Origin of the sequence: Kangiella sp., assembly GCF_048265365.1 — a bacterium.
Lineage (GTDB): Bacteria > Pseudomonadota > Gammaproteobacteria > Enterobacterales > Kangiellaceae > Kangiella.
The window spans coordinates 403,701-459,544 of record NZ_JBLXBT010000001.1; the positions used below are offsets into that span (position 1 = coordinate 403,701).

The following is a 55,844-nucleotide window of genomic DNA, read 5'->3' on the forward strand; positions in this document are numbered from 1 at the left end:
GCGATGAAAGCAGCCTCTGATAACGCCGGCGATCTTATTGACGATCTTGAATTGGTATATAACAAAGCTCGTCAGGCTGCGATTACTCAGGAGCTTTCTGAGATTTGTGCAGGTGCGGCTGCGGTATAACGCAATAATTTATTGAAAAGTTTTTAAAGCTTAAGATTGAGGAAATCAATATGGGCACAGGTAAGATTGTAGAAATTATCGGCGCGGTTATCGACGTTGAGTTCCCGCGTGATAGCGTACCAAAGGTGTACGACGCATTGTTCGTTAAAGCAACTGAGCTTACTCTAGAAGTTCAGCAGCAGTTAGGTGATGGTGTTGTTCGTTGTATTGCTATGGGTACATCAGACGGTTTACGTCGTGGCTTAGAAGCAACCAATACTGGCGCGCCAATCCAGGTACCTGTGGGTAAAGAAACCCTCGGTCGTATCATGGACGTGTTAGGTGAGCCTATCGATCAGAAAGGTCCTATCGGTGAAAAAGAGCGCATGTCAATTCACCGTAAAGCGCCTAAGCTAGAAGAGTTAGCGCCTGCAAATGAATTGCTAGAAACTGGTATTAAAGTAATCGACCTGGTTTGCCCATTCGCTAAAGGTGGTAAAGTTGGTCTATTCGGTGGTGCTGGTGTTGGTAAAACCGTAAACATGATGGAGCTTATTCGTAACATCGCGATTGAGCACTCTGGTTACTCAGTATTTGCCGGTGTGGGTGAGCGTACTCGTGAGGGTAACGATTTCTACCACGAAATGACCGATTCAAACGTTATCGACAAAGTATCATTGGTATATGGTCAGATGAACGAACCACCAGGTAACCGTCTACGTGTTGCTTTGACTGGTTTGACAATGGCTGAAAAATTCCGTGATGAAGGTCGTGACGTACTATTATTTATCGATAACATCTACCGTTATACACTAGCAGGTACTGAGGTTTCAGCACTGCTAGGTCGTATGCCTTCTGCGGTAGGTTATCAGCCAACTCTTGCGGAAGAGATGGGTGTTCTTCAGGAACGTATTACATCAACAAAAACTGGTTCGATTACATCGATTCAGGCGGTATACGTACCTGCGGATGACTTGACTGACCCTTCTCCTGCAACCACCTTTGCTCACTTGGATGCGACTGTTGTATTGTCTCGTCAAATTGCAGAGCTTGGTATTTACCCTGCGGTTGACCCACTAGATTCAACATCTCGTCAGCTTGATCCTCTAGTGATCGGTAGCGAGCATTATGACGTAGCTCGTGGCGTGCAAGGTGTATTACAGCGTTATAAAGAATTGAAGGATATTATTGCGATTTTGGGTATGGATGAGCTATCTGAAGAAGATAAGCAAACCGTTGCCCGTGCTCGTAAAATCCAACGTTTCTTGTCGCAACCATTCTTCGTAGCAGAAGTATTTACTGGTGCTCTTGGTAAATATGTATCGCTAAAAGACACGATTGCTGGCTTTAAAGGTATTTTGAACGGTGAATACGATCACTTACCTGAGCAAGCATTTTACATGGTCGGTTCAATCGAAGAAGCGGTTGAAAAGGCGAAAAACATTTAATCCAGCCCTAAAATTAGGGGGACCTAATGGCAATGACAGTACATTTGGATATCGTTAGCGCCGAGGAATCAATCTTCTCAGGTAAAGTTGAGCGATTGATTGCAAACGGTGATTTGGGTGAGCTTGGTGTTGAACCAGGTCACGCCCCTTTGCTAACGTCCCTGAACCCAGGGCCAATCAAGGTCACGTTACCAGGTGGCGAAGAAGAGTTTTTCTTTGTTTCTGGTGGTATGCTTGAAGTTCTACCACATATTGTAACGGTGCTTGCGGATACCGCAGTGCGTGCAGAAGATGTGGATGAAGCGAAAGCTCTGGAAGCGGAAAAAATGGCCCGCGAAGCACTTCAGGATCAGAGTTCAGAGATCGAGTTCTCTAAAGCTGCTGCTGAGTTAGCCGAGGCTGTTGCTCAATTAAGAACTTTACGCGCTATCAGAAAAAAATCTGGTAAGTAAATCTTAATAGTAGCTTGAATTAAAAGGTGGCTTTGGCCACCTTTTTTTATTGAAGCTAGCAGTGTCGAGCCTTGTGAGACTTACATTAGATCCTGTAAAAAAAAGATTACAACAAGGGTTAAAAAACCACCAAAAGTGGTAAAATGCGCGCTTATTTAAGAATTATGAATAAATTATGGGTTTAAGTGTCGTTATCCTGGCTGCGGGAAAAGGAACTCGCATGCAGTCCAATATGCCAAAAGTTCTGCATAAAATTGCAGGCAAGAGCATGCTTCAGCATGTTATTGATGCTGCGCAGCAGTTAGAGCCTGAACAGGTTATTGTCGTAGCAGGACATGAAATTGAACAGGTTAAAGCCAGTGTTGAGCAGCAGAGTATTCTAATTGCTGAACAATCGGAACAGCTAGGCACCGGTCATGCAGTCGACCAAGCATTGCCATTGGTAACTGCAGGTAATCAGGTGTTGGTGCTGTATGGTGATGTGCCGCTGATTCATAAAGAAACCTTAAGGCAATTGATAGATGCTCAGCCTAATCAAGGTATTGGCCTACTTACCGTAAAACTCAAAGATCCTTCCGGTTATGGACGAATTATTCGTAATAACGAAGGTCGTGTGATCGCAATTGTTGAACAAAAAGATGCCAGCATGGAACAGCTTGCGATTAACGAAGTTAATACTGGAATCCTTGCGGTGGGCTCAGAGAATATTACTAATTGGCTGGCAAATATCGATAATAATAATGCACAGGGCGAGTACTATTTAACCGATACGATTGCCATGGCGGCGGCAGAAGGCGGTGTCCGTGCCTGCCACCCTGCTTCGGCTATTGAAGTTGAAGGTGTGAATAGTCGCCTCCAGCTTGCTCAATTAGAGCGAGCCTACCAGAAACAGCAAGCCGAAAGACTTATGAGCGAAGGGGTAACGTTAATTGACCCTGCTCGCTTTGATGTGCGCGGTAATTTAAGTTGCGCCACCGATGTGGTTATTGATGTCAATGTGATTACCGAGGGGGATGTCACTATCGGGCGAGGCACTTTTGTCGGGGCTAACACTATTATTATCAATTCTAAAATTGGTTCCAATTGCGTTATCAAGCCAAACAGCATTATTGAAGGTGCTGTGATTGAGGCGGATTGTTCGGTTGGCCCTTTTGCCAGAATCAGGCCGGGTACTGAGTTAAAGCAAGGCGCTTTTATTGGTAATTTTGTAGAAACCAAGAACACCGTAGTTGGCCAGGGCAGCAAAGCCAGTCATTTAAGTTATCTAGGCGATGCAGAGGTGGGCCAAGGAGTTAACATTGGCGCAGGCGTGATTACTTGTAACTACGATGGTGCTAATAAGTTTAAGACTATCATAGAAGATGAAGCCTTTATTGGTTCTGACTCACAGCTGATCGCCCCAGTGACAATTGGTAAAGGTGCGACTATAGGCGCCGGTACCACGGTTACAAAAGATATTAATGCTGGTGAACTTTGTATCAGTCGAGTTGCCCAAAAGCACATCGAAGGCTGGCAGAGGCCGGTTAAAAAAAGCACTAAGAATAATGATGAGGATAAGAAGTAGATGTGTGGCATTGTTGGCGCAATAGCGCAAAGAGATGTGAGCCAAATTCTTGTTGAAGGATTAAAGCGCCTTGAATACCGAGGTTATGATTCCGCTGGCCTGGCTATTTATAACGATGATGAAATTCAGCGTTTGCGCCGTTTAGGTAAAGTATCGGAATTAGAAGAAGCGTTAAAAGCAACGCCATTACCGGGCGGTATTGGCATTGCCCATACCCGTTGGGCGACTCATGGTGAGCCAAGTGAGCGGAACGCTCATCCACACATGTCGGAAAATAATATCGCATTGGTCCATAACGGTATTATTGAGAATCATGATGAGTTGCGTGATGAGCTTAAAGCAAAAGGCTATGTGTTTACATCAGATACAGATACTGAGGTTATGGCGCATTGCTTACATGAAGAATTAAAAAGTAGTAATTCCTTATTAGAAGCCTTACAAAAAACAACCAAAAAACTGGATGGGGCTTACGGCACGGTAGCGATTGATGGCAATGACCCCACAAAAATGGTGGTTGCGCGTTCTGGTAGCCCATTAGTAATTGGTAAAGGGATTGGTGAATACTTTGTTGCCTCAGATCAACTTGCCCTGCTTCCGGTTACCCGAGACTTCATCTACCTGGAAGAAGGAGAAGTGGCTGAAGTACGCCGCGATGGTGTGACCATTTTAAATGCTGAGGGAAATGAAGTTCAGCGAGAATTCGAAACCTCAGATATTCAGCATGATGCGGTAGACAAAGGTCGTTACCGCCATTTTATGCTCAAAGAGATTTTTGAGCAGCCTCAAGTGGTCAATGACACCCTTGAAGGGCGCTTGGTTAATCATAAAATTATCATCGAAACACTTGGTGCAAACGCTAATAAGGTCTTTGCAGACACAAAAGCTATCCAAATTATAGCTTGCGGTACCAGTTACCACGCAGCACTAGTGGCGAAATATTGGATTGAAGATTATTTACAGATTCCATGTTTAGTAGAAATCGCCAGTGAATATCGCTATAGACAAACAGCCGTTTTGCCAAACAGCTTGTTTATTACCATTTCCCAATCAGGGGAAACGGCTGACACGCTGGCAGCGCTAAAAAAAGCTAAAGAACAGGGGTACCTTGGTACCTTAACCGTGTGTAACTCCCCTGCTTCGTCAATGGTGCGTGAGTCTGATTTTACCCTGTTGACCCGCGCGGGAACGGAAATCGGTGTAGCCTCTACCAAAGCTTTCACCGCACAGTTAGTATCTTTAATGTTATTGATGGTCACCATCGGCAAAGCGCAAGGACTGGATGAGTCGAAAGAGAAATCAATAGCTGAAGCACTAGAACACCTGCCCAACGAGATCCAGGCAGCGCTGGAACAGGCCGAAGCGATTGAAGATTTATCGGAACATTTTGCCGAAAAGCACCATACCTTATTCCTTGGTCGTGGCCAGCAATACCCGATTGCTATGGAAGCTGCCTTGAAGTTAAAAGAAATATCCTATATTCATGCGGAAGCCTATGCTGCCGGTGAATTAAAGCACGGTCCGTTAGCGTTGATCGACAAAGAAATGCCGATTGTAGTGGTGGCGCCTAAGGATAATTTGCTGGAAAAACTGAAGTCAAATATTGAAGAAGTTCGCTCCAGAGGCGGTCAACTCTTTGTTTTTGCCGATGAGTCAGCTAATATTCAGAGTTCAGATGGTATAACCGTCTTTCCGATAAAGAGTCAATACACGATTACTGCACCTATGGTATACACCATTCCAATGCAGTTGTTATCTTATTATGTAGCTGTTATTAAGGGTACAGACGTTGATCAGCCGAGAAACTTGGCAAAATCTGTAACCGTTGAGTAAACTGGAGACACCAATGAAATTAAAAACATTATTTAGTGCTGCTTTAGCATTATTGGCATTAACCCAAGTGGCTTGCGCAGAAGCTACAAGCACTAGCCAAGCGAAAGAAGGTAAAGATTATTCTGTGATTTCAGGCGCTAAAGGGGTAAACAAACCTGAGGTTATGGAGTTTTTCTCATACACTTGCCCGCACTGCTATAACGTAGAGGGTTTTTTGCTTAAATGGGAGCCAACCAAACCAGCTGAAGTTAGCTTCAAGCAAGTTCCAGTGTTTTTACCTCAAGTGGCCCATTTAACTTACGGTTATTACACAGCAGAAGTTTTAGGTGTTTTAGATAGAGTGCATCCTGCAATTTTCAACCAATGGCATGCGCAGAAAAAAATTGTTAAGTCTAAAGAAGAATTAGTACCGATTTTTGAAGCTGCTGGCATATCAAAAGAAGAGTTTGAAAAAGCTTACTCTTCATTCGCAGTAGAAAATAAAGTTCAGCATGCTAAAAAATTGGCTCGCGAATTCAAAGTATCGAGTTTCCCTATGTTTGTAGTGAATCAGAAATACAAAATTGAAAGCTATGAGAAACTGGACTATATGTTGAGCAAGTTTCCAATCGAAAAAGCACAATAAGTAATATTCGAGTTATAATAAATGCCGGTTTAGCCGGCATTTTTTTATAGGCAGACAACTAATGGCGAAAGGCAAAGCAGTTACTTCAAGCCCTACCAAGGTGTTTTTTATTCGAACAATGATTCGGGTATTTTCGATTATGCCAAGATCTTTTGGCCGTTGGATGGGTCGATTCTTTGCCAAAGTCAGTCGCTGGAATAAAAGCCGTGCGTTTACAACCAGTAAAACCAATCTAGAAATCTGCCTGCCTAATCTAACAAACCAACAAAAAGAAACTATCATAGATAAGAGCCTGGCTCATACGGGTCGATTATTTTCAGAAGCCGCCAAGATTTGGTGTAATAACAACGCTGAAAGCTGGATCGATTCAATTCATGGTGAGGAAGAAGTTAAAGCAACCTTAAGTCAAGGGAAAGGGGTTTTGGTTACCGGGGCTCACATCGGTAACTGGGAGGTCGCCTTATATTATTTGGGTAGCCGTTATAAGTTTCATTGTATGTATCGCCCTCCTCGCCAATTAGAAATGGATGAAGTGATCTGTAAAGGCCGCTGTAAGAATTCAACCACAATGGTTGCAGGCAATAGCCGAGGTGTTTTACATCTGATTGAATCACTGAAAGCTGGTGATGTGGCAGCTATTTTGAGTGACCAGGAGCCAGGTCAGCGTGCAGGTATTTTTGTTCCCTTTTTTGGAAAGCCTGCATTAACCATGACCTTGGTACAAAAGGTACAACAGAAAAGTAATGCCGATGTATACCAGATAGCAGCGATAAGAAACGAACAAGGAACCTTTGATATTCATCTGGAACCATTAAATATGGAGCCAGAGCTTGATGCATTAACCTATGCAACAAAGCTAAATCAGCACTTAGAAAATATTATTCTTCGCTTCCCTGAGCAATACCAATGGTCTTATAAACGATTTAAAACCACCGAAGATGGCTCAAAGAATGTTTACCGAAAGTAATTCGTAATGGTAAGAAATTATCGACGCCAGAAATAAGGTGTGAAAAGGACCAATAGAGTAAAGATCTCAAGACGCCCTAGTAGCATGGCGAAGCTTAATACGTATTTTGCTAAATCACTTAAACCGCTGTAATTCACTGCCACATCACCAAGACCTGGGCCAAGGTTATTCATGCAGGCAGCTACAGCAGAGAAAGCGGTAATTTGATCAAGGCCATCTGCTAAAAGAATAAGCATCAGTAGTACGAATAATACGACGTAAGTTGCAAAAAATCCCCAAACTGCCTGTACAACTCTATCATTAACAGACGCTTTGCCAAGCTTAATAAGAAAGATTCCATTAGGGTGGATCAAACGTTTAATTTCACGCATTCCCTGTTTGAACAGGAGCAGTACTCGAATAACCTTCATGCCGCCACCGGTAGAACCCGCGCTGGCACCAATAAAGCTGGCAAAAATCAGTAGCACTGGAAGTAATGTTGGCCAGGCGGCGAAATCGGCGCTGGCAAATCCAGAAGTAGTTGCAATAGAGACTGAGTGGAAAATACTTTTAACTAGCGCATCAGTGAATGGATATTCCTGGTAGTAAAGTAGTACTGAGGTGCAACAAAGAATAACGACACACAGGATGGCGAGATAACCTTTAAATTCTGGATCTTTGAGATAAGGGGCAATAGTGAGTGTTCGAACAGAAATAAAGTGTAAGGCAAAATTGATGCCGGCAATGAACATGAAGAAAGCACAAATCAATTCAATCGCATTGCTATCAAAGTAACCAATACTGGCATCATGTGTAGAAAAACCGCCGATAGCGACCGTAGAAAAACTGTGTGCAATTGCATCAAAGGTGGTCATGCCTGCCATCCAATAGGCTAGAGCACATGCAATTGTCATGCCCAGATAAATATACCAAAGAGCTTTCGCCGTACCCGCAATTCGAGGCGTCAGTTTATTATCTTTCATGGGGCCGGGCATTTCGGCTCTGTATAGCTGCATGCCACCAATACCGAGCAAGGGCAAAATAGCAACTGCTAGAACGATAATACCCATACCACCAAGCCATTGGAGTTGTTGGCGATAAAAAAGGATCGAGTGTGGCAGATCATCTAAGCCAGTAATAACAGTTGCACCAGTGGTGGTTAAGCCGGAGAAGGATTCAAAAACCGCATCAGCCAGACTAACTGGCAAAGCTTGCGCCAGCATAAAAGGAACAGCACCAAAAGTACTCAGTACAGTCCAGAATAGTACAACGATTAGGAAACCATCACGGATTTTTAATTCAGCTTTTGCCTTTCTTTTAGGCCAAAATAAAATCAAGCCAGTGAAAAGAGATAGTAGGAAGGTGCTAATAAAAGCACTTCCTCCTCCATCTTCGTAGATTACGGAAACGACGGCTGGTGGTAACATGGTAATACTGAAAATCATCAGCAAAATGCCAAGTATGCGGATGATGGTTGCGTATTGCATGCGGTTAGGCCTGGCTAGAAGTAAGTAACATTGACTTGGAACAATCGCTCTACATCGTGAATGTAAGCTTTATCCACCATAAAAAGCACCACATGGTCATTTTCGCGAATGATAATATTTTCGTGAGCAATCAAAACCTGGTCATCCCGAACAATGGCGCCGATTGATGTCCCGGGTGGTAAAGGCAGTTCACCAATGGTACGTCCTACGACTAAAGAACTTTGTTCATTGCCTTTGGCGACCGCTTCGATGGCCTCCGCCGCGCCACGGCGTAATGAATACACATTAGACACTAGACCGCGACGAATATGTTTCAAGAGGCTGCCGATTGTAACCTGTTGCGGTGAAATAGCGATATCAATTTGATGACCTTGAATCAAGTCTACGTAAGCGGTGCGATTGATCAGCACCATGGTTTTACGAACCCCAAGCTTTTTCGCCAGTAAAGCTGACATGATATTGGCTTCATCATCGTTGGTAACGGCAATAAACAGATCAAAGTCACCAATATTTTCATCTTTGAGCATATCCTCATCGGATACGTCGCCCTGTAATACCAAAGTATCATGTAACACATCGGCTAATTCTTGGGCTCGTTCTGGGTTGCGCTCAATGATCTTAACCTGCATTTTGCTTTCTAAAGCTTTGGCCAGACCTTGACCAATGTTACCACCACCGGCAATCATGACGCGGGTATAATTTTTTTCCAATCGTTGTAACTCGCTCATCACTGACCGAATATGTTTTTTAGCAGCCAGGAAAAAGACTTCATCATCTGCTTCGATAATGGTGTGACCGGTAGGAACGATTGGCGCGCCGCGACGGAAAATAGCTGCAACACGGGAGTCAACATTGGGTAAATGATGCTTTAATTCTGATAAAGCGTTACCTACCAGTGGACCGCCATAATAAGCACGAACCGCTACCAGACGCACCTTACCCTCGGCAAAATCAAGCACCTGGAAGGCGCCGGGATTTTCAATCAGACGGGTAATGTATTGAGTAACCAGTTTTTCTGGACTGATGACTACATCCACAGGAATGTGATTATCTTTAAAGATGATGTCTTTGTTGTGGTAGTTAGGTGAGCGAATTCGAGCGATTTTAGTGGGAGTTTGATAAAGGCTGTGGGCTATTTGGCAAGCGATCATGTTAACTTCATCGCTGTTGGTTACAGCAACTAACATGTCCGCATCTTCGATGCCTGCGTTATAGAGTACATCGGGATAAGCGCCATGACCGACAATAGTTCGAAGATCCAGGTGATCCTGGATATCGCGCAAACGCTTGCTATCAGTATCGATCAGCGTGATGTCGTTATCCTCGCCTTCGAGGTTAAGCGCTAACGTTGTGCCAACCTGACCGGCTCCGAGAATGATTATTTTCATAACGACAATTAAGATCCTTGCCTTATTATTCGCTTAACTTTGCCTATGCTAACGCTATAAGCATCTGATCTAAAGGGTTTTTTACTCAATTATTGGCTTTTCCCAGTAGCGCATAATAAAAGCCATCCATCGACAGTTGGCCTGGAGTCAGCTGGCAACCGATGGTTGAGTGCGACAAGCTTTGAATCTCATCGCTGAGAGATACCAGTTGCGCATCATTTTGACGCTCGAGGAATTGGCTAATTTGCTGCTCATTTTCCTGTGGCAAAATAGAGCAGGTGGCATACAGCAGGCCACCACCTGGCTTAAGTTTCCCCCACAGGTGTTCAAGAATCTGTTGTTGCAGTTGAACCAGCTGTTCAATGTCGCTGGCTTGGCGTAATAATTTAATATCGGGGTGGCGGCGGATAACACCGGTGGCGCTACAGGGCGCGTCGAGCAAAATGGCATCAAAATGATTATCAGGATAATTGCTGTCAGTTAAATCCTGGCAATCCACTTTGGCAGATAAGTCCAATCGCAGCAGATTCTCAGAGATACGCTGGCACCGTTCATGATCAATATCACAGGCCGTTAGCTCGATGGATTCGCATAACTCTAATAAGTGGCAGCTTTTGCCGCCCGGTGCAGCGCAAGCGTCTAAAACTCGACTGTGGGGTTCGGGTAATAAAATGCTGGCAGCTAATTGCGCGGCAGCATCCTGCACTGACACATAGCCATCAGCAAAGTGTGGTAGTTGTTCAACATTAACTGGGTGTTCTAATACTAAAGCATTGGCCGCAATGGGGTGTGTGCTAGCAGGCAAGCCTTGCTCAAGAAGGAGTTCCAAATACTGATCGCGACCGACTTTTTGGCGGTTGACGCGTAATGTCATCGGAGCTTGCTGGTTAATTACTTCCATCAGCGATTCCATCTGTCCTTTGTAATAAGGTTTTAGCAAAGAAATAAGCCAGTCAGGCAAGGCGAAGCGGGTATCCCAATTAACCTCCATCTGCTTAACAAGCTCAGCTTGTTGGCGCACAAAACTCCGCAAAACGCCATTGACCAGTTTGGTCGCCCAGTCTTTATTAAGTTGCTGACAGACGGATACGGTCTCGGAAATAGCGGCGTGATCCGGCACGCGACTGTATTGTAGTTGATACAGGCCAATGATGATCAGGCACAGTAGATCGCGATCTTTAGGTTTAAAAGGTTTTTGCAGCAATGACTGAGCGATTGCCTCGAGGCGAATGAAGTAGCGGCAACTGCCTAACACCATTGCCCGGAGGAAACTGCCATCCTGAGCTTGCGTAAATTCTATATGACTAAGAACATCATTCGCTGAACGACCTTCAAAGGCAATCGCATGTAATGCCAGACAGGCTTGTTGGCGAAGCTGTTGATTGGTCACTGTTTGCTTATTGGCTATTGGCTGCACGATATGTCCTTAACAAAGTGATTCCATAATAAGGGTGATGTCTAACCTAAGGATATGGGAAAGAACTTACTACAGACTAGCAAATTGGCGGCCGGGCGCAAATAATTGCTGATTTTTTGGGGCATTGAGCAGATCTTTAACTGCCATGGCCCGAGATCCTGGTAGTTGTAGCTCGGTGAGCAATAAAGAACCTTCGCCGCAGGCGACCAGGATGCCGTCACTATTTGCCTGTAAAATGGTGCCCGGCTGTGAGTTGGAGTTAGATTCAATTACATAGGCCTGCCAAACTCTGACCGTTGCTTCAGCAAGAAGGCTATAGGCAACTGGCCAGCTATTAAAGGCGCGAATGGTGCGCTCAAGTTCTTGCGCACTAAATTTCCAGTCCAGTTGAGCTTCCGCCTTGCTCAGTTTGTGAGCATAAGTGGCCAGGCTGTCATCTTGCACAGTGGGGTTTAATTGATTATCAGAAAGTTTATCCAAGGCTTCGACCAACAGTTGCGCACCTTGCTCAGCTAATTTGTCATGCAGGCTTGAACCTGTGTCCTGATCGGTAATGGGTAAAGAAGCGGTTAATAGCATTGGGCCAGTATCTAGACCTGCTTCCATTTGCATGATGGTGATACCGCTTTCGGTATCGCCGGCCTGAATGGCGCGTTGAATAGGAGCTGCGCCACGCCAGCGTGGTAGTAGTGATGCATGAACATTGATACAGCCAAGCCTGGGCGTATCGAGTACCGCTTGTGGCAGCAAAAGACCATAAGCAACAACGATCATCACATCGGCCTTATAGTCGGCGAGTTGATTTAATGCTTCTGCGGTTTTGAAATTAACAGGCTGCTCAACCGCAATGTCATGTTTTAAAGCCAATTGTTTGACCGGGCTCATACTGATTTTCTTACCACGACCTGCTTTGCGATCGGGTTGAGTATAGACCGCCACTACTTGGTGCTGGCTTTCTAAAACCGCCGCTAGAGAGCTGGCCGCGAAGTCTGGTGTACCGGCAAAGATGACTTTAAGAGAATTTGGCATATAAGTGCTTACTGTTGTTGTTTTTGCTGTTTTTCCAGCATTTTACGAATACGATTACGCTTTAATGGCGAAAGATAGTCAACGAAAAGTTTGCCTTCAATATGATCATTCTCGTGTTGAATGCACACTGCCAGCAATTCGCCAGTGTCCAATTCAAATGGTTTGCCATGACGATCGAGAGCTTTAACCACGATTTCGTTGGCGCGCTGAACCTTGGCGTAAACGCCCGGGAACGATAAACAGCCCTCTTCCATTTCTTCCACGCCACGCTTTTCAACGATTTCAGGGTTGATAAAAATCAACGGCTCGGTTTTATCATCAGAAACATCGATAACAAAAAATTGCTTATGAATATTAACCTGAGTAGCCGCCAAACCAATACCTGGCGCGGCATACATGGTTTCAAACATGCTGTCGATTTGCTGTTGCAGCTCATCACCAAAGTCAGTAACCGGCTTGGCTTTGGTGCGTAAGCGTGGGTCAGGAAACTCTAAAATCTCTAAAATAGCCATGGATCCATTAATCTGTGTCATAAGGGAATCCGATCATAATAAATAACGGCGACAAAGACCATTTTAAAGAGTAAATCAATGTGATAGTCCTTAAAATTATGATTAGACTGTGATTAAGTTGTAGTAATATGATAAGAAATGTTGATAAGATGATGATCCTTTTAGACTTTGACCTTGTTAGATAAGGCCTGTGGGCACGCTGGAAGGTCGGGTTTTGGCTATTTCCTATTGCTTTTTTTCGAGGTATAGTAAGCGCAATAGGATCCGATATCAGTTAATTACAAAGGAAAGCCATGAAAAAATTAATAATTGCTTTGACTGCCTCGGTAGCGGTCTTATTTGGGGGGATCGCGCACACGGCCGAGTTGCGTGACAATCATCCAGACACTTACGTTGTCCAAAAGGGTGATACCTTATGGGATATTTCGGCGACTTTCCTGACCGATCCATGGTTATGGCCGGAAATCTGGCATGTTAATCCTAAGGTTGAGAATCCTCACTTAATTTATCCTGGCGATATACTGAAACTGGTTTATATCGATGGTAAGCCTTATATAGTCAAGGCCAGCGATGGCACCATTAAACTACGTCCCGAAGCACGCGTTCTTTCGGAAGGCGATGCTATCACGACCATTCCTCTAAGCATGATCAAACCTTACCTAATTGATGAAATGGTTGTTGATTCTTCTGTATTCGACGCTGCTCCTTACGTTGTTGGCTTAGAAGAAGAAAGACTGATCAGTGGCGGTTTTGGTGATCGCGTTTATATCAGAGGTTTAAATTCTGGCACAGGCTCTGCCTATGGCTTATACCGTAAAGGTAAGGAATACCGTGATCCAGAAACAGATGAATTATTAGGCGTTGAAGCACGCTATCTGGCAAATGGTAATATTAGCCGTGAAGGCGATCCTTCAACCTTGACTGTTAAAAAGTCTAAGCTAGAAGTTTTGAAAGGTGACGTTGCGCTTCCTCGCAATGAAAATCCATTACCACCGGTTTATGCACCACGTGCTCCTGATACCGATGTTAAAGCGCAGATTATTTCGGTTTATGACGGCGTTAGTCAGATTGGCCAATACAATGTTGTGACTTTAAACAAAGGTACACGCGATGGTTTAGAGCCTGGCCATGTATTGAGTGTTTATCAGCGTGGCAAAAAGATTCATGATGAAATCGCAGAAGAGCGAGGCGAAGATGCTGAGGTTACATTACCTGAAGAACATGCGGGAACATTAATGATCTTTAAAACTTATGACAAAGTCAGCTTAGCATTAATTATGAAGGCAACACGCCCTATTCATATATTAGATGTTGCAAAAAACCCTTACTAAATAAACTGCAAAAACGAACCACAAAGGTCAACAGACCCTTTACCACCAAGGAAGGTGTTTAACATTATGGAACAAGCCGAATTGCGCCACTGGTTGGCGCTTTCTCGTATTAATATTGGTGCCAATAAATTATTAGCTTATCTTGAGGCTGGTCATTCTATTGATCGTCTGTTCGAGCTATCTGAACAAGCATTACAGGAACAGGGCTTTCGTGCCGGTTTGGCAAAAAAACTGGCTTCAGTAACGGACGACATAATCGATCAAGATCTGGAGTGGTTCGACTCTGATCATAAAAACCTGATTCCCATTACTAGCCGTGATTACCCTGCTCTACTTAGAGAAATTCCAGATCCACCAAAACTATTGTTTGTGCATGGAGATAAAAGCTTATTGAATCGCCACCAGATTGCGATTGTGGGCAGTCGAAACCCTACCGCGCAAGGTAAAGATAATACGCGCGAGTTCGCTAAGATCTTAGCGGGTGCTGGAGCTGTGGTCACCAGTGGTATGGCATTGGGGGTTGATGGGTTTGCCCATCAGGCAGCGTTAGATGTTGGCCAGCCGACTATTGCGGTGGTGGGAACGGGCCTTGATCGAGTCTATCCTGCTCGGCATAAAGAGATGGCGGTACAAATTAGCGAGCAAGGGGCCTTGGTCTCAGAGTTTGCTTTAGGCACGCCGGTTAACGCCAGTAATTTCCCGGTCCGTAATAGAATTATCTGTGGCATGAGCTTAGGCACATTGGTGGTTGAAGCCGCAATCCGCAGCGGATCATTAATCACTGCGCGGCTGGCCATGGAGCAAGGTCGAGAAGTGTTTGCCATTCCGGGCTCGATTCATAATACCTTGGCTCGGGGTTGTCACAGCATTATCAAACAGGGTGCCAAGCTGGTGGAAACCGGCGAAGAAATCATTGAAGAATTGGGTGCGCTGGCAGCTTGGCAAACCGAGCATAATGAGCAGGCTGAAGCGCAAGACCTTGTTCTAGAAAAGGAATATCAGGAAGTGCTGGACTATGTGGATGACAGCACCACTAGTGTGGATACCATTATTAAGCGCAGCGGCCTTGAAATAGAGGTAGTCAGCCATATGTTATTGTTGTTAGAATTGAATAACTACATAGCTAGTGTGCCTGGTGGTTATCAGCGCGTCCGTTAAGCACCTGTACAGCGACAATGTAGTATATCTAGCTTTACTCTTGCTTTTTAACCTGGCCTTGCCAGTAACCACAGAAGAGAGCTAAATGAAAGAAGACGTACTCGATGTACTACTCTATATCTTTGAAAACTTCCAAGACGAAGAAAGCAATCATATTCTCGCCAATGATTCACTCGTTGAAGCCCTTGAAGACGTTGGTTTTACCGACGGTGAAATCAAAGGGGCTATAGACTGGCTTGATGGTTTGGTTGAAATCACGTCTGAGTCCAGCAATGCTGAAGATTTAGTGACTGATTCCATGCGCGTCTTTTCGCCGCAGGAACAGTTATTAATGTCAGCAGAAGCCCAAGGCATGATCTTATACTTCGAGCAACGTGGGATTTTAGATCCACAGGCCCGTGAAATGGTGATAGATCGTATGTTGGCGTTGGGGCCTCAAGAAGACGTTGAAACTGAACTGGATCGCCTGCGCTGGGTAGTGATGATGGTGCTGTTTAATTTACAGGACCGAGATGCCGAGTTTGCTTGGGTAGAAAATCTGGAAAGTAGATCTGAGCCTCATTAATTAGTCTCGATTGCGAGACTGATTTGAGCCTCGGGCTACGCCACAAGCGGCAATAAGCCGTACCACATCCATTAAGGTAGCTAGAGCTACCGTAAATACTTCTTAGTTAAAAAAAATAGTCCGATAAAGACTTTCACTATTACAGTAAACAAGCCTGTTTTACCCTATCTTTACAGCCTGATGACTCACTTCAGGACAGAAATTTCGTACAATAATGCTAACCCTGACAACGCTATATAAATCCATGATATCACTGTCGATAGGCCCTATCAGTTTACCCTTTGATCGCTTTTTAGTAGTGATCTGTCTGGCAATCGCATTTGTGGTCGGTTATTTTGCGGCTAAAAAAGAGGAAACGTCAGTTGATGCGCGCATTGCAGCAATATTCATCATAGCAATGATAGCGTCGAGGATTAGTTTTGTGATCCAGTATTGGCAGGAGTACCAGGGCAACTTTTGGGCAATGATGGATATTCGCGATGGTGGCTTTGATGGGCTGACAGCTATGGTTATTGGACTGATTGCGCTTATGGGGTTTGCCTGGAAGCAAAGCAAAGGGCGTAAAGCTTTAATTAAAGGTGTTATGGCCGGAGCGATGGTTTGGGGCATAACCACTGTGAGTCTATGGGCAATCAAAGATACTTCTCAACAGCTACCGAAAATTATGGTCAAGCAAATGAATGGCGATACGATTGATCTGAATCAGGTAGAACAGGGTAAGCCTCGAGTGATTAATCTATGGGCAACCTGGTGCCCACCCTGTCACCGAGAAATGCCCGTTTTAGAAGAGGCCCAGCAAACAATGGATGGTATTGGTTTTGTGTTTGTCAATCAGGGTGAGCACTCAGCAGTAATTGAGCAATATTTACAGCAGGAAACCTTACAGCTGGATAATATCATGGCTGACACAACCGGAAGTCTGGGTTATCAGGTTGGTAGTAGAGCTTTGCCGACTACTCTTTTCCTCGATGCCCAGGGTCGGTTAGTGGATGCGCATTTGGGTGAGTTATCGAAAGCGAGTTTGAAAGCAAAACTGAAGAAATTGATCGATAAAGAGCAACAAAGCGCGAATTAAACGCCTAACAAGGCAAGATCGTCGTATCTTTGGCCAAAAAACCTACACAAATCAGGCGCAAATCGGTAAAATTCGCACAGCTTTCCATTCACCAGACCACATAACTTAGAGGTTTATCATGTCTGATGCTTTTGTAGCGATTTTAATGGGTTCGGATTCTGACTTACCGACCATGCAAAAAACGTATGACACCTTGAAAAACTTAGGTGTTAAAGTTGAAATGAAGGTAACTTCAGCACACCGCACCCCAGCTCAGACGCACGAGTATGTGAAAAGTGCCGAAGAGAGAGGCTGTAAAGTCTTTATCTGCGCGGCAGGCCTTGCCGCTCACCTGGCAGGTGCCGTTGCTGGCTTAACCGTTAAGCCAGTAATTGGTGTGCCTATCGACGCAGGCCCACTGCAAGGTCATGATGCACTGTTATCAACCGTTATGATGCCTGGTGGTGTTCCGGTTGCTACCGTTGCCATTGGATCTGCCGGTGCTAAAAATGCAGCCTATCTTGCGGCGCAAATCATGGCATTGATTGACGATAAAGTTGCTAAAGCTGTTGCTGACGACCGTGTTGCCAACATGGAAGCCGTTGTTGCTAAAGATGCAGCTTTACAAGAAAAACTGAAAGGTTAATTGATCATTCTTGATGATCGATGATTAGGACAAACGTTGGCCTATATCAATCCCTTCAAAATGCATTATGCCGCTCAGCGTATTCAGCAGGGCGGCGTAATCGCTTATCCCACTGAGGCAGTATATGGCCTTGGTTGTCATCCAAAAGCCGAACAGGCAATTCAAAGAATTCTCGAGATTAAGCGTCGGCCCTGGCAAAAAGGATTGATTCTGGTCGCTTCCACCGTTGAACAAATTAAGCCTTATTTAAGCGAAGAAGGACTAACTCTAATCAACTGTTTTAATGAGCAGCATAAACGCCCCGTTACCTGGTTATTGCCCGTTAACGCTGAGGTTTCACCATTACTTCGTGGTGAACATGAGAAAATAGCGGTGCGCTTAAGCACCAATCCTTATGTTAAAGCGCTATGTGATGCGGCAAACAGTGCGTTGGTTTCGACCAGCGCTAATCGTGCGGGGCAACCAGAGATGACAAAAGCTGAACAGGTGCGTTGCCAGATGGGTAGTGAGCTGGACTTGATTATTGTTGGCCCGACTGGCGGCCATACGCGACCCTCATCCATCATTGACGCGCAAACCCGAGAAGTTCTAAGAGCATAAGAGTCTTACATGCAAAATATCAATATTGAAGAAGTCCAACACTACTTGCTGGATTTACAGCAAAATATTTGTCAGCAACTGGCCGAAGAAGACAGCGGAAAAGACTTTATTGTCGACGAGTGGCAAAGAGAACAAGGTGGTGGCGGCCTGACCCGTGTTATGGAAAATGGCGCTGTTATTGAAAAAGGCGGCGTTAATTATTCTTATGTGGAAGGTACTAACATGCCTGCCTCAGCGACTGCCCACAGACCCGAGTTAGCAGGACGCAGCTTCAAAGCAATGGGGGTGTCATTAGTCATTCATCCCAACAATCCGCATGTACCAACTTCACACATGAATGTGCGTTTTTTTATCGCAGAAAAAACAGGTGAAGAACCGATTTGGTGGTTTGGTGGGGGCTTTGATTTAACGCCCTACTATGCCAATAAAGAAGATTGCGTCTTCTGGCATCAGCAAGCGAAAGCAGCCTGCGATCCCTTTGGTGAAAACGTTTATGATAAGTATAAAAAATGGTGCGATGACTATTTTTATCTAAAGCATCGTGATGAGCACCGCGGTATTGGCGGTCTGTTTTTTGATGATCTAAATACTGAACAAACTGGCTGGGATTTTGAACAATGCTTTGCCTTTATGCGTTCAGTGGGCGATCACTACATCAAAGCCTATCGGCCGATTTTGGCAAAAAACAAAGATAAGCCTTACACTGAAGAGGAACGAGATTTTCAGCTGTATCGTCGTGGCCGTTATGTGGAGTTTAACCTGGTCTGGGATCGCGGCACCTTGTTTGGGCTGCAAACCGGCGGTCGCACAGAGTCAATTTTAATGTCATTGCCAAGCGAAGTGCGCTGGCGTTATAACTGGCAGCCACAAGCCGGCAGTCGCGAAGCAGAGCTAACCGAATATTACTTAAAACCACAAGATTGGTTGAACCAATAAGGTTGAGGATAGGTAAAGATATGAATAGCGGATTTTTCCCCAGTCGTCGTTTGCGCCGTACTAGAGCGAATGCTTTCAGTCGTGATTTAGTGCGAGAGAACAGTATTTCGGCCAAAGATTTAATCTATCCGGTGTTTGTGCTCGAAGGTGAGAATAAAAAAGAATCGGTAGCTTCGATGCCTGGCGTTGAGCGTAAAACTCTGGATTATTTATTAGCGGAATGCCAGGAAATTGTTGATTTAGGAATCCCTGCGATTGCATTGTTCCCAGTGATTGACGCTTCGAAAAAATCGCTTGATGCGGAAGAAGCTTTTAATCCCGAAGGGCTGGTACAGACCACAGTGAAAGCGATTAAAGCGAAGTTTCCGCAATTAGGCGTGATTACCGATGTGGCGCTCGATCCTTATACCTCTCATGGGCAAGACGGTATCATTGATGACAAGGGTTATATCCTCAATGACATCACCAAAGAGGTTTTGGTCAAACAGGCATTGAGTCATGCAATGGCTGGCGCGGATGTGGTTGCGCCTTCGGATATGATGGATGGGCGGGTTGGCGCGATCCGTGAAGCTTTAGAAGCTTCCGACTATGTGAATACCATGATTTTATCGTACGCCGCTAAATATGCTTCCAGCTTCTATGGACCTTTCCGCGATGCGGTCGGTTCAGCCGGTGCATTGGGCAAAGCGGACAAGAAAACCTATCAGATGGATCCTGCCAATTCTGATGAGGCTCTGCATGAAGTGGCGCTGGATATCGAAGAAGGTGCAGATATGGTCATGGTTAAACCGGGTATGCCCTATCTGGATATTGTTCGTCGGGTTAAAGACGAGTTTAAGGTTCCGACTTATGCCTATCAGGTCAGTGGTGAATACGCCATGATCAAAGCTGCCGCTGCCAATGGTTGGCTGGATGAAGAGCAGATAGTGATGGAAGCCATGATGAGCTTCAAGCGAGCAGGTTGTGATGGGGTTCTGACCTATTTCGCCAAAGATATTTGCCGTTATTTAGCTAAATAAAAAGGTAATCCTTAGATGCTCATTCTGGACGCCATTATTCCCATCGCCCTGGTGGTGATTATTGGCGTCCTTCTGGTAAAGTCAGGCTATGTCAGCGATGGCTTCTTTCCTGAATTATCAAAGCTGGTCTTCAGGGTTTTTGTTCCGATCTTTCTGTTTGTCAGTGTTTACCGCAGTGGTTTGCAGGATGTTGGCCAAACCTTGATTGCCTATTTTATTCCAGTACTGGTAGTTTTCGTTGCGGTTGCCTTGTTATTGAATCACCGCATGGCTTTGACTTCGACCTTTTCTAATAACGTATTAGTGGGCATTCCGGTTATTTTATCGGTGGCCGGTGAGCAAGGTTTAAGCATAACCCTTGCGGTAATCTCAGCGCATAGTCTAATCCTGTTTAGTGCGTTTTACCTTTTCTCGACAAAGGTTAATGTCACCCCTTCTAAGTTCAAAGCCAGTATGAATCTGTTCAGCAATCCAGTAATCATTGGGTTATTACTCGGACTGGCCTTTAATTACAGCGGCATTGAGTTACCCAAACAGCTGATGACGCCTTTGGAAATGGTGTCTGAGGCTGCCCTGCCCTTGGCTTTGATTATTTTGGGTAGCTCGCTGGCACAAATGGGTAAAATAAAATCAGATTTACTGCAAAAGACAGCATTAATTACGACGATAAAAATAATTGTTCTGCCAGTGGTGGTCTATAGTTTCGGGCGTTGGGTGATGGAGCTTGATGAGGTGGTGTTAATATCGCTGGTGATTCTGGCCGCCTGTCCAACTGGGATCAGTGTCATGCCATTTGTTGAAGCAGTTGAGCCAGACAAACAGATTGCACACAGCACCATTGCCATTTCGACTCTTCTTTCGATGGTTTGTATACCGGTTACCATTTGGCTAGTGCAAAGCTAGTGCCGGCCTGGAACCTTTTGTATGATGGTGGGAAGCACTTTCTTTGCCTGGGATACAATATGGTTAATCAATTCAAAGTCACAATTCTTCTGCTAACATTTCTAAGTTTAAGCTCATGTAAAACTACCGATGTGCAGCGGGTGCTGGATACCTTGGGCGGCGCTAATCAACCACTTTCAGAGCAAACGGTTGTTGCTGGACTCAAGCAGGCCCTAGAGGTCGGCACAGAGAACGCAGTATTCAAAACCAATAAAACCGGCGGTTTTAGCAATAATCCATTGATCAAAATTATGGTACCGGACCAGTTTAGCGATGTTGCAACCAAGGTTAGACAGATTGGCCTGGGATCTTATGTGGACAAGTTTGAGCTACAAATGAACCGGGCTGCCGAGCAGGCTTCTGGCGAGGCAAAACAGGTTTTCTTCAGCGCCATATCGGGTATGACATTGCAGGATGCCTGGGGTATTTTGCGCGGTGGTGAGAATGCGGCAACCCAATATTTCAAAACTAAAACTGAGCGACAGCTCGAGCAAAAATTTGCACCTATTATCAACAACAACATGCAAAAAGTCGGCTTTTATAGCGATTATCGTCGATTGCTCAATACTTATGACACCATCCCTTTTACCGACAAGCCTAATCTGGATATTGAAGAGTATGTGATGAGTGAGACCCTGGATGGGTTGTTTACTTTGGTGGCGGATGAAGAAGCCAAGATTAGACGTGACCCCTTAGCAAGAACAACGGAGTTATTGCAGAAGGTCTTCGCACAACAATAAATAAAAGGCCAGACCACTGGTCTTTTACTTTGATATCAGGTATTTATGGGGCTTTAGAAACTACTAACGGATATAAATTTGTCTTACCCCTATCAAAAAGTCAGTATACCGGCTCTAGATGGCTTCGAGCTGTCGGCTATGTTATATCCGGCAGAAAGTCAGAACTCAGTTAACAGGCTGATCATCATAGGATCGGCGTTTGGTGTTCCCCAGCAGTACTACAAACACGTGGCTCATTATTTTGCCACGCAGGGAGTGACCTGCCTGACCTTTGACTATCGAGGGATTGGTCAGTCCAAGCAAGGTACTATGCCGGCTAAAGATATGTTAATGGAGCACTGGGGGCAGTTGGATTTAGAGGGCGTCATACAATATGTCGAAAAGCATTATCAGCCAGAGGAGCTCTATTATCTTGGCCACAGTGCCGGCGGTCAGATATTGGGTTTAGCCCCCTCCTCTCATCTATTCAGCAAAGTTATATTAGCTGCCACAGGAGTTGGTGCATGGCGAGCGTGGCACGGGATACAAAGATATTTGCTGGCAGCCATGTGGTATTTTGCGATGCCTGGAATGATGTTATTTCAGCGGGGAGACTTTTTCCATTCGAAAATGTTGGGGCCAATTCCAGTACCGAAACATGCGGTTAAACAATGGGTTGAATGGGCCAAATCAGAAGACTATTTATTTACTCCTGCCCATGGGCTCGATCTTTCAGGTTATAAAAAGATAACAGCGGAAATTTTTGCGCTGACAATCTCCGATGACTGGTATGCGCCACAATCTTCAAGAGATGCATTATTGGCGCACTATAAAAATAGCCATCGTGAAACACAATATGTGATGCCGTCTGATATTGGCTTAAAGAAAATAGGTCATTTCGGCGCATTCAGGAAAAAGCAGGAAATCATCCAAGGAATATGGCAACCTATGGTAAATTTTCTCAATCAATAGGAAATGGTAATGACAGAGCGGACGCCTAAAAAAGCCGAAGAAATCGTAACCTGGAACTTTGTGTTTCCCAACCAAAGCAATCCTTATGGCAATATGTTTGGTGGCGAGTTATTGGCCATTATGGATACCACGGCAGCTATGGCCGCAATTCGTTATGCTGAAAGAACGGTGTCAACCGCGTCGGTTGAGCGAGTGATTTTTAAGAAGCCAATTTTTGTTGGTGATCGAATCAAGACTGTGGCAAAAGTAGTGCTGGTTGGGCGTACCTCTATGATGGTTCGAACCGATGTATTTGTGGACAAAGGTGGTGATGAAGGTGATGTACTCAGTACTACGGCACATTTTACGCTGGTTGCGTTTGATGATGAGCGAGTTCCGGTACCTGTACCTGCACTTATTATAGATACCGATAAAGAGCGTAAGCAAAGCGAGCTGGCACAACAAATAAAGAATCATGTGGGCCGTCGTGAAGGGCGTATCCAGGAAGTTGTGGAGAAATGGAAATAAAGGGAGAAGTCCGACGAAATAACAGGAACACTTAATAGTGTCCTAGTTTAAAAATGTAATGAATGAGCGGGAAAGACTACTTAAAGGTAGTTTTCCCGCTACTATAATAGAGTATTAACGACCCTGAGGTGCCGTCATATCAGAGCCTTGTGCACGCTCAACCGCTTCCCTACTTCTACGCTGAAGGTCTTCGTAATCTTCTACAGTCCAGCATTGTCTTTTCTTAAAATTAGTGCCGACAGTTTGCGTACGCTTACAGATGATTCTTTGCTCTTTTGACTCTTCAGTCGCAACTTTGTCTTCCTGTTGCAAGTTGTCTTTCCCAGAAACAGGGGCTTGCGTTGCACAAGCTGACACGAAAAATATAACAGATAAAATAGATAATTTTTTAAGCATAACCAATCCATATTGTATTAGAGATTTGAAAAACTAGCAGACAGACCAACAAAATAAAAGTTAAGAAATGTAACGGAGTGTGTTGGAGCCAATAACTCATTGGCTCGTGGATAACCTATCTACCTGAATGTGGTAACTGGTCAACGGAAAGATGTTGGTTTGTTTGAGATTGGTTATTGATAGGCATGAGAGAGACCTTATCACTTTCATAAGCTTCTTTTGACATGCAGTTTTTAAGTTTGAAATGCCAGCCAACTCTTTGAGTATAGAAGCATACTTGCGGTTCAGAAGATTCAGAGCTCGCCTGATTTGCCGTAAGACTGTTGCTATTGGTTGTTGAGCACGCGGCAAGACCTAGAGTAGCCAAAAATAAAACTAATAATTTTTTCATGTGATTTTCCCTTAAAAAGTAATGTCCGTTAGATACGACGTTCTTATCTTAAAGAAAGTGACAAAAAAGTAAAATGGGTAGGGAGGGAAACTCGTGAGAAAGAAAAGGCTACCGAAGTAGCCTTTTTTGTCTGTCAAAATTAGAAGCTTATGAATTACGAGGATGCCTTGGCTTTCCACCACTACGTCGCTGAGTTGGATGGCGACGCTTTTGTTGGACGGGTAGCGATGGCTTCAAATTGGCTAAGTACTCTGGCTTTATTTCGAGCTTGGGTAATGGATGGCCCACATACTCTTCGATAGCAGTTAGATTCATGGCAAAATCTTCACCTGCGAAACTGATAGCATCGCCTTCGGCACCTGCTCGTGCGGTACGCCCGATGCGGTGAACATAATCTTCCGCATCATCCGGTAGATGGTAATTGAAAACGTGAGAAACGCCGTCAATGTGCAAGCCGCGCGCGGCTACATCCGTGCAGACCAAAACGCTAACATCATCATTTTTCAGTTCGTCTAATAGGCGTAAGCGCTTTTTCTGATGAACATCGCCAGTCAGGAGTCCGGCTTTAATGTCATTACCAGCCAGACAAGCCCAGACGTGTTCGGCTGCGCGCTTGGTATTGGTGAAGACAATTGATCTTTCAGGTCCTAAACGATGCATTAGCCCAACTAATAATGGCAGTGCTTCTTCGCGGCTTGGGTAAAATAGCGCTTCGCGGATTTTATTGGCAGAGACCTGTTGCGTTTGAACCTGTACATGCTGAGGGTTATTCATGTGTTCATAGGCAAGCTCTTGTACGCGGTGCGACAAAGTAGCTGAGAACAGCATATTGAGACGATCGGTTGGTGGTGGCATGCGATTAAACAAGTAGCGAATGTCCTTAATAAAGCCGAGATCAAACATGCGATCGGCTTCGTCAAGAACTACGCTATCAATAGCTTCCAGACCAAATGCTTTAGTTTTGAAGTAATCTATCAGGCGACCAGTGGTACCTATCAGAATATCGACACCATCGATCAGTTGTTGGCGTTGTTTTTCGTGATCCTCGCCCCCATATACCACTCTAATCTTGAGATCAGTGTGTTTGGCCAATTGCACGGCATCTTTGGCAATTTGCACGGCAAGTTCGCGGGTCGGTGCCATAATTAATGAACGCGGTTCGTTCTTACGGCGCCCTTCGATTTCTGGCAAGGTCAGAATATCGTTCATAATCGCCAATAAAAAAGCGATAGTTTTACCGGTTCCGGTTTGGGCCTGACCGGCAACATTCTGCCCTTTTAACAATAAAGGTAGAGATTTTGCCTGAATCGGAGTGCAATATTCAAAGCCCAGGTCAGCAACTGCCTTGAGCAATTTGGGATCAAGTCCTAGATCGGAAAATCTAATAGTTGATAGATGCGATGTATCCATAAGGTAATTTTTACCATTAGCGCTTGCATTAACAAGCGTGATTGTTTGAAATAGTGCCATTGTGCGTATGTACAGAGCCAAGCGCAAGTAAATAGCAGGAGAAATTTGATGAGTGACAAAATTGTATATCTAACGGATGCGACCTTTGAAGCTGAAGTTTTAAATTCCGATCAGCCAGTATTGGTTGATTATTGGGCAGAATGGTGTGGTCCATGCAAAATGATTGCGCCTATCCTCAGCGAAGTTGCTGAAATGTACGAAGGCAAAGTTAAAGTGGCTAAGCTAAATATTGATGAAAACAGCGAAACGCCACCTAAATACGGCATTCGTGGTATCCCAACACTAATGTTATTTAAAGGTGGCAACATCGAAGCCACTAAAGTGGGTGCTTTATCAAAATCACAATTAATGGCGTTTATCGATAGTAACGTTTAATGCCAGTATTGATACTTAAAAGAGGCTGCGGCCTCTTTTTTGTTTAAAAGGAATTATCATGCTTGATGCAATAGCTGCACTTTTTAGCCTGGTAGCTCATGCAATCTTTGAAGTTCTCTTTTGGTGCGCTAAGAAAATTGGAGCACCAGTTCTTAGATTACTACCCATAAGCCAGCAAGCAAGAATTGATAAGTCGGGAAGCAACGCCTTTATTCTAGGCTCATTAATCATTCTGCTTAGTATCGCTTTAGTCTGGTGGTTTCTGGTCGGTCTAAAACACTAGACACCCCGCAGAACTAATGCTACATTGAGCAAGCTAATAAAAAAGCGTCTCTAGGCCTCTGGGCAAATTCCGTTTCTTTCCAAATAATTTTATTTCACAGGAACTCGTTTCAAGACGTTTCTATGTTTCAATAAACAACTCGATACTATGAATCTAACTGAATTAAAGCAAAAGTCAGCTCAAGATCTGTCTGAAATGGCGAAAGCCGTTGGTCTTGACCACATGGCGCGTATGCGCAAACAAGATATCATCTTCGGTCTACTGAAAAATCACGCCAAAAGTGGTGAAGACATTTTCGGTGGCGGTGTTCTCGAAATCCTTCCTGATGGTTTTGGTTTCCTGCGTTCCGCTGAAGGCTCTTACCTGGCCGGTCCCGATGACATCTACGTTTCCCCAAGTCAAATCAGACGCTTTAACCTGCGAACGGGCGATACCATTTTCGGCAAAATTCGCCCACCGAAAGACGGTGAACGTTATTTTGCCCTTCTTAAAGTCGCAGAAATCAACTACGACAGCCCTGAAAACTCTCGCAACAAACTTCTCTTCGAAAACCTTACCCCTCTCCACCCAGACGAACGTATGCGTATGGAACGTGGTAATGGTTCAACTGAAGATATTACTGCGCGAGTCATTGATCTGGCAGCTCCTATCGGTAAAGGACAGCGTGGATTAATCGTATCGCCACCTAAAGCCGGTAAGACCATGATTTTGCAGAACATAGCACAATCGATTACCAGTAATAATCCAGAATGCATGCTGATCGTATTACTTATCGATGAGCGTCCAGAAGAAGTAACCGAAATGCAGCGCTCGGTGAAAGGTGAGGTGGTTGCTTCAACCTTTGATGAGCCAGCCGCACGACACGTTCAAGTCGCCGAAATGGTTATCGAAAAAGCCAAGCGTTTAGTAGAGCATAAGAAAGATGTCATCATTTTGCTCGACTCGATTACTCGTCTAGCACGTGCCTACAACACAGTAGTGCCATCATCCGGCAAAGTATTAACCGGTGGTGTCGATGCTAACGCATTGCAGCGTCCAAAACGATTCTTCGGTGCCGCACGTAATATTGAAGAAGGTGGCAGCTTAACCATTATCGCGACAGCGCTAGTGGATACCGGATCAAAAATGGACGAAGTCATCTACGAAGAGTTCAAAGGTACCGGTAACATGGAACTGCATCTTTCACGTAAGATTTCAGAAAAACGTGTGTTCCCTGCTATCGACTTCAACCGCTCAGGTACGCGAAAAGAAGACCTCTTAACGTCGCCAGAAGAACTGCAAAAGAACTGGATACTACGCAAAATTCTACATCCAATGGATGAGATCGATGCGATTGAATTTTTGATCGATAAGATTGCGTTGACCAAAACTAACGATGAGTTCTTTGACGCCATGAAAAGATAGGCCATAAAAGGTCTTTTTAGTTTTTTGCTTTGTTAGTCTCGTTCTCACTCGGTTACGTATTATTATACGCGCCCTCGCTGTGAGCGAGACTGCCTCGCAAAATTCCTAAAAATCCACTTTTCTGGCTCTATCTTTAGTGAACATTAATTACTACCCTCATTCACTATTAGTGAAATCGTCATTAAAAATCTTGCTACGCCTTGCCTGGAAAGAAAAATCTTAATTTTAGATGCAGTTTAGTAAGTTAATCTGTTCCTTTAGTTTATTGCTTTGTTAGTCTCGTTCTCGCTCGGTTACGTATTGTTATACGCGCCCTCGCTGTGCGTGATTTAGGAATGCCCTCGGGTAAGAGACTGCCTCGCAAAACTCCTAAAAACCCACTTTTCTGTCTCTATCTTTAGTAGGCAATCCAAAGTAATTACTGAATATTATCCAAAGTAGCAATCTAACACCCTTATCGGTAGGGTTTTACTGATAATCTGCTAAAATACCTGCACTACTTATCAACTCAAAATTCTCATGCAATACAAAGATCTGCGTGATTTTATCGCTAAGCTGGAGTCCATGGGCGAGCTTAAGCGTGTTTCTGTGGAAGTTGATCCTTATCTAGAGATGACGGAAATCTGTGACCGTACTTTGCGGGCAGGTGGTCCGGCGATCTTGTTTGAGAATGTCAAAGGTCATTCGATTCCTGTGCTGGGCAATTTGTTTGGCACCACGCGTCGGGTGGCTCTAGCGATGGGTAAGGAAGACTTAACCGGTTTGCGTGAGTTGGGTGAGTTGTTGGCGTTTTTGAAGGAGCCTAAGCCGCCGGAAGGTTTTAAGGATGCCTGGCAGCAGTTGCCGGTTTTTAAACAAGTTATGAATATGGCGCCTAAAGTGGTTAAGAAAGCGCCTTGTCAGAAGGTGGTTTGGGAAGGCGATGAGGTTGATTTAAGCAAGATTCCAGTGCAGACCTGTTGGCCCGAAGATGCTGCCCCTCTGATGACCTGGGGTTTAACCATTACCAAAGGGCCGCATAAGAAACGTCAGAATCTCGGTATTTATCGCCAGCAAGTTATTGCTAAGAATAAGCTCATCATGCGTTGGTTAGCGCATCGTGGAGGCGCTCTAGATTTCAGAGAGTGGTGCCAGCAAAATCCTGGTCAACCGTTCCCGGTTTCGGTGGCCTTTGGTGCCGACCCTGCGACCATTCTTGGTGCGGTTACACCAGTGCCGGATACCTTAAGTGAATATGGTTTTGCTGGTCTACTGCGCGGTGAAAAGACTGAGGTGGTCAAGTCGATAGGTAATGAGTTGCAGGTACCCGCAAGCGCCGAATTTGTACTGGAAGGTTATATCGATCCAGAAGAAATGGCCGATGAAGGCCCTTATGGCGATCATACCGGCTATTATAACGAGGTGGATAGCTTCCCAGTATTTACTGTTGAACGCATTACCATGCGTGAGGATCCTATCTATCACTCAACTTATACTGGTCGCCCACCGGATGAGCCAGCGATTTTGGGTGAAGCACTGAATGAAGTTTTTGTACCGATTTTACAGAAGCAATTCCCGGAAATTGTCGATTTTTATTTACCGCCGGAAGGTTGTTCTTATCGTCTGGCAATTGTTTCCATGAAGAAGCAATATCCTGGTCATGCCAAGCGCATCATGATGGGTGTCTGGTCATTCCTGCGTCAGTTTATGTATACCAAGTTTGTTATCGTGGTTGATGACGATGTGAACACTCGTGATTGGAAGGATGTCATCTGGGCCATTACTACGCGCGTTGATCCAACCCGTGACTGTACCATGATTGATAACACACCGATTGATTATCTGGATTTTGCCTCACCGGTATCTGGCCTTGGCTCAAAAATGGGTATCGATGCGACCAATAAGATGCCCGGCGAAACCAATCGTGAGTGGGGCAAACCGATTGTGATGGATCAGGCGATTAAGGAAAAAGTGGATGCGATGTGGCAAGAGCTTGGTCTGGATCCAGAAGACGATAAATAATTGATTTGAGAGAAATGATTCGAGCCAAAATTATTTGAGAGTAATATGTCAGAACACAATACTGAAAATTTAGAAGCTACTTTTGTGAATTGCGAAGTGACGCTGGTGCGTCGAATAGGTCGTGATGTTTACTGGGTGCAATTGACGCCGACCGAAGGGCGTTTACCTTCATACACTGCTGGTCAGTATTTGATGCTGGAGCTTGATGACGGCTCTATGTGCCCTTTCTCGATCGCCAGTTCACCACTGCAGGATGTGCTGGAGTTGCATATTCGAAGACTGCCGGGGCACGATGCAGCTGATAAAATTGTCAGTCAATTGAAGCACCGTAATCTTGTGAGAATACAGATGCCATATGGTGAGTGTGTGCTTACTGAGTCAGAGCGTCCAGCAGTATTTATAGCCGGAGGAACTGGCTTTGCTCCATTTCATTCCATTATTAAGACGGCCTTAAAGAATGGCGATAACCGACCCCTTACTTTATATTGGGGGGCACAAACTTCTGCCGATCTGTACTTACTGGAAGAGCCGCAAACCTGGGCAGAAGAGTTCAAGCAATTTACTTTTATTCCGGTGTTATCGGGTCTTGATGAGCAGTGGCAGGGACGTAAAGGTTTCGTTCATCACGCTTTCATGCTGGATCACGATGATCTAACGAATATGGATATTTACGTCGGAGGTTCTGAACCGATGGCCATGTCAGTTTATCAGGATCTATTAGATCGTGGCGTCAAAAAGACCTCTATCCACTCTGATATTCTTAATATTAAGCGTGATATGGGCTTGCTGGATTAGTAGCAGGCCTTAGACCTTTTTAAAGATTAAAGAAGTATTAATACCACCAAAAGCAAAATTGTTGCTCATGATGTATTGATGATCCATTTGGCGATTATTCTCAACAATATAATCTAGCTCGGCGCAATCGGGATCTAAATTGGTAAGATTTAAAGTCGGTGCATACCAGTTGTTGTTCATCATTTCAATTGACAGCCAGGCTTCGATTGCTCCACAAGCTCCCAAGGTATGACCAAAGTAGCTTTTTAGCGAGCTGATTGGCACGGCGCGTTTAAATACCTGTCGGGTGGCCTGAGTCTCTGCAACATCGCCGCGATCAGTGGCTGTGCCATGGGCACTGACATAACCAATCTCATCGGCAATTAGACCAGCATCTTTAAGAGCTAGTTGCATAGCTTGTGACATGGTTTCCTGTTGTGGCTGAGTAACATGTGCTCCATCAGAGTTACAGCCAAAACCAACAATTTCAGCCAGTATGCGAGCGCCTCGTGAAATGGCATGATCATAATCTTCAAGAATTAATGTTCCCGCTCCTTCGCCAATCACCAGCCCATCACGATTTTTGTCAAAAGGACGTGGCGTTTTGTCGGGATTCTGATTATTAACTGAGGTCGCGAAAAGTGAGTCAAATACAGCACCTTGAGTGATGCATAATTCTTCAGCGCCACCAGCAATCATGAGCTTCTGACGGCCAAATTTGATCGCTTCGTATGCATAACCGATGCCCTGGCTGCCTGATGTGCAGGCACTACTGGTTGGAATAATGCGTCCTTTACAGCCGAAGAAAACACCCATATTAACTGGAGCAGTATGACTCATCATTTCAACGTAGGAAGTTGAAGTGAAGCCAGTCATTGGACCGCCTTTGATCAAATCACCGAAGACAGGGATGGTGCGGGTGCTGCCAGAGGAAGAGCCGTAAGCAATCCCAGTATCGCCATTAGTGAGTGCGGGATGGTCGAGTAAGCCGGCCTGAGCAAGTGCGTCCTGCGTGGCGCAAGTGGCAAGTAGCGAAACTCTGCCCATGCTGCGGATTCGTTTGCGCGGCAGTTTGGGAAAACTATAGTCAACCGGGGCTGCTAAACTGGTGCGCAGGCCTTCGCAATCAGCCCATTGGGGCATAATTCGAACGGCGTTCTTACCTTCAACCAAGCGCTGATATATATCGTTCCAGTTGTCGCCAAAGGCAGTAATACCGGACATTCCAGTGATGACAACGCGTGACATTAGGCCATACCTCCATTGACGGAGATGACCTGGCGAGTGAGATAACCGGCTGTATCGGAGAATAGATAACCAACCAATCCAGCGATTTCCTCGGGCTTGCCCATTCTTTTGGCTGGAATCATTTTCAGTGCTTCGTTAGCCAGCTCGTCGTGGACCATATCGGTTTCTATTAGCCCTGGAGCCACGCAGTTAACGGTAATTTTGCGGCGAGCCAGCTCAACGGCCAGTGCTTTTGAGGCACCAATTAAACCGGCTTTGGATGCGCTGTAATTGACCTGACCTCGATTACCGAGAACACCAGAAACTGAAGACATGACAACGATACGTCCGCCCTGCTTCTGGCGAACCATTGGCATAACCAAGGGTTTTACCACATTGTAGAAGCCATCCAGATTGGTATGAATGACGTCATCCCAGTCATCATCGCTTAAAGCAGGAAAAGCATTATCGCGAGTAATACCAGCGTTACAAACAACACCATAGTAAGCGCCATTTTGCTCAATATCAGCTTCCAGAGTTTGTTGAGTCTGGGTACGGTCTGCGATATCAAACTGTAGCAGGTTGGCGGTTCCGCCAGCCTGAGTAATCTGATCAATGGTTGCTTGAGCCTGTTCGAGTCCTGAGCGGCAATGCACGGTGATAGCGAAACCGTCCTGGGCTAATTGTAAGGCGATGCTTTTACCAATACCGCGGCTTGAGCCGGTGACTAATACTCTTCTACTCATAGTGTTAAGGGTTCTCTTTATTCAGGAGCTGATCCGTATCATTGCTCTCAAAAACATTCAATTTTGCCTGGCAGACAGGGGTTTCATTATGCAGAATTGAACAATCAAATGCACCCAGCCCAGAATCGTCCATAAATAACTCGGTAATAACCACCTGATAGGTCTGATTAGCAGCAAACAAGGCTTGATGGATATCAAATTTACGCGTGCCGAGCAGGAAGCCTAACTTAACCGGTTGCTCCACCAGATAAGCTCTGACTCCGGCCAGAGCGGCAACCGCCTGCGCCATGTACTCAATGCCAACCCAGGACTCAATACCTTTTAGTTCCGGGCAATAGAAGCGACTGTGTTCAGTAACTTCAAACTGGGCAGTGAGAGTGTTTTGCTCGAAGTCCAGGATCTTATCAAGCAATACCATGGGTGGTGAGTGAGGAACAAACTCAGAAACCGGCTTTGCTAAGATCTTGGCTTTTTTAGATTCAAATGTACTGTGCTTAGTTTGCATCGTGTGCATAGCCCTCCCCTACGAACGGCCGATTATAACACTGACATTGTTGCCACCAAAGGCGAAAGAGTTACTCATGGCGACCCTCAGTGCGGGGCTGGTGGTTTGCTCTGTGGCCAGATTCAGACTCGGGATAGCTTGATCATACTGATTATCGAAATGGTGTTTAGGAAAGCGATAGGGTGCAGCAGTCTGAGACAGGGCCAGCCAGCAAAAAGCCAGTTCGGTTGCTCCAGCTGCTCCTAGCGTATGGCCAGTAAGCGGTTTGGTAGAGCTGGCAATGGTTGAATCGGTCAGAATGCTGGAAGCAGCTTTGCCTTCCATCAGGTCATTCAACTCCGTACCGGTGCCGTGTAAATTTAAATAATCAATATCTTCAGCAGTAAGTCCTGCATCGTTAAGGGCCATTGCCATGGCGGCGGCGGCACCTTGTCCTTCGGGCTGAGGTGCAGAAATATGGTGGGCATCGGATGACTCACCGACACCCAATAAAGCAACTGACGCTGGTTCGCGCGACATAATAAATAGAGCTGCACCTTCGCCAATGTTAATGCCACTACGATTGACGCTAAAAGGTAACGAGAGATCGGGTGAGATGGCTTCCAGCGAATCAAAACCATTGAGCGTCATATCGCAGAGCGAGTCAGCACCGCCAACAATCACGGCATCGCAAAGATTATTCTCGATAAGACTACGAGCTGAGGCAAACACCTTACCACTGGAAGAACAGGCGGTAGAAATGGAATAAGCAGGGCCTTTCAGCTGGAGGTAATCTTTAATAAAGTTTGCTGGAGAGGACATTTGAATTTGCGAATAATCAAAGTCTACAGGAAAGCTGCCGGTTTGGGCATGAGACTGCAGTGCGACCTCACCTTCTGCAATACCAGAGGTGCTGGTACCCATAACAACGCCAATACGATCAGTGGAATAGGTTTTTGATAAATCGGAAAGCGGTGCTGAAAGCTGCTCAAGGCAGTTAAGAATCAGGCGATTATTGCGAGTATTATGATTGGCAAAAGGTGGTTGGATATCAGACAACTTTTGCTCGACCTTGCCCACCAGAAAAGCTTTGTCAGTGGCTGGTGAGTGATACGATTTCATACCCGAGGTATCAGCCTGGATGAGCTTAGAAAAAACCGCATCATGTTCGCTTCCTAGCGCATTAATCAGAGCCATATGATTGAGGTAAATAGTCGACTTATTCGGCATCGGAAATCTCTTCAAGGGATAAAAGATCAATATTCAAGCGGTAACCGCGCTGCAAATGTTGAAACTCAATATTACCCCGATAATAAACTGGTTCAGTGTAACGGATAACAATAATGGGTTGCTGGTTATGACTAATAACTCGCTCAAGAGGATTGCTGTGATTAACTTCAGCACCGGTTAAAGCTTGCGAGACGAGTTCGGCAGGCCATAAGCTTAGCTGCATATCGGCTAACAGATATTGAGGCTTCAGTTCTTCATTTGACGGCAAACCACTGGCTACTATTTGATCCTGGTTCATTTCAATAGAAAAAAGGCGCGTGCCGGAGGGTGTTAGCCCGACCATGATTAAGCGATGATCACGGACTTCAGTCTGAAATAACAGATCACGCGACTCATCCTGAAAATTGATTTGGGCACTTTGTAGAAGTTGTAGGCCATGTTCAAAAGGAAGTTTGTGGATCAGTTGAAACTGAACATCCTGCGCAATCTGTACCCGATGTTGATCGCTGATATAAGAAGGGTTGCAGCCCCAAATGGACAAGCACAGTATGAGAATTACGATGTAGCGCATAATTGCCCCAAAGTTTTTAATCGACGTTCTGTGTGTTGGACGAAAGGGTTAGTGGTATCCCAGGCGTAGCCAGCAAGAATCGAGCAAACCATTTCACGGATATTAGCAGGGGCATCATCAAAGTGGATAATGTCCTGCAACTGCCCTTCATACCATGACTCCACGAAGGCTTTGAAGGTTTGAACTCCTTGTTGCAAAGGGTCGGCAAATTCGGTCTGCCAACAGACGTCTTCGTCATTGAGCTGCTTCAGTAGAACATCGGTAGCCAGCTTGGCGGATTTGAAAGCGATAGTGACCCCTGAAGAAAAGATCGGATCTAAAAACTCGCCGGCATTACCCAACAATGCGTAGCGCTCACCGAACAGTTGCTTGACGTTAGAAGAGTAGGCAGTGATGTACTGTACGGTATTGACCTTTTTGGCAGCGCCTAATAGTTGCTTGAGGCGAACGGATTGGTTAACAGCTTCATCCAGCCACTGCTCATGGCGAGAAGCATCCTGTTCAGTCTCTAATTGATCAAACTCTAATTCCTCAAAAAAGTCGGGCTTGGCGACACAGCCTATTGAAGCGGTTCCGTCGGCAAATGGAATTAACCAATACCAGACATCCTTACATTGTGGGTGAGTCTCTATCAGGATTTTATTTCTGTCGTAAGTCGCTGAGTCGATATGGTCTTCTACATGGCAAAACACCGAGCTTCTGACCGGGAAAGTACTGGGAAGCGTTAAATCCAGCAGTCTCGGCAACACTTTGGCGAAACCACTGGCATCAAGAATAAAACGGGTCTTAATGTCACGGCTTGTGCCATCTTCATCCTGCAAGGTGACAGTACAAGGATCATTTAACTGCACTTGGGTAACCTGCTGACCAAAACAAAAGGTTGCACCTTGTTGCTCAGCAATCTGTGCTAACAATTGATCAAAGGGGGCTCGTTTAACTTGAAAAGTGCTACCGGGTCCTGAAGTAAACTTATCCCCGAAATCAAAGTGGCAAGGATGCTTGTTGGCAAAAAAAGCGGCGCCATCTTTATATTGGAAGCCAAGCTCTGGGGCTGCTGCTTCAATCGCATCCATCATGTTCGCTTCTTGTAAATAGACCATCGACTGTGGAAGCAGGCTCTCACCAATCGAGAAGCGAGGAAAGTGCTGCTTTTCAACCACCAGAACGCTAACGTTATTTTGTGTTAAAAGGGATGCAGCTAGGCTTCCTGCCGGGCCGGCGCCAATGATGATGACATCATACTGTGAGTTTAACTCAGGCATGGTTAAGTCCTTTAATATGGTAAATACGACTACCCAGAATAGGTGATAGTAAGAAGACGGTTAATATGCCCGTCAGCATGGTTAAACCAAAGGCATGGATGGCCGGTGTTTCACTGAGTGATAACAGGCCAAATGACAGGAAGGTTGTGGTGGCAGATAAAGTGACTGCCAGGTGAATATAGATTGATCGAGTTTTTGCTTCGGCATAAAAAAGTCCGTAATCAATGCCAATCCCGAATACTAGAAACAGTGCTAGAGTGCTGAATAAGTTAAAGCTACCAGTGACCAGTATGGTCATGATAATTGCGACAGAAGCTGCAAGCAGCGGAGCTAATACAACGTGGCAGGCAATCAGCAGATTGTATTTGAGCAACAGTAGAATCAGAATTGCCAGACAAGCTAGCAGCAGCATGTAGGTAGCTAGCTCACGATAGCTGGTAAAAAGCTGTGATATTTTGTCGACTTTGTTAATGAAGTAAAGATTAGGATTTTGTTCGGCTAACTGCTCAAGAAGGTGAATATTTTTTATATTCGAGAGGCTGATAATGGAGGTAGCTTTGCCTTCAATGTTACCTAACCATAAATAAGAAAAACGTTGTCCAATCGGTGATTGTAGCCATTCTGGTAGCTGTAAATAATTAGTATGGCTGGTGCGATAGGCGCGATTCAGTTCGGCAAATGTTTGTTGATCCAGTATACCAACTTCGAATAGCGGCTGAAGATTGGATAAGGTCAGTTGTTGACCAATCAGTTGATAGTCTGCTTCTTGTTGTGACCGACTCGGCACAAAATGTCCAAGATGCGAGTAACTGCTAATAACATTGTCTGTTACCAACTGATCAAGCTGGGTATCAAATTGATTAATGGTATCCAAAAGTTGTTCGCTGGAATTGGCGCGCAGCAAAAAGAATTGATTGGTTGCGGGAGCTGCTGTGATCTGGGTAAGCATGGCCTCCTGTTCAATCAGCTCTGCTGGAGCTGCCTGTAACTGACGAATATTGTCGTTATTCTGATCCGCAGTTAACAATAGGTAGCCGGCGAGAATGGGCAGCACTAGTAAGCTTACAATAACGTAGCGATGCGTTAGTTTTTGGCTAACCGAATGATGTTTTTTGAGCACTGAGAGAAAGGCCAAGGGGGTCGAAACCTTATAGTGGAAAGCATCGAATAACAGCACTACGGTAACAAAAGCGCCGACTAAACCAGTGGCACAAAAAACTGCCATTTGTTGCAGGCCGGGAAAAGGAGCCATATAAAGCGCGGTATAACCTATGACGCTAGAGATCAAACCCATGACAATGGCCATAAAAATATGCGGCAAGGGCTTGGAGTGGTGAATGGCGCTAGAGAAATAGTGAAAGGCATAGTCGACCGCGACACCTAACAGACTGGCGCCAAAAACCAGCGTTAATATATGGATAGAGCCAAAGACATAATGAACCACAGTGAAAGCAACAAAGATGCCAACAGCCAAGGAGGTTAAGGTCATAAACAGTGGAGCCACACTTCGGAAAGCGACAATTAACAGGAGGATGACACCAATTAAAGAGCCGACTCCTATGGTAGAAATCTCAGACTTGGCGGATGCCGCAGCATATTTTGCATAAAATACCGCACCGGTTGTTAATAACTCGACATCAGGATGGCTGCTGGCGAAATTGTTGGTTGTTTCGGTAATGCGGTCTTGAGTTTCGGTGTCAAACGGCGAGCGCTTTAATAGCGCAGACAGAATAACTAAATTATGATCAGGCTGAGAGAAAACCATCAGATCATCGACTATCTGCGCCTGAGAGGAAGGCTGATTTTGACTCACAGAATTTTGCAGGTAGCGATAGGATAACAACAATGGATCTTCTGGCATCAGATTAAGTAGCTGACCAGAAAGCGGTGAATAAAGAATTTGTAAGCTGTCATCAATAAAGGGTTCAGTACCAGCTGAGTACATGAGCTTGCGATCCGCTTCATTCAATAAGTGAAAGCGATGCTCAAAAACCACTTCAGCAATGGCTTGTTGCTCACTCTCGGTTATTTGAGTGTTGAATCGTTCAATCAACTGTGTTTGTTTAAGTTGGGCTATTAACGTTTGAGCCAGCGGTTGAAAATCAGTGTCTTTGTTTGTCTTTATGCCAAGAATGATCTGCTTGAAATTTTGGTCCGAAAATTGCGCGAAGGCTTCCTCGGCAAAAGGATCAGCTTCGGTCTCAGGCAATAAATTTAGAATGTTGGTTTCGATGTTGAAGCCAGTACTAGAACTAAGCTGCTTATAAAAAAGCTCCGCGGTGAGCAGAATAAAAATGAGCCAAAAAAGGGCTTTTAATTTAACGGACAAAATAGAGACCTAATGCTTCTTCAATTGCTGGGTCTTCAAACGGTATGAAAACTAACTCTGTAGTGTCGCCATTAGCTTCTGAGAAAATAAGCTGTTGAATGTTAGTGTTGCCAATGATGGTTATGTCAGTCAGCAAACGCCGCATATCATCATGTTTGGCCTGCAATTGAATCTGCCACTGTGTTTCATCACAAATCAACTCAGCAGAAAAGTTACGTTCAAGTTGTTCAAAATCACCCGCTAAAATAGCAAGAAAGGTTGAGGTGATGAGCTGACTGGCTTGTTGATTCGTATTGGCTGGTGCTGAAACAGCTTGGTCATGCTTGTTGAATTGCTTTAAGGAATCATTCTCTATAACAATGGTGCCCTTTAGCGGTAGAGAGGTTTGCCAAACCACGCCAAGCTCATCTGAAACCAGAAGATAACCAGTGGAGACTAGTGGTTTAGATAAAATGGCAATGCGTTTGGTCTGTTTAAATTGATTAAGGAGAGCATGCTCTCGAACTTGTTCTGTAACGGATTTGAGGCTACAGCTTTGTTCACAGTTGGCGCTGGCTTTGCTGGTAGCAAGAAAAGCAAAGGACAAAAAGAGTGTCAGTAATATTAATTTATAAGGATGCATAATAGTCTTCTAGTTTTTGAGACAGTACGGTAGGCGAAATTAATTGCATTTCAAACTCATCGGCGGTTACTGCAACCTGGATGGAGTGCCCTTTTGAAAGTTTCTTGCCTGTCTCCTGGTCTTCAATTCGGTAATCAATCAACAAACGGTTTTCACATTCTTTAAGGGTAGCAATACAGCGTAACTTTTGGCCGTACCTTGCAGGATTAACGTACTTCACTCGAATATCAATAATTGGCCAGTAAAAACCTGACGCTTTCATTTGTGGATAATCATAATCAATCTTTCTCAGTAGCTGACAACGCGCTTCTTCGAAGTATTTGATGTAATTGCCATGCCAAACGATTTGCATCGGATCAAGGTCGAAAAACGGTACTTCAATGCAATATTCTGCGCTTATTGGAAGCGAATGTAATTGTTTATTATTGATTGGCATAGGTGCTCCAGTGCTGCTCCTGAATTAAGGCAACGAAATGTCTCAGCTCATGCTCCAGAGGGCGGTCTTCACTGACCAGTTCAAAATGCTCGAACACTTGCTCTAAGGTGGAAAGAACGCCATCCGACAATGATGATTTATCCAGCTGGTTTTGTCTGATGCGTAACGTTACCGCCTGAGTGGCGGCCATTAATGAAGCAGCAGCGACTTGCTCGGTAAGTTGCAAAATGCGTAGACAGTCGCGAGCAGCAATGGTGCCCATACTGACTTTGTCTTGATTATGACATTCTGTGGAGCGTGAAAAAACGCTGGCAGGCATAGTTAGTTTTAATGCTTCGGCAGTCCAGGCGCTAACACCAATTTGGACGGCTTTGAAGCCGTGGTTTAACGGTTTGCGATGCTCTGAAGCAGCGGACAGATTATTGGGTAAACCGTTATTAAATTTGCGATCCACTAACAGAGCCATCTGCCGATCCATTAAGTCCGCAAGGTTGGCAATACCCGTTTTCATGGTATCCATGACCATCGCAATATGACCACCGTAAAAGTGACCGCCATGTAGAACGTGTTGGCCTGCTCCATCGATAATGGGGTTATCGTTGGCACTGTTTAATTCGGTTTCGATGGTTTGACGCATCCACGGCATGGCATCTTTTAGCGCACCGATAATGTGCGGAGCACAGCGGATCGAATAGCGATCTTGCAGACGATCAGAATTGCGCGGATGCTTATAGTGATTCAGGTCGTCGCGAATCCAGGCGGCCACCTGGTTTTGGCCAGGATGTGGTTTAACTGAAAATAACAACTCATCGAAATGTGCGCTGTTACCCTGTAAGGCAATCGAACAGAGTGATGTGATCCGAGAGCATAGCTGAGTTAAATAATCAGCCCGTTCAAAGGCAAGACAGGCCAGCGCCGTCATCACTGCGGTACCATTCATTATCGCAAGCCCTTCTTTGGGTTGAAGCGTGATGGGTTTGATACCTAGATTTTTAAATACGTGTTCCGTGGGTTGGAGCTCTCCTTTGTAGAGCACTTCGCGTTCGCCAACCAGCGCTGCGGCAACATAAGAGAGTGGCGTCAAATCGCCACTGGCACCGACCGAACCTTCTTCAGGTATGCGTGGCAAAATGTCCTTTTGCAACAGCAGTTCTAATTGTTGTAATAATGACCAGCTAACTCCTGAATAACCCTGACTTAATGATGCTAACCTTGTCGCAAGAATGGCGCGAGTTTGTTCGGCAGAAAAGGTACTGCCGAGACCACAGCCATGAAAGCGAGTCAGGTGTAGAGGTAGCTCATGAACATCTTGCACGGGAACCTGGGTGGTGACAGAATCACCATAACCTGTAGTAACGCCATAAATAACACCATCTTCGCGCAATAGCTGTTTAATAAAGTTAGCTCCCTGATCTATCTTGTCTTTGAAATCAGGCGCAGAGTTAAGTTGGGCAGTAGCATTGCCTTTTGCGAGTTGGCAAATCTGCTCAATGGTGAGCGAGGAATGGCCAAAAGTAATATTTGTTTTAGTGTCTGTCACGGCGGTGTGTCTCTTGTGTTTTTGATGCGCTACGCTGAATATGTTGCTGGTCGTCTTTTTGCCAGAATGTGAAGAAGTTAAACCATTGGTAAGGAGATTTTAAACAATAATACTCTAGCCTTTCCGAGTAACGTTCAATTATGGATTGTAACTGCTCATTTTTATTTCTTCTAGCCAGTTTCAGGCTCTCAGCAAAGGGTTCCAGATAAACATGATACTGGCCAGACTGCTTTAAGCAAAACAGTAAGTAAGTCGGGCATTCCAGGATGCTGGCTAATATAAATGGGCCTTGCGAAAAAGGAGCTGGATAGCCAAGAAATGGAGCATAATTGACACGTCCGGATTGTGAAATCGAAGTTCTGTCACCAACAATAATAACCACTTCGCCTGCGTCAACTTTTTCTTTCAGCATGATTGCCGTTTCAGGCCCCAGCGTGTCTACCTGAATAAGATTGATTGAAGCTTTAGGATTGAATTTTTCAACGGCGGTCTGAAACTTTAGCGCGTGTTTGGTGAAAACCAAGGCATTAATTTTTAATGAAGAATCGGTTGCGCCAAGCGCTCTGCACAGTTCCAGATTACCCAGGTGCGAGCCAATAAAGACAGCTCCGGTTTTGCTCACATTCTTACGTAGTTTATCGAACACGTCAGGATTATGAAAAACCAGATCCTCAAGATGCACATCGCCCAGCCAGCCTCTTATTTTATCGATGGCGAACAAGCTAAACTGATAAAAGTGAAAATAGACATGATACCAACGGACTTTCTTAGTGGATTGATTGTGACGATTAACCCGCTGCAAAAATTCATAGGAAGCTTTGCGGGCTTTGCGGGCAGTCAGTACGAAATAGGCAATGACGGGAACTAAGGCAATTCGGAATAACCATTGACCAAAAATCCGATAAAGCCAGACCAGAATCTGTATACCAAAAGTGGTGCCGCGTTCTTTAGTGGTAGACCAATGTGGATCTAATCTTTTGCTTCCACGTTTAAAGTGACGGGCGATCAGTTTAGGCGAGCGTATCAGCATGCCGAAGACCAGCTTGGTATGCATTTTGGTAATTAACCAGTTGTCCTTGACCATGCGAAAATGAGAAGAGCCATCATCGGGATAGGTAACTTTGGTCGGGAAGTTGAGAATATCTACTGAGGCCCAGTAAAGCTTGACCAATATTTCAGTATCAAAATCCATACGTTTGCCAATAGCAGAGCTTTGTATAAGCTGCACAGTGGCGGGAAGCGGGTAAAGACGATAACCGCACATGGAGTCCTTGATTTTGAAGGACAAAGTTTCTACCCAAACCCAGAAGTGGGTCAGGTAACGTGGAATTAAACGTCCTAAAGGCACCGAATCATCATAGTCCGGAATACCGCAAATAACGGCTTCGGGATAATTGCTACTTAAAGCGATGAAGTTGGGAATATCTTTAAGGTTATGTTGTCCGTCTGCATCAACTTGAATGGCGTGACTATATCCTTGTTCGTGGGCGGCTAACAGTCCGGCCATGACGGCAGCACCCTTACCTGAGTTTTCAGCCAAGTTAATCACTTGCAGAAAGCTAAACTGTTCAGGTAACTGATTTAGAATGTGGTGCGTCTGTTGATTGCTACCGTCATTAACCATGATCACTGGTAGATTCAAAGGCTCAATGGCCTGTAACACCTGCTCAATGTGCTGAGTGTGATTGTAATTTGGAATGACGATACAGTGAGATGACTTCATCAGGACTCAGACTCAGCGTGCGTTAGAAAAATTTTTCCTGAGGAGTATTGGTGTTCGGAATTATAAAAACGGAAAGCGAGCACTTGTTTGCTGACATCGAAGCTTAAATCTAATATCACCAGACTGTTTGGGGTAATGACGTGTTGAAACTTAAGAGTCTTAATGGTCGTGACCTGCCTAGTTGATGACGTTACCGGCTGACCGGCGAGAAAGCTGGAAAAATAATGCAAAGCCCAACTGATTTGTACAACTCCAGGAATGATAGGGAATTGATCAAAGTGTCCGGCAAAAGCCTCAAGCTCAGGGTTTATCATAAGCTCAATTTGTAGCTGATTGTCGGCAACATGTTGAGAAATAACGTCGGGATAGTCCATATCAAAATAAACCCATAAGTTGCTCTAAAGTTAATTTACCCTGTGTATTGTAGGGTAAGCATTCAAGGTATCGCCATTTGCGAGGTATAGCAACGGCTTCGTAGGTTTCTGCTAACTGTGACTTAAATAATTGATTTAAATACTTCTTATCATGGTGATTGATAAGCTCCCTGCCCTGTTCGCTGAGAACTATTACTGCCCCCAGATAAGTCCGATGATGTTGTAAAACCACGACCTTGGCTTGTTCAATATATGGTGATGATTCTAGAGTATGTTCAATAGCATCAAGGGAGACTCTTTTCTCCTCAATTTTGACCACTCGATCCATTCTGCCAAGTAGCTTGAACTGGTGGTCAGAGATAAGTTCTAAATCGTCATCCAATAAGATCGTTTGATTTAAGTAAGGTGTGGATAAAATCGCAGGCTGATTTGCTTGCTTTTTAATGGTTATATCGGGAAACAGTGTCCACACATCATTAGAGTTTTTCTGATTGCGATAACCGATACCACCCGTTTCGGTGCTGCCGAACACTTCCGCTGGGAAAATACCCAGCTGGTGGTGTGTCGTTTGTGCAGCAGTATGGCTCAATAAACTGCCCGAGCTAAAACATTGCTTCAGTGACACTGTGCCAAGATTGAGATCCTGTCTAGATAGAAATGCAGGGCTCGAGATTAAACAGATATTGTTTTTAGTGTGACATAAGGGCTTGAGTTGCTCTTGATATAAAACGATCTCAGCGTAAAAAGTATAGCGATAAAGTAAAGGCCACAGCAGCCTGAAAATGAGGCCATAAATATGGTGATGAGAAACGGTCGACAAGAACGTGCACTGTGTAACGGATGAGCCGAATACGGACTGGATAACGCTGACCTCAGTTAAGATCTGATTGATTGACTTGCTAATAGATTTTGGCTCACTGGTTGAACCGGAAGTAAAAAAAACGACAGTGCTGTTTAAAGTATTTGGTACAACCAAGTTATCAAGACTGTGGTCTGTAATATGAGACGAAAAATGTATGCTGGGTAAGGCGGAGTCGAGAGAAACCTCGCCGATTGCCGCATCAAAATTTGACTGAATGTGGGCCAGCCATTCAGGCTTGTTATTAGCTGTCAGTACAATATCTTTTTGTAGAGTAAGCAGTGCAATAAAATTAACTGCGAAGTCATAACTGTGATCGGCAAACAATAAATAGGATTGATGTGGCAGCTCAGAGATATTGGCCACACACTGGGACACGTCATTAAGGAACTGTGCGTGTGTGTACACTTGGTTCTTGTCATAGGCGACATTATAGCTATGATTTTGAAGTAATAGCTGTTGGATTTTATTCACACAATCGATCACGCCACTACCCTACCCTGCTTGATGCACTAATTTTCGATAGATAAACTCAGCAAGAAATAAAGTCCCCATTAACACATATGAAATCAGTCCGTTATATAGAGTCCAGATTTCAATGGTGGTAAAGAAAACGGTATAAAGCGAAGCGAGAATGTTGAAAATAAAAAACAGACACCAAATTTTAGTGACCTTTGTGGTGTAAGGGATGGCTGCCGCAGGTAAGTCAGGATCCTGGATACGTGCAATTCTTTCGATGATAGATGGTGGTGAGTAAAGGCTATAACCAAATACGGCCAGAAAGCTGGTTGTGATAATGGCAGGGTAAAGTTGCAAGCCTAAGGTGGAGTTAAGAAAGTAACTCAGGCTGGCAATAGCTAATCCGGCAAAAAGCACCACAATCCAGAGGCCCTTAATTGCTTGAAAGAGCTTGCCTCGAGCAACAAAACTTCGAATGACGACCAATGCGGCCAGTAATAATGCTATCAGTTTTGGCTCAAAATGTTGTAGTCCAAAATAAATAGCTATGGGGTATAAAATGACCACCATAGCGATTATTGTCTTCAACAAAATTTGCATCATTAGTTGTGCGCTAGATCATACACCGCGTCAACTACATGTTGCATTGTACGTACAGCTTTGAAAGTCTCAGGATTAACCGATTTACCTGTCATCTCTTGAAGCTTGATAACCAAGTCGACGGTATCAATGCTGTCCAGATCCAGATCGGTATACAGATTTGCTTCGAGGTTAATGTCATCACCATCAACCTCAAAATCATTAACCAAAATGCTGACTAATTCTTGATAGATATGATCTTTAGTATCGAAACTTGCCATTAATTAGCCCCTCTTTGTTGCTCAATAAAGGTCGCTAAGGTGCTGACAGAGTAGAAATGCTTTTTAGATTCTTCAGAGTCCGAATCTAATTTAATATCAAACTTTTTCTTTAGTGCCAAGCCAAGTTCAAGTGCATCAATTGAATCAAGCCCTAAACCATCGCCAAATAAAGGCTCGTCGGTTTCAATATCATCAATGTTTATATCTTCAAGATCAAGCGAGTCAATAATGACCGTTTTAATCTCGTTTTCTAAGGATTTCATTATCTGCCACTTCCTCTAAAAAGACTGTCTTAATGTGCTCCGTTAAGCGTCTTGCTGCGATTGATTCATTTTTTTCATTGTGAATAAACGGAGTAATATCAATTTCCTCAACAACCCTCATCGAAAATTGTGCTTTACGAGGAGGGATCTGATACCACTTTTCTTGTTTTGTTAGCGTGGTTGGGACACAGTCAATAATTACCGGCAAAAGATTTTTTTTGCAGCGAATGGCAATATTAGCCGCGCCGCGCTGCAACTTTATGGGTTTATCAGGAACTGTGCGGGTACCCTCAGGAAATATCACTAGATTATAACCTTCTTGTAGGCTTTTGTTACAGTTTTGTATAAGTTTATTTACATCCTGGTCATTGTTAATAAAGTCCGCAACTCGAACCACCCGTTTGAGGAAAAAGTTGTTCCAAAGCCCTTCTTTCACCACACAATCTGCGTTGGGGATTAGGGAGATCAGAGCAACCACGTCTATTAAGGAGGGATGATTGGCAATAATGATTTTGCCTTCAACGCCCTGCAACTCTTTCTTTGCCTGCTCTAAATTGAAGGTAAAGATGCCGAGTGCTTGCATAAATCGAATGAAAACAAACCAGCATTTGTGAATCAGATAGCGGGCTTTACGCTTACGTACCAATGGATCGCGGTTAAAAACGCCGATTACGGGGAAAACTAATAGGGATAGTAGTAACCCACCAATACCAAATGTGGCGAAGGACAACCCGGTGGCGAAGACGCGCCAAAGGTAATTGATTCTATAAAACATGCTTGCAAAAGTCCCAGCGGGTATCCTGGCTGTGAATAGTTTGCTGCTGGCTGTCACTGTGTAGGAAATCAAAGAATCTCAGAGCTAAAGGAAAATCAGGTGTTTTGTGTTCCTCAAGGTCAGTATACGAAAAGGAAACAACAGGCTGATTATCAACAGGTTGAGATAGAAGTAGTGACAGGCTATAACTCGGGTATAGGGTGTCTTGAAGCTCTGAAAAAGGCGGGCCCACTTCCAAGTCAAAACAGGTCAATAAAACCTGGCTGCTGGGAAAGCGTTGTAGCTGGTTGTAGCTTTCCAAAAGCGCGTAACCAAAGGTGTTAGAGTTGGCGGCAATGCTGGTGCCGGGATGTGTATTGTTGGTAAAAATGGAAAACAAGCCCAGCGAGGCGTTATGAACCGATAAACTAAAGTCTTTTGGAGAGACTTCGTGCTCTTCAAACATACTTTTCACTATGCTGATGGTTCTATTGAGCTCACCATGTTGCGATGCAAAAACGGTCATGGTTTGTTCGGGGTTAATATTACATTGCTCAAGACAGTTCAGAGAGCTGTGCATAGCTAATTTGCTGAGCCCGCTTAAACGTCGACGCTTGATGGGAGGTATTTGCTTTAAACTGATTGTTTCAAAATCGGCATAAGTAGCCAGATTTTTGAGCTCTCTGGACTTGTTATCAGTCGGATCAATCCAGCAATATGAAGATAGAACGCTAAGTTTGATAATATTGTTATCCATTATTTTTCTATCTATTGTAAAGGGCCACTAACTTGCGAGAGTCTAGCCGATTTGATCTTGCACTTCAAACTTCGTAGACTCGTCTCTTGCTTGCTACGCATAAGAAAAGGCCACCCGAAGGTGGCCTTGAATCTTTTGGTTAAATCAATTATTGGTATTTAGCTACGATCGAATTGACTTCATTATTCATTACCATGCCTTTAATGGTGTCCTGTAAGGCTTTGGCTTTCTCTGGGGCCAAGCCGTTTTTGCTGAACATAAAGGACACATTTTCACTCGGAATCTTAACATTAGACTCCTTGATTTGTGAATCAAGACCTTTGCGCTTGATGATATAACGACCTTCAATCGGGTCCGTTAAAACGCCATCAATGGTGCTATAGATAACATTGTAAAAACTCTGCTCACCGGAGTTATCATCAACAAATAATGGGCCATACTGAGGGTGGTTCATCAGGTTATATACATCCTGACCGTAGTAATAGTCGTTAGTAATCCCAACTTTATTGCCGCCACTCAAAAAGCCGGCAAGAGTTTCTCCCTGGAAGTCGCTGGTTGAGCGAACGAATAAAGAGAAAGACTCGTTACGGTAAGGTACAGAGAAATCACCAAACACTCGACGATCAGCAGTTTCAGTAGCGCCAGCTAATACATCGATTTCACCTTCTTCGAGGGCTGTAAGTAGCTCGGTCCAGCTTTTCTGAACATACTGAATGTTACATTGATTCGAGTCGGCGACTTTTTTAAAGATTTCAACATCAATGCCCTGCATTTCACCGTTATGCAAGAATTGGTAAGGCGGACGTGGCTCCCAGCCAAATTTGATCACACAATCGTAATTGGTGCTGGCAGCAGTTTCAGTAGTTGAAGGGTTGTTATCCCCTCCTCCACAAGCCACAAGGAAAAAAGTACTGGCAAATAGTAAGGTGCTTAGACGATTCATAAAGCCTCCCCAAGCTTTTTAATTATAATCACAGAATTCATCTTGCAACTAAATGTGAACTGGATCAAGTATTTGTTGTATAAAAAGCCGACAAAAAGGATGAAAAGCGTCCAATAACTGTCTGAAAACCCACCAAATAGGTTAAAAAGTAAGCCAAAAGCGTTGTAATTTGTAAATTATAGCGAAACTTGATTTTTGGGGAACATAAAAAAAGCGACCAAAATGGTCGCTTTGTGAAAATAAGTGTTAGTTGGTTCAGCTGATAGCGTTTTTAATTTTATTCATCGCATTTTTTTCTAGCTGACGAATACGCTCAGCTGAAATACCATATTTATCCGCCAAGTCATGCAAGGTGGCTTTTTGATCGCTCAACCAGCGCTGTTGCAAAATGTCCTGGCTTCTTTCATCCAAAGTCTTCAACGCAGACAATAAGCGAACTTCACGCTGGTCTTGCCAATCTTCCTGTTCGATTGCTTGCGCAGGGTCAGAGTTAGGAGATTCAAGATAATGAATCGGTGCATAAACCGCATCATCGTCATCGCTGGCATGTGGTGCATCAAACGACGCATCATGGGCATTTAAGCGCCCTTCCATACGACGAACTTCTTCTTCGCTGACGCCTAAATCCTGCGCGACCGCATTGATTTCGTCATTATTAAGCCAGTTAAGAGTTTTCTTCTTTGAACGTAAGTTGAAGAATAATTTACGCTGCGCTTTAGTGGTCGCAACTTTAACGATGCGCCAGTTACGTAATACATATTCGTGAATTTCAGCTTTAATCCAGTGTACGGCGAAAGAAACCAAACGCACGCCCACGGTTGGGTCGAAACGCTTAACAGCCTTCATCAGGCCAATATTACCTTCCTGGATAAGATCGGCTTGCGGCAGGCCATATCCGCTATAACTTCTTGCAATGTAAACAACAAAGCGTAAGTGAGCCATTACTAACTGGCGCGCTGCTTCAAGATCGTTATTGTCGTGAAATTCATGCGCTAGTTTTTGCTCTTGTTCGACCGACAGGACAGGAATAGCGCTGACGGTACTGACGTAACCATCAATACTGCCTGTTGGAACGGCTAATGCCATGCTCGGTGAAATGTTGCTCATGCATTCTCTCCAATAATAAAGATTGACCAATATTAGCACTGTTTAAGTGAGAGTGCTAATATTTTGGCACTCAAAGCATAAGAGTGCTAACCAGTAAAAAAGTTCCATACAAAAAAGTGGTTTCAGGCGAGGTTTTATAAGGCCTGGGGGCTAGTTTGTATCCTTGAATAAAGTAACCTACACCCATCCTAAACAGAAATAAAGTGAAACTTGTTAAAGTCTTGTGGGCGCTTTGTAACAGGAAATTACAGATTGGGATAAGGGGTTCCTGCCAGACCAGAAAAACAGTCAGTTAGCAGGAACCAGGGCTAAACTAAGCTAGCTTATTTTGCAGTCGCTTCCACTTCGATAATGATACCAACCTCGTCACCCACAGCTGGAACTCCATATATCATGCCCCACTCAGAACGTTTGATGGTGCCAGTGGCTGAGAAGCCAACATGCGGTTGTTCGCTCATGGGGTGAATACCCGCCTGATTTAAGGTTAAGTCCAAAGTAATCGGTAAGGTTTTGTCTAAAATGGTCAAATCGCCGTGCAATTTACCGGTATCTTCGCCAGTCTTTTCCAACTTGGTGCTTTTGAAAGTCATTGCTGGATATTGCTCAACGTCGAAAAAATCCGGGTTGCGCATGTGGTCGTTCCATTTTTTATTTTCCAGATCGATGCTTTTGGTGTTGATCGACACTTCGGTTTTAGCTGTTGACCAGTCTTCTGGATCAAAGCTTAAGGTACCGTCAAAAGCGCGAAATTTACCGTATGAGTTAGAGTAGCCTAAGTGGTTGACTTTAAAGATTATTTGGCTATGAACTGTATCAAATTCATAGTCAGCAGCTTTGGCATCAGCGTTGCCAGTAAAAGCTAGGGCAATGATGCTAAATGCAAGGGTTAATAGGGTTTTCATAAACAGATTTCCTTTTATCAAGTGGGATTCTAAATACCTTGTAATAAATAAACGCTCACATTCAAACAAGCTTCTTTGCCATAAGCAAATAGCATAATGTAATTTTGAGTATTACCTCAGGGAATAGCTGGCAACTACCCAGTGAATACAGAGTAGACACTATAAAGCTTTATTGTGAGCAAAACGTGAAATCTGTTGTTTGGTTGCTCGGTGAGCAAGCAGCAGAAAAGAGTTGCGACAAGGGACTTTAGGTGGGTTGAATATCTTTAAGGTGTTTACTCACCGAGAACCAGGCACCGAATAACCCCAGACCTGCACCAATTGCTAATAATGTCAGCGTCTGGTTAGGTTCTAGCCCCATTAACGAAAAACCGCTGTTATAAAGCTCAGCCAAAGTCGAAGAAGGGCGCAGCAAAAGAAGTAACACAATATTGACCATCAGCGCAGCGAGTAGGGCGGCAATAAGTCCGTACCAGAAACCGGTATACAGGAAAGGCCGGCGAATAAAGGCGTCGGTTGCGCCGACTAATTTAATGACCTGAATTTCATCGCGACGATTTAATATAGCCAGTCGAATGGTATTGCCAACAATCAAAAGAACGCCAAAGGCTAACAAAATGCTGACAAAGGTGCCTATCTTCTGCGATATTTCAAGAATTGCCTGGTAGCGCTGAATCCAGGCCATATCCAATTGAGCCAGATCCACCATCGGGTTTTGCTCTAATTCCTGTGCCAATTGCTCAAGCATGTCGGCAGCAGAATGAGTGTCGTAGGGCGTCAGGATAATGCTGTCCGGAAGGGGATTTTCAGCCAGGTAGTCCAGGGCATCGCCAAACCCAGATTGTTGCTTGAACTCCTCAATAGCCTCTTCTTTAGGAACTAACACAACCTCTTTAAACTCTGGACGAAAGCTCAATTCTTGCACCAACTCGGCTCGCTGCTCCTGACTGACATTGTCTTTAAGGAACAGAGCCATTTGCACACCGCCACTCCAGTTACTGCTGATGGCTTTAGCATTAGAGCTGAAGACATAAAAAGCAGTAGGCAAAGCCAGGGCGATGGCTAATACTAATATGGTCAATAGGCTATTGGTTGGGTGGCGCAGCACATCCAGAAGGGTACTCGCGGCATTTTTCTTGTGCAGGCTGATTGCCATCTTGAAGCGATCAAGGAAGCTAATCTTATAGGAAGTGTTTTGACGATTGGATTTACTCATCAAAAGCAGCCTCCGCCAGTTCGTTGCGAATGGTGCGACCTTCTTTGAGGGTAATCACTGGATGACGCATGCGGGCGATTAAGGCCAGGTCGTGCGAAGCGATCAGCACTGAAACGCCAACCTGGTTAAACTCAGCAAACAAATTCATGATGTCGGCTGACAATTCAGGATCGAGGTTACCGGTTGGCTCATCCGCTAGCAAAAGAGGCGGTTTATTCACTACCGCACGGGCAATGCCAACTCGTTGTTGTTCACCGCCGGACAATTGGATGGGAAGTTGTTTTTCTTTACTGAGCAAGCCAACTTTATCCAACGCGGCGCGCACCCGTTTCGGAATCTCGCGATCGGAAACACCCGCAATAATTAAAGGCAGAGCAACATTGTCGAAAACGGTGCGATCGAATAAGAGACGATGATCCTGAAAGATCATGCCAATTTTTCGGCGATGGTAAGGAATATGACGATCTTTAACTTTGCTGATATTTTGATTGTCGAGAATGACCTGACCACGCGTAGGGCGCTCCATTAGAGCAATTAATTTCAGCAGGGTACTTTTACCAGCGCCACTGTGGCCGGTTAGAAATGCCATTTCACCAGCTGGCAACTCGAAGCTGACTCCTTTGAGAGCTTCGTGACCACCTTCATAGCGTTTAAAAACCTGGTGAAATTCAATCATAGTCTGCTGATAGGTTATTATTGTTGAGCGTTATCATCGGTTGAGAATAAGGCCTGAATAAAGTCTTGGCCATTGAATTCACGTAAGTCATCTATACTTTCGCCTACCCCAATGAAGCGAATCGGCGTTTTCATCTTGTCTGCCAATGCAAAAATAATACCACCTTTAGCAGTTCCATCCAGCTTGGTAATGGTAATTCCGCTAAGTGGTACCGCTTTATTGAAGTGTTCGGCTTGATTAAGAGCATTTTGACCGGTACCCGCGTCGACCACCAGCATCACTTCATGCGGCGCGCTCGGATCCAGTTTCTGCATAACACGCTGCACCTTGGAGAGCTCATCCATCAGATTGGATTTAGTGTGCAGACGTCCGGCTGTATCGGCGATCAAGACATCGATGTTTCGCGCCTGGGCTGCTTGCAGGGCATCGAAAATAACTGAAGCACTGTCTGCGCCTGTGTGTTGTGCAGTGACGTGAATATTATTGCGCTCGCCCCAAACCTGAAGCTGTTCAACCGCAGCGGCACGGAAAGTATCGCCTGCAGCAAGCATCACCGACTTACCTTCGCCCTGGAATTTTTTAGCCAGCTTACCGATAGTAGTGGTTTTACCGACACCATTGACGCCAACCATTAAAATCACAAAAGGCTTATGGGTCAGTTCAAGGGGCTTAGTGCAGGGCTCAATGATCTCAGACAATAATTGGCGTAAACGATCCATCAAAGCTTGTGGATCCTTAAGTTCTTTGCGATCGGCTTTGTCGGTCAGATCATCAATGATTTTACGCGTAGCACTAACGCCCACATCCGCCATCAATAATTGAGTTTCGATTTCTTCCAGCAGGTCATCATCAATTTCTTTGCTGCCTAAAACCAGATTGGCCAAGCTATCGGCTAATTGACCACGGGTTCGGCTTAAGCCAGCCTTGAGGCGTGAAAAGAAGCCTTGTTTCTCGGCAGGATGGTCAACTGTCTGTTGTTGATTACTGTCAGTCAGGGTAGGAGCTTCAGACTCAACCTTTTCGTCGAGATGCTCCTGATGTTCGTAGGCTTCCTCAATATCATGCTCAACTTGCTCTTCGAGTTGTTCTTCCAGAGCATGTTCCGCTTCTTCCAGAAGCTCTTCATCAACGTCTGTGTCAGACTCCGCAGCTGGAGTTTGATCCCTATTGTCGGAGTCTTTTTTGCCAAACCAGGCAAACAGGCCGCGTTTCGATTTGTCTTTTGATTCTGAGTCGCTCATGGCAGTGAAGGTATCGATGACTTGTTAAACTTTATAAAGGCGTTATCCTATCACTTTCAAGGCAGGTGCGTAAGAGATTTGCAAACCGCGAGCGGGCAAACTTGAACGCCAGAGTAGAAGAGGCCACTTATGGCTAACCGAAATAAGATTGTTGAGCAAAGTAAAAAGAAATCCTCATCACCGCATGCTAAAAAGACCGGTCAATTTCGGGTCATTGGTGGTAACTGGAAAGGGCGCAAATTACGCTTTATAGAAGTTGAAGGGTTAAGACCTAGCCTGGATAGAATCCGCGAAACTCTATTTAACTGGTTACAGAATGAGATTCATGGCGCACGCTGTCTGGACTTGTTCGCAGGATCGGGTGCCATCGGTATTGAAGCACTTTCCAGAGGTGCGTCAGAGGTGTATTTTGTTGAACTGAATCGCAAAGCCTTTCACCAGCTTGAAGAAAACCTAGGAATATTAAATGCCGACAACGCCCATGTTTTGCATGGTGATGCCTTTGAATTTATCCCCACCAATCAACAAACTTTCGATATCATCTTCCTTGATCCACCGTTCCATAAAGGCATTGCGCAAAAAGTCATAGAGCAACTGGCCGAAGCAGAATGGCTTAAGCCTGAAGCCTTGATTTATATTGAAGTGGAGCAGGGGCTAGAGCTGAATGTTCCGGAAAACTGGACTGAGTTAAAAAATAAGAAAGCGGGGCAGTTGCAGTATAAGTTGTTTGCCATTGCTTAAACCAATTAGCCGGTTTTATATAACACTTTAATCAAATGATAACCAAAGCGGGTTTTGACCGGGCCAATTAATCGCTTGTCTTCGCTACCTTTTGCGAATACCGCATTATCAAACGGCTTGACCATTTGACCACGCTTAAACTCGCCGAGATCGCCGCCTTGCTTTTTCGATGGACACATTGAATGGCGCTTGGCCAGTTGATAAAAGTCTGCCCCTTTCTCAAGTTTAGTTTTAAGTGCTAGTGCTTCTGACTCAGTTTTAACCAGAATATGGAGGGCTGATGCTTTAGCCATGAACAATACCTTTAGAGATTGTGAGGCACAATTATACGGCTCAAGCCGTCAATGGAAAGCTTGTTATTCCCTGAGCAGAAGTTACTCAGCAGTGGTTGGATCTATCGTAGAGCGTATTTGTGAAATTTGGTTAACTGGAAAGCCTCCCAAATCGGCATGTTGCTTAACCGAGTCTTCATCGGGTGCTATATACAAACAGTAAACTTTATCATCAGTGACATAACTGTTAACCCATTGAATTTCTGGTCCCATTTGCTTGAGAACATCACAGGATTTGACTGAAATATCGTGGAGCTCTTGCTGACTTAGATGGCCTGCATCGGGAATATTACGTTCTATCATATATTTGGGCATGTCCTTTCTCCTACATCGTGTCCTACTGAATATTCTGACAGTCTGCTTGAGCTAAGGTTCATTCAGCTAAGTAGGCATCTAGCCTGGAGCTGCTTTGAGCACATAGACATCAAAACGATTAGCTTTGCTTTCGATGCTCATGGAAGGTTTTTGCTGGTTAAGCCAGGGTGCATAACTGGGTCTTTTAACCACCACCCGATATTTGGCATGTTGGAGCGCCAGCGGTAGCAGCTCATCCGCATCCAGATCTTCGCCAACCAGTAATTTGACCAATCGCATCTCTTTTTTCACTGCCGCACTCTTATTGCGTGGTGGGAACATGGGGTCGAGATAAATGATGTCTGGTTGTTGCTCAGATGATAGTTGCGGGATCAGCTGGTTGGCCTGTCCCTGAAACAATTGAAAGTCTTGTCCGAAAAGCTCCTGGGTTTCAGGATGGCTGGCAGCGCGTCTAATGGCGTCTTGCAATAAAGCCGCTACATAAGGCGAGCGTTCAATCATGCGCAGGCGACAGCCGAGATTGCGTAATTCGGATGCATCGCGCCCTAAACCGCCCGTGCCGTCTAGGATTGAGGGCTGCCAGTTATGCTTTAAACCACAAGCTTTGGCTATCTGTTGCTTGCGGCCACCGCCATGACTTCGCCGCCAGGCAATGGCACCTTGAGTGAAATCCAATGAAAAGCCGGTTGCATGTCCCTCCAGCTTGGCGTAAAAATGTAACGCTTGAATGGCATCTTTTGGCTCAAAACAGAAATAGCCATCAAACGGCTCTAATTCACCAGCATCAGTAACCACTGGCAAATCAGCCAGCAACAATGGTGGTGTTAAAGAATCGGTTTGATAAAAAGCTAAAGAATGCTTCACAGTTAATAATTCACATGATGATGACAGAACCCGCACAGAATACCATTATTGAGCAACATATAAACCTTGATGGCGTTGCCGATCTGAATGATACCAATCCGCTCGAATTATTGGTGCAAGCCAGCGGTTTGTCAAAGCAGAAAGTCAAAGATGCCATGACCAAAGGTGCTGTCTGGCTGTCGCACGGCAAACAGGCGCGACCATTGCGTCGCAAAAATGCCAGATTGCGTTTAGGTGAGGAACTGCATCTATACTATAACGAGCAGGTGCTCAGCGAGACGGTAGCAAACCCCGAGTTGATAGCCGATGAAGGCGATTACTCGGTCTGGAATAAGCCTTATGGTGTTTGGTCGCAAGGTTCCAGGTGGGGTGACCATTGCTCGATTGGTCGCCTGGTAGAAGAACATTTTGACTACAACCGACAAACCTATGTGGTGCATCGCCTGGATAGAGCGGCTAGAGGCTTGATCATCCTTGCTCATAATAAAGAGGCAGCAGCGGCCTTGTCGGCCATGTTCGCCAAGCGCACCGTGGAAAAGCATTATCTGGCCTGGGTTCAAGGGCAATTTCCCAATGAATCCATCACTATCGAAAAGCCTATCGATAATAAGCCAGCCAAAAGTATTGCCACCTTGAAAGAGTATGATGCGGATAAAGATCGT

At 44.7% G+C, this 55,844-nt stretch carries 61 protein-coding genes (2 of these 61 cut by a window edge); 26 read left to right on the forward strand and 35 right to left on the reverse strand.

The window, feature by feature from the left end; translation table 11 throughout:
- The 7 genes from atpG to ACN0VI_RS01915 form a co-directional block, all read left to right on the forward strand.
- On the forward strand, positions 1–129 hold the 3' portion of the coding sequence (atpG, locus tag ACN0VI_RS01885) for a F0F1 ATP synthase subunit gamma (protein WP_015781642.1). Its footprint begins 732 nt before the window's first position; only the last 129 of its 861 coding nucleotides appear in the window; its start codon lies beyond the left edge, outside the window; the stop codon is at positions 127–129.
- A 50-nt stretch (positions 130–179) separates the two neighbouring features.
- A complete protein-coding gene (gene atpD / locus ACN0VI_RS01890) occupies positions 180–1,556 on the forward strand; it encodes a F0F1 ATP synthase subunit beta (RefSeq protein ID WP_417445577.1) in 1,377 nt (458 codons plus the stop codon).
- Positions 1,557–1,582: 26 nt separating this feature from the next.
- Positions 1,583–2,008: a F0F1 ATP synthase subunit epsilon gene (locus ACN0VI_RS01895; RefSeq protein WP_331891378.1), complete on the forward strand. Its 426-nt coding sequence runs from the start codon at positions 1,583–1,585 to the stop codon at positions 2,006–2,008.
- A 175-nt stretch (positions 2,009–2,183) separates the two neighbouring features.
- The gene (glmU, locus tag ACN0VI_RS01900; protein WP_417445578.1) at positions 2,184–3,572 is read left to right on the forward strand and encodes a bifunctional UDP-N-acetylglucosamine diphosphorylase/glucosamine-1-phosphate N-acetyltransferase GlmU; all 1,389 of its coding nucleotides are present in this window, start codon (positions 2,184–2,186) and stop codon (positions 3,570–3,572) included.
- Positions 3,573–5,402 (forward strand): glutamine--fructose-6-phosphate transaminase (isomerizing), encoded by a 1,830-nt coding sequence (gene glmS, locus ACN0VI_RS01905; RefSeq protein WP_417445579.1) that lies wholly within the window; start codon positions 3,573–3,575, stop codon positions 5,400–5,402. It begins immediately after the preceding gene.
- Between the two features lie 13 nt (positions 5,403–5,415).
- Positions 5,416–6,027, forward strand: coding sequence for a thiol:disulfide interchange protein DsbA/DsbL (locus ACN0VI_RS01910; RefSeq protein WP_417445580.1), 612 nt, complete (start codon positions 5,416–5,418; stop codon positions 6,025–6,027).
- Between the two features lie 61 nt (positions 6,028–6,088).
- Positions 6,089–6,994: a lysophospholipid acyltransferase family protein gene (locus ACN0VI_RS01915; protein WP_417445581.1), complete on the forward strand. Its 906-nt coding sequence runs from the start codon at positions 6,089–6,091 to the stop codon at positions 6,992–6,994.
- A gap of 17 nt (positions 6,995–7,011) precedes the next feature.
- Here the strand turns inward: ACN0VI_RS01915 and ACN0VI_RS01920 are convergent, their stop codons facing one another.
- From ACN0VI_RS01920 to def, 5 genes are all read right to left on the reverse strand, one after another.
- Complete coding sequence (locus ACN0VI_RS01920) at positions 7,012–8,460, reverse strand: TrkH family potassium uptake protein (protein ID WP_331891373.1); 1,449 nt, start codon at positions 8,458–8,460, stop codon at positions 7,012–7,014.
- A 14-nt stretch (positions 8,461–8,474) separates the two neighbouring features.
- The gene (trkA, locus tag ACN0VI_RS01925) at positions 8,475–9,848 is read right to left on the reverse strand and encodes a Trk system potassium transporter TrkA (RefSeq protein WP_331891372.1); all 1,374 of its coding nucleotides are present in this window, start codon (positions 9,846–9,848) and stop codon (positions 8,475–8,477) included.
- A gap of 85 nt (positions 9,849–9,933) precedes the next feature.
- A complete protein-coding gene (gene rsmB, locus ACN0VI_RS01930) occupies positions 9,934–11,265 on the reverse strand; it encodes a 16S rRNA (cytosine(967)-C(5))-methyltransferase RsmB (RefSeq protein ID WP_417445582.1) in 1,332 nt (443 codons plus the stop codon).
- A 69-nt stretch (positions 11,266–11,334) separates the two neighbouring features.
- Positions 11,335–12,294, reverse strand: a complete 960-nt coding sequence (gene fmt / locus ACN0VI_RS01935; protein ID WP_417445583.1) for a methionyl-tRNA formyltransferase — start codon at positions 12,292–12,294, stop codon at positions 11,335–11,337.
- Positions 12,295–12,302: 8 nt separating this feature from the next.
- Entirely contained in the window at positions 12,303–12,806 is a 504-nt protein-coding gene (def, locus tag ACN0VI_RS01940; RefSeq protein ID WP_331891397.1) for a peptide deformylase, read from the reverse strand.
- A gap of 293 nt (positions 12,807–13,099) precedes the next feature.
- On the opposite strand from def, the gene ACN0VI_RS01945 reads away from it, so the two are divergent.
- The 12 genes from ACN0VI_RS01945 (at position 13,100) to ACN0VI_RS02000 (ending at position 23,255) form a co-directional block, all read left to right on the forward strand.
- The gene (locus ACN0VI_RS01945) at positions 13,100–14,137 is read left to right on the forward strand and encodes a LysM domain-containing protein (RefSeq protein WP_331891369.1); all 1,038 of its coding nucleotides are present in this window, start codon (positions 13,100–13,102) and stop codon (positions 14,135–14,137) included.
- 66 nt (positions 14,138–14,203) lie between these two features.
- Positions 14,204–15,295, forward strand: a complete 1,092-nt coding sequence (gene dprA, locus ACN0VI_RS01950) for a DNA-processing protein DprA (RefSeq protein WP_417445584.1) — start codon at positions 14,204–14,206, stop codon at positions 15,293–15,295.
- Positions 15,296–15,380: 85 nt separating this feature from the next.
- Positions 15,381–15,860, forward strand: coding sequence for a DUF494 family protein (locus ACN0VI_RS01955; RefSeq protein ID WP_417445585.1), 480 nt, complete (start codon positions 15,381–15,383; stop codon positions 15,858–15,860).
- A gap of 214 nt (positions 15,861–16,074) precedes the next feature.
- Positions 16,075–16,935, forward strand: coding sequence for a TlpA family protein disulfide reductase (locus tag ACN0VI_RS01960; RefSeq protein WP_417445586.1), 861 nt, complete (start codon positions 16,075–16,077; stop codon positions 16,933–16,935).
- 118 nt (positions 16,936–17,053) lie between these two features.
- Complete coding sequence (purE, locus tag ACN0VI_RS01965; protein ID WP_331889850.1) at positions 17,054–17,560, forward strand: 5-(carboxyamino)imidazole ribonucleotide mutase; 507 nt, start codon at positions 17,054–17,056, stop codon at positions 17,558–17,560.
- Between the two features lie 36 nt (positions 17,561–17,596).
- The gene (locus ACN0VI_RS01970; protein ID WP_417445587.1) at positions 17,597–18,160 is read left to right on the forward strand and encodes an L-threonylcarbamoyladenylate synthase; all 564 of its coding nucleotides are present in this window, start codon (positions 17,597–17,599) and stop codon (positions 18,158–18,160) included.
- 9 nt (positions 18,161–18,169) lie between these two features.
- A complete protein-coding gene (gene hemF / locus ACN0VI_RS01975; RefSeq protein ID WP_417445588.1) occupies positions 18,170–19,096 on the forward strand; it encodes an oxygen-dependent coproporphyrinogen oxidase in 927 nt (308 codons plus the stop codon).
- A gap of 20 nt (positions 19,097–19,116) precedes the next feature.
- The gene (hemB, locus tag ACN0VI_RS01980; RefSeq protein WP_331889804.1) at positions 19,117–20,115 is read left to right on the forward strand and encodes a porphobilinogen synthase; all 999 of its coding nucleotides are present in this window, start codon (positions 19,117–19,119) and stop codon (positions 20,113–20,115) included.
- Positions 20,116–20,130: 15 nt separating this feature from the next.
- Positions 20,131–21,018 carry an AEC family transporter gene (locus ACN0VI_RS01985; protein WP_417445589.1) on the forward strand — a complete coding sequence of 296 codons (888 nt, stop codon included), beginning with the start codon at positions 20,131–20,133 and terminating at the stop codon, positions 21,016–21,018.
- A gap of 59 nt (positions 21,019–21,077) precedes the next feature.
- Positions 21,078–21,797: a DUF4197 domain-containing protein gene (locus ACN0VI_RS01990; RefSeq protein WP_331889806.1), complete on the forward strand. Its 720-nt coding sequence runs from the start codon at positions 21,078–21,080 to the stop codon at positions 21,795–21,797.
- 138 nt (positions 21,798–21,935) lie between these two features.
- Positions 21,936–22,748: an alpha/beta fold hydrolase gene (locus ACN0VI_RS01995; RefSeq protein ID WP_417445590.1), complete on the forward strand. Its 813-nt coding sequence runs from the start codon at positions 21,936–21,938 to the stop codon at positions 22,746–22,748.
- A gap of 9 nt (positions 22,749–22,757) precedes the next feature.
- On the forward strand, positions 22,758–23,255 hold the full coding sequence (locus tag ACN0VI_RS02000) for a hotdog domain-containing protein (RefSeq protein ID WP_331889810.1): 498 nt from the start codon (positions 22,758–22,760) through the stop codon (positions 23,253–23,255).
- A gap of 114 nt (positions 23,256–23,369) precedes the next feature.
- Here ACN0VI_RS02000 and ACN0VI_RS02005 read toward each other — a convergent pair whose 3' ends face one another.
- The 3 genes from ACN0VI_RS02005 to rhlB all read right to left on the reverse strand — a co-directional run bounded on the left by ACN0VI_RS02005 (position 23,370) and on the right by rhlB (position 25,452).
- Positions 23,370–23,651 carry a hypothetical protein gene (locus tag ACN0VI_RS02005; protein ID WP_331889812.1) on the reverse strand — a complete coding sequence of 94 codons (282 nt, stop codon included), beginning with the start codon at positions 23,649–23,651 and terminating at the stop codon, positions 23,370–23,372.
- A gap of 115 nt (positions 23,652–23,766) precedes the next feature.
- Positions 23,767–24,042: a lipoprotein gene (locus ACN0VI_RS02010; RefSeq protein WP_417445591.1), complete on the reverse strand. Its 276-nt coding sequence runs from the start codon at positions 24,040–24,042 to the stop codon at positions 23,767–23,769.
- Between the two features lie 147 nt (positions 24,043–24,189).
- The gene (gene rhlB / locus ACN0VI_RS02015; RefSeq protein WP_417445592.1) at positions 24,190–25,452 is read right to left on the reverse strand and encodes an ATP-dependent RNA helicase RhlB; all 1,263 of its coding nucleotides are present in this window, start codon (positions 25,450–25,452) and stop codon (positions 24,190–24,192) included.
- Positions 25,453–25,560: 108 nt separating this feature from the next.
- Between rhlB and trxA the strand changes: the two genes are divergently transcribed.
- The 5 genes from trxA to ACN0VI_RS02040 all read left to right on the forward strand — a co-directional run bounded on the left by trxA (position 25,561) and on the right by ACN0VI_RS02040 (position 30,370).
- Positions 25,561–25,887: a thioredoxin TrxA gene (gene trxA, locus ACN0VI_RS02020; RefSeq protein WP_417445593.1), complete on the forward strand. Its 327-nt coding sequence runs from the start codon at positions 25,561–25,563 to the stop codon at positions 25,885–25,887.
- A 58-nt stretch (positions 25,888–25,945) separates the two neighbouring features.
- On the forward strand, positions 25,946–26,170 hold the full coding sequence (locus ACN0VI_RS02025) for a hypothetical protein (RefSeq protein WP_417445594.1): 225 nt from the start codon (positions 25,946–25,948) through the stop codon (positions 26,168–26,170).
- A 147-nt stretch (positions 26,171–26,317) separates the two neighbouring features.
- Complete coding sequence (gene rho, locus ACN0VI_RS02030; protein WP_331889820.1) at positions 26,318–27,574, forward strand: transcription termination factor Rho; 1,257 nt, start codon at positions 26,318–26,320, stop codon at positions 27,572–27,574.
- 519 nt (positions 27,575–28,093) lie between these two features.
- Entirely contained in the window at positions 28,094–29,575 is a 1,482-nt protein-coding gene (ubiD, locus tag ACN0VI_RS02035; RefSeq protein ID WP_331889822.1) for a 4-hydroxy-3-polyprenylbenzoate decarboxylase, read from the forward strand.
- Positions 29,576–29,620: 45 nt separating this feature from the next.
- On the forward strand, positions 29,621–30,370 hold the full coding sequence (locus tag ACN0VI_RS02040) for an NAD(P)H-flavin reductase (protein ID WP_417445595.1): 750 nt from the start codon (positions 29,621–29,623) through the stop codon (positions 30,368–30,370).
- A 9-nt stretch (positions 30,371–30,379) separates the two neighbouring features.
- Here the strand turns inward: ACN0VI_RS02040 and ACN0VI_RS02045 are convergent, their stop codons facing one another.
- The 24 genes from ACN0VI_RS02045 to ftsY all read right to left on the reverse strand — a co-directional run bounded on the left by ACN0VI_RS02045 (position 30,380) and on the right by ftsY (position 52,930).
- Positions 30,380–31,597 (reverse strand): beta-ketoacyl-ACP synthase, encoded by a 1,218-nt coding sequence (locus ACN0VI_RS02045; RefSeq protein ID WP_417445596.1) that lies wholly within the window; start codon positions 31,595–31,597, stop codon positions 30,380–30,382.
- Complete coding sequence (locus ACN0VI_RS02050) at positions 31,597–32,322, reverse strand: 3-ketoacyl-ACP reductase FabG2 (protein ID WP_417445597.1); 726 nt, start codon at positions 32,320–32,322, stop codon at positions 31,597–31,599. Before ACN0VI_RS02050 ends, ACN0VI_RS02045 begins: the two co-directional genes overlap by 1 nt.
- A gap of 4 nt (positions 32,323–32,326) precedes the next feature.
- Positions 32,327–32,836 carry a 3-hydroxyacyl-ACP dehydratase gene (locus tag ACN0VI_RS02055; RefSeq protein WP_331889834.1) on the reverse strand — a complete coding sequence of 170 codons (510 nt, stop codon included), beginning with the start codon at positions 32,834–32,836 and terminating at the stop codon, positions 32,327–32,329.
- A 9-nt stretch (positions 32,837–32,845) separates the two neighbouring features.
- Positions 32,846–34,036, reverse strand: a complete 1,191-nt coding sequence (locus ACN0VI_RS02060) for a beta-ketoacyl-[acyl-carrier-protein] synthase family protein (protein WP_417445598.1) — start codon at positions 34,034–34,036, stop codon at positions 32,846–32,848.
- Positions 34,026–34,607 (reverse strand): DUF3261 domain-containing protein, encoded by a 582-nt coding sequence (locus ACN0VI_RS02065; RefSeq protein WP_417445599.1) that lies wholly within the window; start codon positions 34,605–34,607, stop codon positions 34,026–34,028. The genes ACN0VI_RS02060 and ACN0VI_RS02065 overlap by 11 nt, the downstream gene beginning before the upstream one ends.
- Positions 34,592–35,869 (reverse strand): NAD(P)/FAD-dependent oxidoreductase, encoded by a 1,278-nt coding sequence (locus tag ACN0VI_RS02070; protein ID WP_417445600.1) that lies wholly within the window; start codon positions 35,867–35,869, stop codon positions 34,592–34,594. Before ACN0VI_RS02070 ends, ACN0VI_RS02065 begins: the two co-directional genes overlap by 16 nt.
- Positions 35,862–38,198 (reverse strand): MMPL family transporter, encoded by a 2,337-nt coding sequence (locus ACN0VI_RS02075; protein ID WP_417445601.1) that lies wholly within the window; start codon positions 38,196–38,198, stop codon positions 35,862–35,864. The genes ACN0VI_RS02070 and ACN0VI_RS02075 overlap by 8 nt, the downstream gene beginning before the upstream one ends.
- Positions 38,188–38,820, reverse strand: coding sequence for an outer membrane lipoprotein carrier protein LolA (locus tag ACN0VI_RS02080; protein WP_417445602.1), 633 nt, complete (start codon positions 38,818–38,820; stop codon positions 38,188–38,190). Before ACN0VI_RS02080 ends, ACN0VI_RS02075 begins: the two co-directional genes overlap by 11 nt.
- The gene (locus tag ACN0VI_RS02085) at positions 38,807–39,256 is read right to left on the reverse strand and encodes an acyl-CoA thioesterase (RefSeq protein WP_417445603.1); all 450 of its coding nucleotides are present in this window, start codon (positions 39,254–39,256) and stop codon (positions 38,807–38,809) included. The genes ACN0VI_RS02080 and ACN0VI_RS02085 overlap by 14 nt, the downstream gene beginning before the upstream one ends.
- The gene (locus ACN0VI_RS02090) at positions 39,243–40,796 is read right to left on the reverse strand and encodes an HAL/PAL/TAL family ammonia-lyase (RefSeq protein WP_417445604.1); all 1,554 of its coding nucleotides are present in this window, start codon (positions 40,794–40,796) and stop codon (positions 39,243–39,245) included. Before ACN0VI_RS02090 ends, ACN0VI_RS02085 begins: the two co-directional genes overlap by 14 nt.
- Positions 40,783–42,519 (reverse strand): glycosyltransferase family 2 protein, encoded by a 1,737-nt coding sequence (locus tag ACN0VI_RS02095; RefSeq protein WP_417445605.1) that lies wholly within the window; start codon positions 42,517–42,519, stop codon positions 40,783–40,785. The genes ACN0VI_RS02090 and ACN0VI_RS02095 overlap by 14 nt, the downstream gene beginning before the upstream one ends.
- Positions 42,519–42,893, reverse strand: coding sequence for an AMP-binding protein (locus ACN0VI_RS02100; protein ID WP_417445606.1), 375 nt, complete (start codon positions 42,891–42,893; stop codon positions 42,519–42,521). Before ACN0VI_RS02100 ends, ACN0VI_RS02095 begins: the two co-directional genes overlap by 1 nt.
- A 1-nt stretch (position 42,894) precedes the next feature.
- Complete coding sequence (locus ACN0VI_RS02105; RefSeq protein ID WP_417445607.1) at positions 42,895–44,238, reverse strand: AMP-binding protein; 1,344 nt, start codon at positions 44,236–44,238, stop codon at positions 42,895–42,897.
- Between the two features lie 9 nt (positions 44,239–44,247).
- Positions 44,248–44,799, reverse strand: a complete 552-nt coding sequence (locus ACN0VI_RS02110; protein ID WP_417445608.1) for a hypothetical protein — start codon at positions 44,797–44,799, stop codon at positions 44,248–44,250.
- 14 nt (positions 44,800–44,813) lie between these two features.
- Positions 44,814–45,071 (reverse strand): acyl carrier protein, encoded by a 258-nt coding sequence (locus ACN0VI_RS02115; RefSeq protein WP_331891009.1) that lies wholly within the window; start codon positions 45,069–45,071, stop codon positions 44,814–44,816.
- Complete coding sequence (locus ACN0VI_RS02120; protein WP_331891007.1) at positions 45,071–45,334, reverse strand: phosphopantetheine-binding protein; 264 nt, start codon at positions 45,332–45,334, stop codon at positions 45,071–45,073. Before ACN0VI_RS02120 ends, ACN0VI_RS02115 begins: the two co-directional genes overlap by 1 nt.
- Positions 45,309–46,109 (reverse strand): lysophospholipid acyltransferase family protein, encoded by an 801-nt coding sequence (locus ACN0VI_RS02125; protein WP_417445609.1) that lies wholly within the window; start codon positions 46,107–46,109, stop codon positions 45,309–45,311. The genes ACN0VI_RS02120 and ACN0VI_RS02125 overlap by 26 nt, the downstream gene beginning before the upstream one ends.
- On the reverse strand, positions 46,099–46,845 hold the full coding sequence (locus ACN0VI_RS02130; RefSeq protein ID WP_417445610.1) for a beta-ketoacyl synthase chain length factor: 747 nt from the start codon (positions 46,843–46,845) through the stop codon (positions 46,099–46,101). The genes ACN0VI_RS02125 and ACN0VI_RS02130 overlap by 11 nt, the downstream gene beginning before the upstream one ends.
- Before the next feature lie 148 nt (positions 46,846–46,993).
- Positions 46,994–47,788, reverse strand: coding sequence for a substrate-binding periplasmic protein (locus ACN0VI_RS02135; RefSeq protein ID WP_417445611.1), 795 nt, complete (start codon positions 47,786–47,788; stop codon positions 46,994–46,996).
- Between the two features lie 255 nt (positions 47,789–48,043).
- Positions 48,044–48,895, reverse strand: coding sequence for an RNA polymerase sigma factor RpoH (gene rpoH, locus ACN0VI_RS02140; RefSeq protein WP_331891003.1), 852 nt, complete (start codon positions 48,893–48,895; stop codon positions 48,044–48,046).
- Between the two features lie 323 nt (positions 48,896–49,218).
- Positions 49,219–49,797, reverse strand: coding sequence for a YceI family protein (locus tag ACN0VI_RS02145; RefSeq protein WP_417445612.1), 579 nt, complete (start codon positions 49,795–49,797; stop codon positions 49,219–49,221).
- 247 nt (positions 49,798–50,044) lie between these two features.
- Positions 50,045–51,013 (reverse strand): permease-like cell division protein FtsX, encoded by a 969-nt coding sequence (gene ftsX, locus ACN0VI_RS02150; RefSeq protein WP_417445613.1) that lies wholly within the window; start codon positions 51,011–51,013, stop codon positions 50,045–50,047.
- Positions 51,006–51,689: a cell division ATP-binding protein FtsE gene (ftsE, locus tag ACN0VI_RS02155; RefSeq protein ID WP_331891000.1), complete on the reverse strand. Its 684-nt coding sequence runs from the start codon at positions 51,687–51,689 to the stop codon at positions 51,006–51,008. Before ftsE ends, ftsX begins: the two co-directional genes overlap by 8 nt.
- Before the next feature lie 17 nt (positions 51,690–51,706).
- Positions 51,707–52,930, reverse strand: coding sequence for a signal recognition particle-docking protein FtsY (gene ftsY, locus ACN0VI_RS02160; protein WP_417445614.1), 1,224 nt, complete (start codon positions 52,928–52,930; stop codon positions 51,707–51,709).
- 129 nt (positions 52,931–53,059) lie between these two features.
- Between ftsY and rsmD the strand changes: the two genes are divergently transcribed.
- Positions 53,060–53,671, forward strand: coding sequence for a 16S rRNA (guanine(966)-N(2))-methyltransferase RsmD (rsmD, locus tag ACN0VI_RS02165; protein ID WP_417445615.1), 612 nt, complete (start codon positions 53,060–53,062; stop codon positions 53,669–53,671).
- A gap of 5 nt (positions 53,672–53,676) precedes the next feature.
- Here the strand turns inward: rsmD and ACN0VI_RS02170 are convergent, their stop codons facing one another.
- The 3 genes from ACN0VI_RS02170 to ACN0VI_RS02180 all read right to left on the reverse strand — a co-directional run bounded on the left by ACN0VI_RS02170 (position 53,677) and on the right by ACN0VI_RS02180 (position 55,182).
- Positions 53,677–53,964 carry a peptidylprolyl isomerase gene (locus tag ACN0VI_RS02170; RefSeq protein WP_417445616.1) on the reverse strand — a complete coding sequence of 96 codons (288 nt, stop codon included), beginning with the start codon at positions 53,962–53,964 and terminating at the stop codon, positions 53,677–53,679.
- Positions 53,965–54,045: 81 nt separating this feature from the next.
- Positions 54,046–54,318, reverse strand: a complete 273-nt coding sequence (locus tag ACN0VI_RS02175; protein WP_331890994.1) for a DUF4242 domain-containing protein — start codon at positions 54,316–54,318, stop codon at positions 54,046–54,048.
- 78 nt (positions 54,319–54,396) lie between these two features.
- Positions 54,397–55,182 (reverse strand): class I SAM-dependent methyltransferase, encoded by a 786-nt coding sequence (locus ACN0VI_RS02180; protein ID WP_417445617.1) that lies wholly within the window; start codon positions 55,180–55,182, stop codon positions 54,397–54,399.
- A gap of 14 nt (positions 55,183–55,196) precedes the next feature.
- Here ACN0VI_RS02180 and ACN0VI_RS02185 point away from each other — a divergent pair, with 14 nt between their 5' ends.
- Positions 55,197–55,844, forward strand: the 5' portion of a protein-coding gene (locus tag ACN0VI_RS02185; RefSeq protein WP_417445618.1) for an RluA family pseudouridine synthase. It continues 219 nt past the right edge of the window; 648 of the gene's 867 nt are visible here — the first part of the coding sequence; it begins with the start codon at positions 55,197–55,199; its stop codon lies beyond the right edge, outside the window.

Excerpts from the sequence above, each read along its gene's own strand:
- ACN0VI_RS02005 (WP_331889812.1), bottom strand. The coding sequence starts at position 23,651 with ATGCTTAAAAAATTATCTATTTTATCTGTTATATTTTTCGTGTCAGCT.
- glmS (WP_417445579.1), top strand. The coding sequence starts at position 3,573 with ATGTGTGGCATTGTTGGCGCAATAGCGCAAAGAGATGTGAGCCAAATT.
- ACN0VI_RS01910 (WP_417445580.1), top strand. The coding sequence starts at position 5,416 with ATGAAATTAAAAACATTATTTAGTGCTGCTTTAGCATTATTGGCATTA.
- ACN0VI_RS02120 (WP_331891007.1), bottom strand. The coding sequence starts at position 45,334 with ATGAAATCCTTAGAAAACGAGATTAAAACGGTCATTATTGACTCGCTT.
- ACN0VI_RS02175 (WP_331890994.1), bottom strand. The coding sequence starts at position 54,318 with ATGCCCAAATATATGATAGAACGTAATATTCCCGATGCAGGCCATCTA.
- ACN0VI_RS02025 (WP_417445594.1), top strand. The coding sequence starts at position 25,946 with ATGCTTGATGCAATAGCTGCACTTTTTAGCCTGGTAGCTCATGCAATC.
- rsmD (WP_417445615.1), top strand. The coding sequence starts at position 53,060 with ATGGCTAACCGAAATAAGATTGTTGAGCAAAGTAAAAAGAAATCCTCA.
- ACN0VI_RS02115 (WP_331891009.1), bottom strand. The coding sequence starts at position 45,071 with ATGGCAAGTTTCGATACTAAAGATCATATCTATCAAGAATTAGTCAGC.
- ACN0VI_RS02045 (WP_417445596.1), bottom strand. The coding sequence starts at position 31,597 with ATGTCACGCGTTGTCATCACTGGAATGTCCGGTATTACTGCCTTTGGC.
- ACN0VI_RS01945 (WP_331891369.1), top strand. The coding sequence starts at position 13,100 with ATGAAAAAATTAATAATTGCTTTGACTGCCTCGGTAGCGGTCTTATTT.
- rhlB (WP_417445592.1), bottom strand. The coding sequence starts at position 25,452 with ATGGATACATCGCATCTATCAACTATTAGATTTTCCGATCTAGGACTT.
- ACN0VI_RS01955 (WP_417445585.1), top strand. The coding sequence starts at position 15,381 with ATGAAAGAAGACGTACTCGATGTACTACTCTATATCTTTGAAAACTTC.
- ubiD (WP_331889822.1), top strand. The coding sequence starts at position 28,094 with ATGCAATACAAAGATCTGCGTGATTTTATCGCTAAGCTGGAGTCCATG.
- ftsE (WP_331891000.1), bottom strand. The coding sequence starts at position 51,689 with ATGATTGAATTTCACCAGGTTTTTAAACGCTATGAAGGTGGTCACGAA.
- atpD (WP_417445577.1), top strand. The coding sequence starts at position 180 with ATGGGCACAGGTAAGATTGTAGAAATTATCGGCGCGGTTATCGACGTT.
- ACN0VI_RS02000 (WP_331889810.1), top strand. The coding sequence starts at position 22,758 with ATGACAGAGCGGACGCCTAAAAAAGCCGAAGAAATCGTAACCTGGAAC.
- ACN0VI_RS02070 (WP_417445600.1), bottom strand. The coding sequence starts at position 35,869 with ATGCCTGAGTTAAACTCACAGTATGATGTCATCATCATTGGCGCCGGC.
- dprA (WP_417445584.1), top strand. The coding sequence starts at position 14,204 with ATGGAACAAGCCGAATTGCGCCACTGGTTGGCGCTTTCTCGTATTAAT.
- ACN0VI_RS02145 (WP_417445612.1), bottom strand. The coding sequence starts at position 49,797 with ATGAAAACCCTATTAACCCTTGCATTTAGCATCATTGCCCTAGCTTTT.
- trxA (WP_417445593.1), top strand. The coding sequence starts at position 25,561 with ATGAGTGACAAAATTGTATATCTAACGGATGCGACCTTTGAAGCTGAA.
- ACN0VI_RS02050 (WP_417445597.1), bottom strand. The coding sequence starts at position 32,322 with ATGAGTAGAAGAGTATTAGTCACCGGCTCAAGCCGCGGTATTGGTAAA.
- ACN0VI_RS02125 (WP_417445609.1), bottom strand. The coding sequence starts at position 46,109 with ATGTTTTATAGAATCAATTACCTTTGGCGCGTCTTCGCCACCGGGTTG.
- ACN0VI_RS01920 (WP_331891373.1), bottom strand. The coding sequence starts at position 8,460 with ATGCAATACGCAACCATCATCCGCATACTTGGCATTTTGCTGATGATT.
- ACN0VI_RS02170 (WP_417445616.1), bottom strand. The coding sequence starts at position 53,964 with ATGGCTAAAGCATCAGCCCTCCATATTCTGGTTAAAACTGAGTCAGAA.
- ACN0VI_RS02055 (WP_331889834.1), bottom strand. The coding sequence starts at position 32,836 with ATGCACACGATGCAAACTAAGCACAGTACATTTGAATCTAAAAAAGCC.
- def (WP_331891397.1), bottom strand. The coding sequence starts at position 12,806 with ATGGCTATTTTAGAGATTTTAGAGTTTCCTGACCCACGCTTACGCACC.
- ACN0VI_RS02010 (WP_417445591.1), bottom strand. The coding sequence starts at position 24,042 with ATGAAAAAATTATTAGTTTTATTTTTGGCTACTCTAGGTCTTGCCGCG.
- ACN0VI_RS02135 (WP_417445611.1), bottom strand. The coding sequence starts at position 47,788 with ATGAATCGTCTAAGCACCTTACTATTTGCCAGTACTTTTTTCCTTGTG.
- glmU (WP_417445578.1), top strand. The coding sequence starts at position 2,184 with ATGGGTTTAAGTGTCGTTATCCTGGCTGCGGGAAAAGGAACTCGCATG.
- ACN0VI_RS02060 (WP_417445598.1), bottom strand. The coding sequence starts at position 34,036 with ATGCCGAATAAGTCGACTATTTACCTCAATCATATGGCTCTGATTAAT.
- purE (WP_331889850.1), top strand. The coding sequence starts at position 17,054 with ATGTCTGATGCTTTTGTAGCGATTTTAATGGGTTCGGATTCTGACTTA.
- trkA (WP_331891372.1), bottom strand. The coding sequence starts at position 9,848 with ATGAAAATAATCATTCTCGGAGCCGGTCAGGTTGGCACAACGTTAGCG.
- ACN0VI_RS01960 (WP_417445586.1), top strand. The coding sequence starts at position 16,075 with ATGCTAACCCTGACAACGCTATATAAATCCATGATATCACTGTCGATA.
- fmt (WP_417445583.1), bottom strand. The coding sequence starts at position 12,294 with ATGCCAAATTCTCTTAAAGTCATCTTTGCCGGTACACCAGACTTCGCG.
- ACN0VI_RS02065 (WP_417445599.1), bottom strand. The coding sequence starts at position 34,607 with ATGCGCTACATCGTAATTCTCATACTGTGCTTGTCCATTTGGGGCTGC.
- ACN0VI_RS02095 (WP_417445605.1), bottom strand. The coding sequence starts at position 42,519 with ATGAAGTCATCTCACTGTATCGTCATTCCAAATTACAATCACACTCAG.
- ACN0VI_RS02040 (WP_417445595.1), top strand. The coding sequence starts at position 29,621 with ATGTCAGAACACAATACTGAAAATTTAGAAGCTACTTTTGTGAATTGC.
- ftsY (WP_417445614.1), bottom strand. The coding sequence starts at position 52,930 with ATGAGCGACTCAGAATCAAAAGACAAATCGAAACGCGGCCTGTTTGCC.
- ACN0VI_RS01895 (WP_331891378.1), top strand. The coding sequence starts at position 1,583 with ATGGCAATGACAGTACATTTGGATATCGTTAGCGCCGAGGAATCAATC.
- ACN0VI_RS01915 (WP_417445581.1), top strand. The coding sequence starts at position 6,089 with ATGGCGAAAGGCAAAGCAGTTACTTCAAGCCCTACCAAGGTGTTTTTT.
- ACN0VI_RS01985 (WP_417445589.1), top strand. The coding sequence starts at position 20,131 with ATGCTCATTCTGGACGCCATTATTCCCATCGCCCTGGTGGTGATTATT.
- hemB (WP_331889804.1), top strand. The coding sequence starts at position 19,117 with ATGAATAGCGGATTTTTCCCCAGTCGTCGTTTGCGCCGTACTAGAGCG.
- ACN0VI_RS02080 (WP_417445602.1), bottom strand. The coding sequence starts at position 38,820 with ATGCATCCTTATAAATTAATATTACTGACACTCTTTTTGTCCTTTGCT.
- hemF (WP_417445588.1), top strand. The coding sequence starts at position 18,170 with ATGCAAAATATCAATATTGAAGAAGTCCAACACTACTTGCTGGATTTA.
- ACN0VI_RS02130 (WP_417445610.1), bottom strand. The coding sequence starts at position 46,845 with ATGGATAACAATATTATCAAACTTAGCGTTCTATCTTCATATTGCTGG.
- ACN0VI_RS02100 (WP_417445606.1), bottom strand. The coding sequence starts at position 42,893 with ATGGACTATCCCGACGTTATTTCTCAACATGTTGCCGACAATCAGCTA.
- ACN0VI_RS01990 (WP_331889806.1), top strand. The coding sequence starts at position 21,078 with ATGGTTAATCAATTCAAAGTCACAATTCTTCTGCTAACATTTCTAAGT.
- rho (WP_331889820.1), top strand. The coding sequence starts at position 26,318 with ATGAATCTAACTGAATTAAAGCAAAAGTCAGCTCAAGATCTGTCTGAA.
- rpoH (WP_331891003.1), bottom strand. The coding sequence starts at position 48,895 with ATGAGCAACATTTCACCGAGCATGGCATTAGCCGTTCCAACAGGCAGT.
- ftsX (WP_417445613.1), bottom strand. The coding sequence starts at position 51,013 with ATGAGTAAATCCAATCGTCAAAACACTTCCTATAAGATTAGCTTCCTT.
- ACN0VI_RS02085 (WP_417445603.1), bottom strand. The coding sequence starts at position 39,256 with ATGCCAATCAATAATAAACAATTACATTCGCTTCCAATAAGCGCAGAA.
- ACN0VI_RS01995 (WP_417445590.1), top strand. The coding sequence starts at position 21,936 with ATGTTATATCCGGCAGAAAGTCAGAACTCAGTTAACAGGCTGATCATC.